Origin of the sequence: Demequina ureilytica, assembly GCF_048553575.1 — a bacterium.
Lineage (GTDB): Bacteria > Actinomycetota > Actinomycetes > Actinomycetales > Demequinaceae > Demequina.
The window spans coordinates 40,915-98,585 of record NZ_JBLZIE010000001.1 but is presented as its reverse complement, the minus strand read 5'-3'; the positions used below and the strand labels follow the sequence as shown (position 1 = coordinate 98,585).

Sequence of the window (57,671 nt, the reverse complement as noted above, 5' to 3'; positions counted from 1 at the left end):
TTGAACAGACGCCCGGCCCTTTCGCGGGATTGACCTGCGAGTATGACCGGAGACAACTTCAGTTGTTCTCCGAACGCATCGCCATCCTCGCGACCGACGCGACGAACCTACGTGCGCCACATCAAGTGTCCAGGAAGTCCCATTCGCTACCTCGTAACCAGCGAACCGCGGAGAGTTTGCGCACCCCTGGAAGAGTTACGCGTTCGCCACTTCGGGGGTGCGACAGTTCCGCGCGCGCACGGCGGCTGCACGGACCGCCCAGGCTTCAGTGCGAGCACCGGCTCAATTGAGGCGGTCGGCCCGATTACTTTCGACGGCATAGAGCGTTTTGAACGGGCAGTCTCAACCATCACGAGCGCCACGGCCACATAGGCACGCCACTTGACGCTAGCCGATGTGGAAGTCTTTCTCTCGGCTCTCGCTGTCTTCGACCCATCGCACGCGGATGATGTCGGGATCGCTGCCGCCCCCGTGATGGATCGCGTTGATCCGGCGGGTCTGGCCTGCGTGAATTACGGTTGGGGACTTGTCGTCGAGCAGCATCATGCCCGGATTCTCGCCCACCACCTCGAAAGTGACATCGGTCGCGTCTTCCGTCCCCGCATTGGTGATGTCGACCCAACGTCGGGTTGTGTATTGGGGCTTGCCGGACTTGCTCGTGCCCTTCAACTCACGCTCTTGACGAGGCTGGGCTGAGAGTTCGACCCGGGCCCGACTCGGCACGGAGGTAAGTACCCCCAACCCGAGGCTTGAAATGTCGAACTCGACTGCTTTCCACACCTCGAACGCCAGTTGTTCAGGTGTGCTGAATTCGCCGAACAGACCTCGACTCTTCATCTCCTCCTGAAAGTCACGCAGACCGTCGAGTTGGGACGTGTCGACGTCGTGGGGAAGGGGCGAGGTCGAGAAGTAGAGGTGGACGGGCTTGCCAGAGTCGACGGCGCGCTGGATTTCCTCCACAGTGCCTGAGACGGCCTCGGGAGTCGGTGATCCAAGTCGACTACCGAAGAGCGCAAATACGATGTCACTGTCGTCGACGCCTTGCGCGTTGATGAGCGACTGTGGGTGCTCGCCGAGCACCGGTACCGAAGAGGTTTCCCATCTCCACGGCAGCAGCACGACCTGCTTGGTCTGGGTGTTCGCGGAATTCCAGTCGTTAAGTGCCTTCTCGACTGCGTCCCGAGCCTCGAGTACGTCCGATGGTGACGCAATCATTACGCGCAACACGTTGGCGGGGAAGCCCATGACAGCCAGTCTAGGGTCAGGCATTGACACCTACACCGATGGATTTCGGGATTGGGGGCTGTTGAGCGTCAAGTTGACGACTTAGCGCGACTCATACGCCCGTGGACTAATAGGGTGCGCCGTGATGGCGGGCCTATTGGCAACGTATCGTTCAGGTGTTCGGTCAACGAGGCATTAAGGCCAACGGTCGAATGACGTGATGCTGTCGCAGCCTGCAATGGACCAGTGGGCGATGCCGCTGATGATGCCGCCGTCGGCGTCTCATCCACACTCCATCCACGGGACGTCCGCAGACAACCGCGAATGCCCAAGTCCTTTCAATAGGTTGGCGCGGGGGATACTAGAATGACCGTGGCCAGTAGGGACGACCCGGCAACAGCACAAAACTTGTGGCCCGCTCTCCTAAAGCGGGTGTCGGCAGTTCGAATCTGCCCAGGCGCACCAGATATGTGAGGCTGCTCACAGCGGCTCGTGCCGAACCGCTTGAGTGCGTAAGGTTCATACTTCACGAAAAGGCAAACCCGTCGCGAGGTGGGGACGCAAAGCCACGGGACCCACGGGGTCAGCCGGGCCACCGAATAAGGGAACGCCCATGATTGCTTGTCGCTTTGCCCACACCAGTACCCCCGGCATGAGGGGGGCGGTGAATCGATGAGCGAGCCGATGCCCGAGGTGGTTCACGAGAAGTTCCGCATATGGCTGCGTCCCGACGGCGTTTTGGAGATCACCTGGGCTGCCAACGTGGCCTCGGGGCTCGAGGATGCGCGAGCGGCGATCGACGCGATGGCCGCACTCACGGGCGGGCGAGCCGCGCCTCTGATGGTGCACGTCGCGGACGCCGGGCCCCAGGATCGTGCTGCCCGGATGGAGTTCATTCGTCAGCAGGGCGTGGTGTCCGCCCTCGCCTTGATCATCGGCAATCCGCTCAGTCGCATGATGGCGACCTTCTTCATCAATGTCAGCAAGCCGGATCTGCCCACCCAGACGTTCGAGGACCCAGACGTTGCCCTCGCGTGGCTCAAGGGGCATCTGAACTGATGAGGGCGTCGATGCCACCGGAGACCGGCGGCCTCGCGGACATTGAACGTCGGCTCGAGGAAGTCGTGGGCGTCATCCAGGACATCGCGGCACTGAAGTTCGACGCGCGCGCCGCCGTCGGGCCCGCAGGCGACATCATCGACGCGGTGGCAGCCGGCGTGAACGCGCTCGGTGAGGAGATCGAGGCGTCCTACGCCGAGCTCGAGCGCCGCGTCGTTGACCGCACGGCCGAGCTCGCGATCGCCACCCAGGAGCTGAGCCGCCGCGCGTTGCAGGATGATCTCACGGGACTGGCAAATCGCGCGGCGTTCTGGGACCGGCTGTCCCAGCGCCTGCACGCCGCGGACAGACGCGTGACGGGCTTCGCGATCCTCTTCCTCGACCTCGACGACTTCAAGACCGTGAATGACATGTTCGGCCACGCGGCCGGTGATCAGCTGCTGATCGACGCGGCTCGACGCATCAGCGGCGAGCTCCGAGCAGGAGACACTGCCGCGCGTGTGGGCGGAGACGAGTTCGTCGTTCTCCTGGATGAGGTCGCCTCTGGCGAGGCCGCTCTGGCGGTGGCCCGCCGGATCGGCGACAGGCTCCGACTTTCCTATGGCTTTGGCGAGCACAGGTACTCCACCACGAGCAGCATCGGCGTGGCTGTGAGCTTTGACGGGCTGGTCACTCCCGATGCGATCGTCGCGGCGGCTGACGCCGCCATGTACGACGCGAAGCGGAGCGGGCGGGGAGCCTGCGTCCTTCACAGCGGCAACGGCTAGGAACGTGCGTCGCGCTACCGGCGCGCCGACCCCACACCGAAGTGGTGTCTCTGTGCGACGGCCACACCTGCGACGGAGGCGTTCCCACGCTCCCCCGGGCGGTCACGAACCAGCCGCTCCACCTGGAGCAGTACGATAGTTCTCGAATCAGGTGTCCACATACGGGTGTCGACAGGTCGAATCTGCACAGACGCACGGATATGTTGGGGACCGATGCTCCAGCCGCAGCATGACGGACACAGGAGCCGTAGCAGCGTGAGTGGGGCTCGTGACCAGCGGTCGTTCACACAGGGTGGACGGCCCGGCGCACGGCGAGTGACCGGATATGCCCTGGGCGAGTGCCCGTGGGGCTCCCGCAGCCGTCGTGGGCGCGAAACCGGGCACGCGGTCGAGGCGCACATGCGTCGAGCCGTGTCGAGGGTGCTCTCGGAGGATATGTGGCAAGAGCAGGCCAGCGTCGGTCCGGTCGGGCGCGCGCGGATTCGGGATCTCAGCGACGGCGCGCGCCGCGCGCCCAGGACCAAGGGCTGATCCCCGTGCTGGCGGGCATCGCCCGCGAGGTGGACGGCGCGGTCAAGCGCCCGCCCGCGCGGTCACCGGCCCGCACCAAATTTCAGGTGGTCGCGCTGCTTGTCCAGGAGGAGCGGGCCCGAGTGATGGCCGATGCCTCGTTGAGTTCTGCAAAGCGGTCGCAAGAGTTGCGGCGGCTCGATGGCGTGGCTACCCAACTCGCCAGAATTGCAGCCCGGGACACCTCGCTCCTTCAGCTGCTGGCCGAGGACGCGCAGCTGTCCCCATCGGCACGCGAGTACAAGGCGACGGTGATGCGCGCCGCGGGCCTCGAGCCGCCGGAGGAGCCTGAGCCCGTCGAGCCTGAGCCCGTCGTCGAGAAGAAAGTCGTCCCGCAATCGGTGATCTCACGCCAGATGGCGAATCCCTTCCTCGCCCCGGAGTTCGAGAGTACGAGCGACCGGCGCACTCCCCGGTCCCATCGACTGGCCGGATGGGAGCTGCTCGAGCCCCTGTTCCGGGCCTTCGAGAAGGGCTCTAACGGGACCCCTGCCTGTATGCCCCTGCCCGAGCCGGGCCCCTTGCCAGTTCTCCATGGTGACGCCCTGATGCCGCACCAGGCCCAAGTGGTCGCGGCCGCGGCGCGCGGGCATCGGACCTTCCTGCTCGCCGACGAGCCTGGTCTGGGCAAGACCGCGCAGGCACTGCTCGCCGCGCAGGCGGCCGATGCCTATCCCTTGCTGGTGGTGGTGCCCAACGTCGTCAAGACGAACTGGGCGCACGAGGTGGACTTGTGGACGCCGCAGCGCCGCGCAACGGTCGTGCATGGCGATGGGGAGCGCGTCGACGGTTTTGCAGACGTTGTGATCGTGAACTACGAGCTGTTGGATCGGCACATGGGCTGGCTCGGAGACCTGGGCTTCCGCGGCATGGTCGTCGACGAGGCGCACTTCATCAAGAACAAGGGCTCCAGGCGCTCGCAGCACGTGCTGGCGATCGCTAAGGACATCCGCGCACGCGCCCCCCGCCCCTTGATGATGGCGCTCACCGGCACGCCGCTCATCAACGACATCGAGGACTTCCGGGCGATCTGGCAGTTCCTCGGCTGGATCGACGACGACAAGCCGCTGCGCAGCCTGATGGCGGCTCTCGAGGAGACCGGGCTCACCCCAGCCGACCGGGGCTTCGATGTCGCCGCGCGGTCCGCGGTCATCAACATGGGAATCGTGCGCCGTCGCAAGGTCGACGTCGTCGCGGATCTTCCCGCGCGCCGCGTGGCGGACCTGCCGGTCGAGCTCGACGGGGCAGCGGGCCGCTCGATCCGCGCTGCGGAGGCCGCGCTTGCGCGCCGACTGGTCGCTCGCTACCAGGCCGCGATGGCTGCGCGCACGGACGACGAACCCACAGAAGGCATCGATCTCGACCTCGCGCGCCGGGTGGCGGCGGGAGAGCTCAAGGACTCGGGCCAGAAGGTCGGGGGCGAGAACGTGTTCACGATGGTCCGGAGGATCGGCCAGGCCAAGGCAGGGCCGGCCGCAGACTACGCCGCGCAACTAGCTCGCAACGTCGGCAAGGTGGTGTTCTTCGCCAAGCACGTCGACGTGCTGGATCAGGCGGAGCAGACCTTCGCGGATCGAGGCATTCGCTATGCCTCAATCCGCGGCGACCAGACGACGGCAGTGCGGGAGAAGCAAGTCGCAGCGTTCACCCACGACCCGGACGTGTCCATCGCGGTGTGCTCCCTGATCACGGCCGGCGTGGGGCTGAACCTCCAGGTCGCCTCCAATCTTGTGCTGTCCGAGTTGTCCTGGACTGACGCCGAGCAGACCCAGGCCATCGACCGGATCCACCGCATCGGCCAGTCCGAGCCGGTGACGGCGTGGCGGATCATCGCTGCGCAGACCATCGACTCGACGATCGCCCGACTGATCGATAGCAAGGCGGGACTGGCTGCTCGTGCGCTGGACGGGGCGGCTGAGGAGGACGCGTCCACGTCGACGGATGTGCAGGTGGACGCCCTGGTCGAGCTGCTGACGAATGCGCTCGTCACCGAAGGTGTGATCGCGGACACCACGGCCGCCGAACTCGGTCGATGACTGGCGCCTTATCCCGCATTGAACTGGGACGACCGCGCCTGGCTTGACGCCGGGTGCCCTTGAGGTCCACAATCCCGGTGACGGTGCGCGCCGGCTGTGCAAGCGGGCGCGCACTGTTCGTGTTTCCGGCCCCGTACGTCATCCCCCAGACCGGCGGCGGCGTGGTGGCGAGGCATCCCCGGGCCCGCCGTATACCGTAGGGGAGTGGTGGATTACATCGGGCGCGCGCTCGTGGCTGACGCCCTCCGAGAGTGGCGCGAACAGCTTCAGGACCGGGCGACCGTGTCCCCTCTCAGGGACCTTGCGGCGACGCAGGCGAGCCTGGTCGACATCCGCGCCGGCCACCCCTCGGGCCTCGCCCAGCTCTTCGCCAACCGGCCCACCGCGATCTCCTCTCTGCTGCGCGATCCGCAGGTGCGCGAAGCGGGTCTGCACCGTGGCCGGCTGATCCTTGACGAGGCGGAGCGCGTGCGGGCGGCCACCGGCGCGTGGACGGCAGCGCTCGTGGTTGGCACGGTGTCCTGGACCGAACGCGGCGAACGCGTGGAGATGCCGCTGCTCATGCGCCCCGTGGGACTAGAGCGGCACCGCACCGATGACGTGCAGATCACCTTGCGCGATGACGTCCTCGTCAACCCCGTCTTCACGACATTGGTCCGCGAGCGTGCGGGCGAGTCCGGCCGCGACTCCGCGCTGCCCGTGATCGCCGGTGGACGCGAGTTCGACCCGCGCCCGCTGTGGGAGCACGTGCGGGGGCTGAAGGACCTGTTCGGCGACGATCTCGAGGTCGTGGACCGGCTGCTGCTGGGCGCCTTCGACGATCCCGAGCAGCGGCTGCTCGACGACCTCGACGACTGCGACCCCGTCATCGCCGGGTCCACGGTGCTGGCGGCGGCTGCCGGCGATCACGACGCGCAGGCGCAGCTCGGTGAGCCGCTGCCCGCCTTCCCCCGCGGAGATCGCGACCCCTTCGCCGAGCGCGGGATCGGCGACCTCGACGATGTCCAGTTCGCGGCCCTCGACTTGATCGCCACCGGTCGCGATGTGTTCCTGCAGGCTCCTCCCGGGTCCGACGTGGTGGGCACTGCGGCCGCGATCGCCGCCGATGGCGCGGCATCGGGGAAGACCGTGGCGGTCGTGGGCGGCCAGGAGCGCGCGCTGCGCGCGATCGGTGTTCGGGTGCGTGCCCTCGGTGCGCAGGACCTGGTCATCGACGGCACCGTCCCCGCTTGGAATGCCGATGCGCGGGCGCGACTTCTCGAGTCGATCACCATGGGCACGCCTCAGGTTGATGACGACGGCCTGCGCGCGGCGGGGGAGACCTTGCTGCGCGCGCGGGGAGACTTGCACCGCCGCTTCGACGCACTGCACCGCTCTCACCGGCCTTGGGGAGTAAGCGTCTTCGAGGCCGTGCAGGCCATCGTGCGTCTCACCACCTCCGACCTCACTCCCGGCACTGCGCTGAGACTCAGCAAGGACGCCGGCGCCGTGGTCGCCGATCACGGCTTCGCCTCCGTCTCCGCCGCGTTGGTGGCCGCGCTGCGACCCGACGATGGTGCGCCTGCTGCCGCTCCCGCCGAAGACCCCGCCCCCGCGTCTCAAGCCGAGTCGTGGTGGGCCGGCCACGCGGATCCCGAGGACGGCGCTGGCCTCGACGAGGCGCTCGCGACGCTGTTGGGCCGGGCGATTCCCAAGATGCGGGCCGAGGCCGCCATCGCCGCTCATGAGACGGGCGTCGACGAGGCCGCCTCGATGGCGACGTGGTTCGACCAGGTGCGCATGTTCGAGGCGCTGCGCGAACTGCTCGAGATCTTCTCTCCGGCGGTGTTCCACCGGTCGCTGCACGACTTGGTCGCGGCGACGGCTCCCCACGACTCGTCGCGGCACGTGGACTTGCCGCGCCGCGAACGCCGCGCGCTGATGCGCCGCGCCGTGGAGCTGCTCCGGCCCGGCCGCGGCAAGGACACGCTCCACGAGGACTTGGTGCGCGCACACGATCTCGCGCTACGTTGGCGTGCGCACTGCTCGGCAGGTGGATGGCCCACCGTGCCCGACGACTACGACGTGTTCGCCGAGCGGGTCGCGGATGCGTCCGCCATGTGGGGCACGCTCGCCCCGACCGTCAGGCTGGTGGTGGGCGAGGAGGACCTCGCCGCAGCGCCGTGGGACGAGATGGTCGGCGAGCTCGACCGCCTCGCGCAGGGGCTGCCCGGCACCATCGACCCGGACGCCGGCGATCCGTTGGAGATCGACCTCGACGCGGTCGGTCTCGGACCGCTGATCGAGGACCTGCGCGAGAGAGACGCGTCCGATGCGCAAGTGCGCCGGGACCTCGAGTTCGCGTGGTGGGCCGCGGCCTTCGACGCGATCGTGCGCACGGACCCGACGCTGACCGACTATGGGGCGCTGGGAGCTGCGGTGGAGCACTTCCGCACCTCCGATCAGGCGTTCTCGAAGGCGCGAGTGGGACCGTTGATGCGCGCCGCTGCGGAGCGCCGCCGCTCTGCCATCGCCCGCCATCCCGAGCTGGCGCGCGACCTCTTTGCCGCGCTGGTCGAGGGGGCAGACGCGTCCATCAAGGAGCTGTGGAGGGACTTCGGCCCGCTGTCGACTGCGTTGCGCCCGGTCGTCGTGGCGAAGGCCGAGCAGGTGTCGCGTCTCGCCCCACCCGCGCGGGCCTTCGACATCGCGGTGGTGGTGGCCTCGGAGTCTCTCGCGCTCGCTGAGCTGGTCCCCACACTGGCACGGGCCAAGCAGGTGGTGGTGGTGGGAGACGCCCACGCCGCAACCAGGTCCGCCGTCGCAGCGCTCGCTGAGTTGCTGCCGCATGTCACCCTGCACGCCCTGCCGCAAGGCCGCGACGTGCGCGTGACCGCGGCGCTCTCGCGCGCCGCCTACGGGCGCAGCATCGAGGCGCTCCCTGCGCCAGGCGACGAGAGCCGCTTCGAGGTGCGCACGGTGGACGGCGTCGGATCTCCAGTTGCCAGGGCCGATGCCGTCGAGTCCACGCGTGCTGAGGTTGCGGCCGTCGTGGAGCACGTGGCGCGCGCCTTCGATTCGTTGCCCCGACGGGACGTGGTCATCGTCGCCGGCAACGCGCTCCACGCGGCTCGCCTCGCCGAGGGTCTCAAGGAGCGCAGCACTCGCCTTGCCGCCGCGGTTCCCGTCGAGGTGATGGGAGACGCGGCCGGCCACTCCGTCGACGAGGTGGTCCTTTCGTTGGGGTATGCCCGCGACTCGCGAGGCACGGTGCCGGACCGGCTGGGCGCCTTGGCTGAGCCCTGGGGCCGCCACGCCCTCGTCCAGGCGCTCGTTGCCTCCCGCGCCTACGTCACCGTCTTCTGCGCGATCGCCGCAGACCGGCTCCCGACCGCAGGGGACGACGGCGACGGCATCGAGGATCTGCGCGAGCTGCTGCAGGCCGGGACGGAGCAGCCGATCGCCCCCGAGCGACCCGAGCCCGCCCCAAGCGACTGGCTGCTCTCTGACGTCGCCAACCGCCTGCGATTCGAAGGGTTCGGCGTGCACGTGCGCTACGGCAACGGTCCTGATGCGGTGCCGATGGCGGTGGGCGGTCGGCATGACCGCGGATACCGCGTCGCCGTCGTCACCGACGAGGCCGCGCCCGCGGGATCCGCGTCGCTGCGCGACCGGGTGCGGTGGCAGCGGACGTCGCTCGAGGCGCTGGGCTGGACCGTGGTGCCACTGTGGACCCTCGACGTGTTCATGGATCCCGACGCGGCTGCGGAGCAGGTGCGGTCGGCGCTCGAGACCGGTGGACCGGAGCACGTCCAAGAGGCGCTCGAGATCGACATGGTGCCCGCCCAGCAGCCCGCGGAGGGCATCTTCGACCAGAGCGAGATCGCCGAGCCCGATGTCACGACGGCCTCCCTGCGCATTGCGCCCGAGAGCGCGCCGGCCGAGCCGACCCAGACGGCCGATGCGGGGGCTGGGCAGTCCGGTCCCGTCGAGGTGGCGGGGACCTTCGATTTTGACGAGGACGGTCAGCGACCGGATGACGTCGACGAGCCGACGGGCGAGGTCGCCGTCGAACCCGAGGAAGGTGACGGTAACGGTGACCCGAAGCCCGACGTGGGCGACAGCGACACGGGCGAGCCCGGCGCCGCCGATTCTCGCGAAACCGAAACCGAAACCGAAGTTGACGAGACCCCCGCTTCGCCCGCCGCGCCGCGCCTAGGCTTCGGCGTACCCAAGCTGGCGAGCGCATCGGCCGTCCACAGTGGCTCCGATGGTGCGGCCGAGCCCAACGGTGCGGGCAAGCGCAAGGACGCGGAGCGGCCGCGGACGTCGAAGGACCGCAGCAGGGGAACCGATCGTCCGCTGATCCCCACCCGCGCGTCCGAGGACACCGATGAGGGATGGGGCGAGGGGTACGGCAACGCCCGCGAGGACGAGATCAAGCGGGAGCGGCCGCCTCACTGGTGAGGCTCGCTGCCGCGAGGCGTCAGGAGCCCGAGGAGGACTCTTTGGCAGTTGGCCGGGAGTCGTTGCGGTAGAAACCCGGACCCTTGAAGGTCACGCCGACCGTGCCGAACACGCGGCGCAGCGCGCCGGAGCACTCGGGGCACGCCTCGAGCGAATCGTCGTGGATCGACTGGACCGCGTCGAACCTGTGGCCGCACGCGCGGCACGCGTAGACGTAAGTGGGCATGCGCGCATTCTACGCGGGAACAGAGGTGGTTCCTTGCGGCGTGATCACTCGGTGGACGGGGACGTCATGCGGCTCGCAGGGAAGCAGCAGCTCGTCGTGCCCCCGGAACTCGGCCGCGAAGGTGAACGCGATGATCGGCACCTCGTCGCGGACCTGGCACAGCGCGCGGTCGTACCAGCCGCCACCCTGACCCAGTCGGGTTCCCTGCGCATCGACGGCGAGCGCCGGCACCACGATCGCCTCGGCCTCGCGGATGGCCTCCGACGGCAAGAACTCGCCGGAGGGCTCCGGCGGGCGCCCGGGAGCGCGTTCGACGAGGTCTTCGGCGCCCTGGTAGAGCGACCAGCCCCGCTGGAGCCCGTCGCCGAGCCGCGGGATCAGCACCTTCACGCCGCGCTCGTGCAGCGCGGAGATCAGCGGCAGCGTGCCGGGCTCGTGCGGACGGGAGGCATAGACCGACACGCACTGCGCCCCGGCAATCGCGGGGTCGTCGAGAGCGAGATCGCGCAGTGCCTGCGCGAGTTCCGCATTCCTGCGTTCGGATCGGTGGAGGCGTGCCTTGCGGATGGAGGTGCGCAGTTGCGCCTTCACATCCTCAGGGGAGGGCGCGCGGGTGGCGTGCGACTGCGGCGTCATGATCACCAGTGTCTCAAACAAACATGAACCCGCTGTGTCGGCGCTCTCACAGGGGGCAGTGACGAGCGTTGGTTGCGGGCCCTGCGTGCGGCACGAGACAATGCGTGCGTGACAGTCCGGAGCCTTGATGGCCATCGCACCGCCGTGGCGGAGGCCCTCGCCCCGGGTCCGGTGCTCGACGTGCTGCTGGGCGACACCGCGGGCGCGACGCTCGCCGAGGACCTCATCGCCTCCCAGGCCATGCCGGCGGTGCCCATCGCCGCACGCGACGGCTACGCCGTGGCGAGCGCAGACGTTGCCGCCGCGCACCCTGGCGCCCCGGTGCGGCTTCCCGTCTCCCACGACGTGAGCTTCGACTCGCGCTCGCCCCGTCGTCACGTGCCGCGTGCCGCCGCACGCATCCCTTCCGGTGCCCCGGTGCCCATGGGGGCCGATGCGGTGGTGGCCCTCGCGGACACGGACCAGGGCGTCGCACGCGTGGGCATCGCGCACTCGGTGCACCCGGGTGACGGGGTGCGCCCCGCGGGCTTCGACGCCACGGCCGGCGACGTGATCGTGCGCGCTGGCACCCGCATCGGCCCCCGGCAGATTGCCGTGGCGGCCGCACTCGGGCGCTCGCGGCTGCACGTGCGGCCCGTCCCCCGAGTGGTGATCATGGCCGTGGGAGACGAGCTCGTCGAGCCCGGCGCCGTGCGTCCAGGCGGCGGCGTTCCCGAGTCCACCACCCATATGCTCGCGTCACTGGTCCTGGAGACCGGTGCCAAGGCCTACCGTGTGGGCGCCGTGTCAGACGATCCGCTGCGGCTGCGTTCGACCCTCGAGGATCAGCTCGTGCGGGCCGACGTCATGATCACCACCGGCGGGCTGTCCGACGGGGTGCACGACACCGTCGCGGACGTGCTGGCACGCATGGGCGGCTTCGAGGCCGTGGACCTGCAGCTGCGTCCCGTGGGCCGCCATGGGCTGGGCACCATCTCCGCCGGCTCTCGCGACATCCCCGTGATCGCACTGCCCGGAGCTCCCGCGGGAGCCGCGCTCGCCTTCGAGGCGTACGTGCGCCAGGCGCTGCGCGCGCTGTGCGGGCATCCCGACGTCGAGCGACCGGTGTTCCGTGCCCGGGTGCGCAAGACGTGGGTCGTCCCGCCCGGCCTCGTGACCGCGATGCCCGTGGTGGTCGACCACCAGGACCACGACCTGCCGGCCGTCACCCCTGTAGGGGCGGATGCGCTCGCGCTCACCGACCTTGCGCGGGCCGATGCGCTGGTGTGGTCGGGGCCGCAGGAGAGCGTGGTGCACCCGGGCGACATCGTCGAGTGCACCGCCTGGGGCGGATAGCCGATGCGCCCGCCGGTCGTCACCTCGGGGGACGTCACGCTGCGCACCCTCACACGGCGCGACGAGCACGCATGGAATCGCCTCCGGAGGGACAACCGGGCCTGGCTGCAGCAGTGGGAGGCGACCGCTCCTCCGGGGAGCACGGAGCCGACCGCGACCTTTCGCACTCTCGTGCGCCGCGAGAGGCGGCAATGGCGCGACGAGTCCGCCTACCCCTTCGTGATCGAGTTCCAGGGCGAGATCGTGGGGCGAGTCTCGGTGTCCAGCATCCGCTGGGGCGCCGAGCGGGGGGCGTCGATCGGCTACTGGATCGCCGAGTCCCATGCCGGGCGGGGCATCACGCCGCGCGCGGTCGCGATGGCCACCGAGTTCTCGTTCGAGCGCGGGCTGCACCGCATCGAGATCGCGGTACGTCCCGAGAACGTCGCGAGCCTGCGGGTGGTCGAGAAACTGGGGCTGCGCGAGGAGGGGCTGCGTCAGTCGTATCTCCACATCGATCGCGACTGGAGAGACCACCGGGTGTACGCGATGACTCAAGAAGAGGCGCGCATCGGCCGATATTGGTTGGAGGCTCGTTGACACGCCGCGCGCCATCCGGGGCTTGGTGCCCCCCGCGCCGTACGGTCGTGCCATGGTTGCAGGACTCCTCGCGATAGTCGCGCTCGGCATCATCGTCGCGTACGTTCTGCCGCAGCGCATCAAAGAGCGCGGCGAGTATGCGCTCGTCCGCGTCGACGACCGCTACTCCTCCGACATGCGGGTCGTGAAGTCGACCGCGGAGCGCATTCAGCGGGCCGTCGCACGGCCGTCCAGCGACTCCGGCGAGGTGCCGCTGCTGCGCACCGGCGGGGAGCGGGCCGCTCGCATTGAGTCGGAGCGCGCCGAGTCCATGTCCCGTCCCGCCACTCCTCTCGACCGCGCCGCCGTTCACGCCCAGCGAGAGCGCGACGCCCTGCGTCGCGACCGTGCCGCCGTGCTGGCCGAGCGCACCGCTCAGGCCCGGCGACGCGCCACCGTCGCGACGGTCGCGATGATCATCGCGGTGGGGACGTGGGGCGCCGTCGGCTTCACCACGCTCTCTCCATACGTGGGCGCATTCGCGACCGCGGCCTTCGCCGGAATCGTCGTCACCGGTGCCCGCGTGGCAGCCGCCCAGCGCCGCGCCGACGAGACCGCCCGCGCCATCGCCCGCGAGGTCGAGGCCGCCGCGACCGCCACGCAGGCGCTCCGCACCGTCACCCGCGAGCGCGCGGCTGGCCACGAGGCCCAGCCGTCGGAGCTCGCCACCCAGGCGATTCGCGTGCTCACTACCGAGGACCTCGCTCCGCTGGCCGCACCCGCCCCGGTGCCGGCACCCGAGCTTCCCGCCGAGCGCGGCGAGGGTGAACGGACTTCGCAGCCCGCGCCGTGGAGCCCGGCGGAGATGCCCGCACCGGCGTACACCCTCAAGTCCTCAGTGCGCCCCCGTGAAGCGCGCCCCATCTCCGACGAGGACTACGACGCCGCGAAGCAGCGCGCGGAGCGCTGGGGCAGCCTGCGTGCGGACGATGCTCCCGGTGAGTCCACGAACGGGCAGCACGTGAGCGAGGAGCAGTCCACGACCACGGCGGCGCTCGACCAGATCCTCGCCCGCCGGCGGCGCGCCAGCGCTTAAAAGCGGCACAGGCGCGCCAGCGCTTAAGAACAGGCGCAACCGCCAGCGCCTGACGCCGTCCCGACGCTCGGGTCGAGTGTGGACGGCCGGCGGGCCCTCAGCGCACCTGTGTCGCGACCTTCTCGAACAACAGGTCGAAGACCACGGTCCTGTCGAACTGCATGGCGTACGCGCGGGCACGGTCCTGGTGCGCCGTCCGCGCCGCCGCGTCCATCCCCAGGACGGCGTTGTCGATCGCGGCGGCGATGGCCGCGGGGTCGTTCACCGGAACGGTGAAGGCGGTGTCGCCCACCGCCTCCGGGATGCCCCCGGTATCGGTGGTGATCACGGGGCCGCCCCCGGCGAGCATCTGCTCCACCAGGGCGATGCCGAAGGTCTCGGTGAACTCGGGGCGCGGCTTGGACGGCAGCGCGTAGACGGCGCACGCGGCCATCAGGTGCGGCTTCTCCTCGTCGCCCACATCGTCCAGGAAGACAATCCGCTCGGCGGCGGGCGAGCTCGCCGCGTGACGGTGCAGTTCCTCGGCGTCAGGGCCGCGGCCTGCGATCACAAGCCGCAGCGAGTGCCCGGCCATCGAGGCGGCAAAGCCGTCGATGAGGTCGTCGACCCCCTTGGCGGCTCCCAAGCGCGACAGGTACAGCACGTAGCCCTCGCGCTCGAGGCCGCGCGAGTCCAGCACGCGGTCGGTCTCGGCGCCGTCGAGGTCGAGGTAGGAGGCCGTGTCGATCGCGGGGTAGGAGATGCCGATGCGCTCGCGGCACTGTGATGCGAACGCCGTTCCGTGACGCACGTCGATCTCGGTGGCGGCCTCGACGATGACATGCTTGGTGTACTCGGAGACCGCCACGCACACGTCCTGGCTGAGGTAGCTCGACAGCACGTGGGCCGCGGCGCCGAACCGGTCCTCCTCGACGCACGCGCGCACCACGTCGGTGACATCGGAGCCCACCGCCTCGGCGATGGTCGTGACCCGCACAGGGAGGCCGGTCGAGCGCGCAGTCCGGATCGCATCGGCCACCGCGATGGTGTGGGGCGAAAGATACAGCGACATGCACACGGTGGGCACGCCGTCGGTGAAGAGCTCGACGAGGCGGCCCGTCAGACCGGCAAGGTAGCGGCCGTCGGGGATCTTGTAGCCGCCCACGGGCTCGGGGCGCTCGACGATGATGCCGGGGCTGTACGGCATGACGGTGTCGAGGGGCTTGAGCGGCAGTCCGGTCTCCTCGAGGCGTTCGAGGGGCCAGGTGACGATCCGCACCTCATCGAAGCCGCGGTGGAGGGCGGCCTCGGCGAGGTTGCGCGCCTCCCCCGAATGTCCGCAGATCACCGGGTCCGCGCGCACCACGATCACGAGTCGGCGGGACGGGATGGCGTTCATGGTGCCTCCTCGAGTGGCGGCTCGCCGCCGGTGATGTGGTCCACGGTCTGGACGCCCTCGTCGTCGGTCGCGGAAGCGGTGGGTGGCACGGGTGCGGCCGCGGGCCTGAAGGACGGGGGCCGCCCCTGCCGTCCCCAATCGCTGGGCTCGGGGCCGAGCGAGATGTGCAGACGGCCGCCCTCGTGAAGCGCGTTGCCGCTGATCCACGACGTGGTGAGGGGTGCGCCGTTGAAGCTCACGGACTGCACGTAGAGCACGGGGCCGCCGGCCGTGGGCTCCTCGAAGCCTGAGGTGTCGATGGTGAGGGTGCCGCGGGCCATGGGCATCGAGGCGTAACGCAGCGACGGCGGATGGACCAGGAAGATGTTCTGCCCGGCCACGGGGAACAGCCCCAGGCTCGCCCATACGTACCAGCTCGACAGCCCGCCCGAATCATCGTTTCCGGGGAGCCCGCCGCGGCCGGTGCCGAACTGCTGGTTGACCACGGCGTGCACCACCTCGGCGGTGCGGTCGGGGCGTCCCGCGTAGTAGTACGCCCATGGTGCGTCCATGTCGGGCTCGTTGTTCAGGCCCTCGAAGCGGCCCAGGGCGTATCCCTCCGCCATCTCCTTCGGACCCGGCGCGAGGCCCGGCTGAACCACCGCATCGGCCCCGTAGCCAAAGAACTGGTCGAGCATCGAGACGAAGGCCTCGTCGCCGCCCGCCAGGGCGATGCGCCCCTCCATGTCATGCTGGATCCGGAACGAGTAGTTGTGCCGCGTGCCCTCATAGAACGTGGAGTCTTTGAGCAGCCCCGTGCCTTCGTCGTACGCATTGACCCAGCGGGTCGCCAGCTCCTCGTACTCGGCGGCGAGGTCGTGATCCTCGACGAGCGAGGCGACGTGCTGGGTGCACCAGTAGCCGAAGGCGAGGTCCAGGGTGTGGCTGATGGGGTGGGCATAGCCCTGTTGTAGAAAGTCCTCGCCGTAGATGCGCCGCAGGTCCGTCTGCATGTGGACCAGCGCCCAGTCCCAGTCCATCCCCGGCAGGCCCAGCTGGCAGATGTCGGACAGCAGGGTGTGGGCCAGCGCGCTGCCCTGACGACCGAACCTGTCGGACCCACGCGCCATGCGATAGCCGATAGGCAGGTTGCCCTCTTGCTCGCACACGGTGAGCAGGGCGTTCGCGAGCTCGACGGCCCGCTCGGGGGCAAGGGCGGTGAGCAGCGGCAGTTGGGTGCGATAGATGTCCCACATAGTCGAGACGTCGAACACCCACGGGCCCCTCGACGGCCAGAACGGGCTCTCGTCGGCGGCAAAGCACGGCTTGATGAGCGAGTGATACAGCGCCGTGGCGAACACCGTGCGGCGATCCTCATTGGACGTCTCGATGCGGATCGCGTCCAGGTGCTCATGCCAGGCTGCGCGGGTGCGCTCGTGACGGGTGTCGAAGGCGGGGGAGCGGTCGTCGCAGTCGCGATGCAGGTTCTTGCGCGCCTGGTCGACCCCTCGTAGCGAGAAGCCGATGCGCACCTCGACGGTCTGGCCCGCGATCGCCGGCCCGGCCCACATGAGTCCGAACGGCCGCAGCGTGGTGGGGCGGATGTGGTCGAGGTCCAGGCGCGTGCCGCCGGGCATGAGCCGCCGGTCGTACCAGAGCATCTGGCGCCACGACTCGGCGTCGCACTCGATGTGGACCGCGAGGGGAGCGCCCTCGACAACGATCTCTCCCTGCGCGACGCCGGGCTGGACCGACTCGAGGTGCGCGCGCAGCGGCACCGTCGCGCCGTAGGGGATGGCCAGGCCGCCCATGGACATGTCGACGACCACGCGGGCGTCGTGGTGGTCGGGGAACGTGTAGCGGTGGACCGCGCTCTTGGGACCGACCGTGATCTCGGCGCGCACGCCAGTGTCCAGCGTGGCGGCGTAGTAGCCCGGCGTGGCGTCCTCGTCGCTGATGCCCCAGTCGCGGCCCAGCACGTCGAGCGGCTCGAGCATGGGGGTGACGCGGAAGTAGTTGTAGTACTTGCGGATCGCGCCCGTGCCCGACTGCTGGAAATGCGTGAAGCCGGACGCGCGCTGAGAGCCTGCGACCGCATCGGCCGCCTGGGGAAGGGTGGGCGGCAGTCCCTCCGTGGAGAGGTCGAAGCTGCCGTAGCCCGTCGGGTAGCCGCCGGAGTACGCGCATGCCGAGACCATGCCGAGCGGGAACGTCGCGCCGGGGTGCGTGTTGCCCACCTGCGGCTTGGGCCACCACCACGTGGCCGCGAGCCCCGACTGTTCGGGGAGGTCCGTCCGGCCGACGCCGATGAACGGGTCCACATTGTCGATCACGGGCACCTCCTTGTGTGCGGCTGCGGGCGTGTGGCGGGGATCCCGGTGCCTCTCCTGTGACGGTAGGCCGTGCGGGTTCCGGGTGCATTGCGGCAATGTGACGATTGCTTTACGCGGTGCGACGGGCAGGCGTCGTCGCGGGCGGGGATGAGCGCCGCCGCGACAGGTGATAATCTGTCTGAGCCTTGGGGCTGTGGCGCAGTTGGTAGCGCGTCTCGTTCGCAATGAGAAGGTCAGGGGTTCGATTCCCCTCAGCTCCACCAAGCGCAGCCCCCGGTTCCCACGCGGAGCCGGGGTTTTGTGTTTCCGGGGTCGGGCCGCGTCAGTTCGCTAGGCGCCGAGCGCGGCGTCGATGAGGGCGCGAGCCTCTTTGTCTGGCAGTCCGAGGTGTCTGACGGTCTCCACGTAGGCGGTGGCCGCCTGCTGCGCGGCCTGCGTGGTCACGTCGCCGTGGGGTGAGACGACCGTGCCGTTGCGGCCTCGGGTCTCGACCACGCCGTCGGCCTCGAGCTCCTTGTATGCCCGAGCGACGGTGTTGGCGGCGACGCCGAGTTCCTGGGCGAGGCGCCGCACGGGTGGCAGCTTGGCCCCTGGCGCGAGGGTTCCTGCTTGAACGGCTTCGCGCACCTGCGTGCGGATCTGCTCGTACGGGGGCGTGGCCGATTCCGTGTCAAGGGTGACAAGCATGGAACGAGGCTACTGTGCCTCGACCAGCGTTACCCGGGCAGGTGCCTGTGGATGGAGCGGGTTAGTTGGCCGTTTCGTGTCCCGAGGGTGCGATGTCCTTGGCCTATCCACAGATATCTGCCAGGGGTTTTGTCGTGTCAGGGGGTCCTGCTTGACTGGTGTCATGAGCTCGAACGGGCAGTCTTCCTCGCAGTCGGCCGATGCGCCGGCGGGTTTGGTTGACGCCCTCGCCCAGGTGCGGGCAGCGTTGGGAGAGGCTCGGACTCTGATGGCGGGTGACGCCGCGCGGGGGCTGTCGGAGCGGGCGGTGTTGGATGTCCAGTCGGGTGCCGCGGACGTGAAGAAGGACGCCGATCTGTTGCTGGCGGCGGCGTGTGCAGAGATCGCGCGACGGTCCGCTGTCGAGCTGGGGTCGACGGGGTTGGCCCGCAAACAGGGGTTCTCCGAGCCGACCAAGCAGATTGCGTCGGTCACGGGCGGGTCCAGGCGTGAGGCCGAGCGGTTGGTGCGTGCCGGGCGGGCGATCGCCGACGCGGAAGAGCAGTCGCGGCGCGAGCAAGAAGCACACGATGCCGGCGTGGCAGCGCCCGAGCCTGAAGAACCCACCTACCCGGTCGTGGCCGTCGCGCTTGGCGAGGGGCGGATCAGTGTCGAGCATGCGGCTCAGATCACGCGCATGCTGGACTCCGTGTCGAATGCCGCCACCAAAGAACAGGTCTCGTTGACGGAGCGCACCCTCGTTGAGAGGGCGCCAGGCCTCAGTGCGGAACAGTTTGCGCCGGTCGTGATGCGGTGGCGCGACGGGTTGATCGAAAAGGACGCCAAGGAGCGGCAGCGCAGGCTCGCGAAGGAACGGTATCTGGTCTTCAAGGATCAAACCGACGGGTCGGTCAAGATCATGGGGATGCTGGATCCCGTGACGGCTGCGCCGATCCGCACCGCCATCGAGGCAATCGTGAAGGATGCTTTCCGGCGTCGCCGTGATGGGGACCCGTTGGCGGACGACACCCGGATGCCCGGGCAGATCCGTGCCGACGCGTTAGCGACGTTTGCCCGACACATGCTCGGCTGCGACCAGGCACCCATCGCGCACGCGACCACCAAAGTGGTTGTGCGGATGACCTTGGACCAGTTGCTGGGGTTGGACCCCGACGGCGCAGCTACGGTGGACGGTGCGGGCAGCGCGATCCCCGTCGGCGAACTCCGACGGGCCGCCGTTGACGCCGGGTATCTACCCATTGTGCTCGGCGGCAAGGACGAGAAGCTCAACGTCGGCCGCGACCAACGGCTCTTCAACCTCGCCCAATGCATCGCCCTGCTCGAAAGGGACGGCGGGTGCGCGATGTGTGGTGCGCCACCGAGCCATTGCGAGGCCCACCACATCGAGTGGTGGGACCGCGACCACGGCAGAACCGACCTATCAAACGGCGTCATGCTCTGCGTCGCCTGTCACCACGCGATCCACCGTGACAAGTGGGGAATTGAAGCCACCAACGAACACGTGTGGTTCACGCCCCCGGCTTCGATCGATCCGGCGCGCAAGCCGCGGCTTGGCGGCAGGGCGCGATTCGGCATCACCGATAAAGAGAAACGCCGACTCGACATCGCTGGCACGACGGGGCCACCACTGAAGGCCCCTCCGCACGAGACCCCACCACCGCACGTCGACCCACCCGAGCCAGAGCCAGAACTGCTGCTGTTGTAGCGAAACCGCCACCGGGACCACGAGGACGAAGGTTTCGTGCGCTGGAAGAAGGTGGCAACGGAACCGTGTGTGCGGCGACACCTTCAGGTGAGACGATGCGGGTATGAGACGTGACGTGACTTCCGCCCTGAGCCTGGCCGCCTCGGGGCCCGCACGACTGGTGCTGTCCGTGGCGGTGGCCGACAAGGAACGCGCAGAGGAAGCCTTGGTGGTGACCCAGGACGGGCGCGAGCTCGAGGTCAACGAACTACGCGATGCCCGCGGGACGCGCCTCCACACCTGTGACGTCAAGAAGGGCTCCGTCGACGTGAGCTACCGCGCGACCGTTCGAGGCCAGTCGGAGCCCGCGCCAGTCACCGACATGGACCTCATCGAGTACCTGCGACCCAGCCGCTACTGCGAGTCCGACACCCTGACCCCCACGGCCGTCGCCGAGGCGGGCGGGCGCTCCGGCCTCGACCTGGTCTCACACATAGGGAGCTGGGTGGGGACCGAGCTCGCATACATCTCTGGCTCGTCCCGGCCCACAGACGGCGCCGCCGAGACCTACATGACCCGCCGCGGCGTGTGCCGCGACTTCGCCCACCTGGTGGTCGCAATGCTGCGCGCCATGGACGTGCCCGCCCGGCTGGTATCCGTCTACGCTCCAGGGTTGTCGCCCATGGACTTCCACGCGGTCGCCGAGGCACTCGTGGACGGCGAATGGTGGGCCGTGGACGCCACGACACTCGCCCCGCGGCAGAGCATGGTGCGCATCGCCACCGGCCGGGACGCCGCCGACACCGCCTTCCTCACGACGATCGGCGAGCCGCTCAATCTCGAGTCCATGGAGGTCACCGCGACCGTCGATTCGCTCCCAAGCGACGACGTCCGCGAGTTCGTGCGCCTGAGCTAGGGGCCCGGCGCACGAACCCGCAGACGCAGGCTCGTGGTGGTTGCTAGCGCGTGAGGATGGGCGCCATCGCGAGCGAGAACAGGTCCTTCGGGTCCTGCGGCTCCGCCACGATGTCGATCTCCTCGACCCAGTGGGTGCCCGAGACGCTGTCGCGCAGGAACCGCAAGGCGGAGAAGTCCTCCATCGCGAAGCCCACGGAGTCGAACACCGTGATGTCCGCATCGGCTGTACGGCCCGCGGCCGCCCCCGCAAGCACGTCCCAGAGAGCCGTGACGGGGTGATTGGCCTCGAGTTGCTGGATCTCTCCCTCGATGCGGGTCTGCGGCTCGAACTCGACCGCGATCACGCCGGCCGCGTGCAGGATGTCCACGTCGAGTTCGGTCTTGCCGGGGCAGTCGCCACCGATGGCGTTGATGTGAGTCCCCGGCGCGATCATGGATGCCTCGAGCACGTGGGCGTTCGACTTGTCCGCCGTGCAGGTGGTGACGATGTCCGCCCCCTCCACCGCATCGGCCGCCGAGCTCGCGCGATAGACGTCAAAGCCCAGCGAGCGCGCGTTGCGCTCGAACTTGGCGATGGCCTCGGGGTCCGTGTCGAAGACGCGCACCGTATTGATGCCCAGCGCCACGCGGATCGCGATCGCCTGGAACTCCGACTGACTGCCCGCCCCGATCAAGGCGTGGACGCGGGAGTCCTTGCGGGCCAAGGCGCGCGCCGCGACCGCGGACGTGGCGGCGGTGCGGAGCGCAGTGAGCACCGTCATCTCGGACACGAGCAGCGGATAGCCGGTCGCGACGTCGGCGAGCATGCCGAACGCGGTGACGGTCTGAAGGCCGCGCGACGGGTTCGAGGGGTGGCCGTTCACGTACTTGAAGGCGTACAGCGAGCCGTCCGAAGTGGGCATCAGCTCGATCACGCCCACCGGGGAGTGAGACGCAACCCGGGGGATCTTGTCGAACCGCCGCCAGTGGAGCAGATCTTGCTCCACGGCCTCCGTCAGCCCGGCGATGATCCGCTCGGGACCTACCTCCGAAACCCATGCTCGCATCTGCGGAACCCCTACGAACTGCACCATGTCGCGCCCTCCCGTTGCGTCTGTGGCTTCGACCCCTTCGTTCGACTGCCTGGTGCATCCAGTCTGTCAATGAGATCGTGTGAAAGTGTTGACGTAGGCGCTGTTGACAAGCGTATTCTGAGGGTTACGCGCACGAATCCGGCGAAACAGGGAGTACACGTGGCCGTCGACGAACTCGACAAGAAGATCCTCGCGCTGTTGAGAGAGGATGCCAGGGCCAGTTACGCGGAGATGGGCGACCGGGTGGGCCTGTCGCCCTCGGCCGTCAAGCGGCGCATGGACCGGTTGGTGGCGGACGGCGTCATCCAGGGCTTCACTGTACTGGTCGATCCCGAGATCGACGGCCGCTCCACCGAGGCCTACGTGGAGCTGTTCTGCCGGGGCACGGTCGCGCCTCACGAACTGCGGCGCGTGCTCAGCGGTATCGCGGACGTCGACGAGGCCTTCACGGTGACCGGCAGTGCCGATGCCATCGTGCGGATCCGGGCACAAAGCCCGCCTCTGCTGGAGGTCGCCCTCGAGAAGGTGCGTCTCGCGCCCCAGGTCGACTCGACCCGGTCGGCGATCGTGCTCTCGCGGCTGTTCGGGCCGCGCGGGATGGAGTGACGTGCCCGCTCCCGGACGGACGCCCGACGGCTGGGAACGATTCTCGCGCCCCAGGGGTTGACCCTGTGCGCCCAGGCCGCAGGATACGGTGGCAGGCGCATCCCTTACCCCCATTCGAGGAGAACCTCCGCGTGAAGAAGCATCTGCCCATCGCCGCCCTCGCAGCGTCCGCGCTCGTCCTAGCGGGGTGCGCCTCCGGGACGGAGGAGGAGCCAAGCGAGTCCCCCAGCCCCACCGGCGCTCCCGCGGCCACCGAGTTCGGCGCAGCCGCAGACGTTGAGGCGCTCGAGGCGATCACGTGGGAAGAGGACGGCGACGGCGTCCCCACCCTCTCGGGTGATCTCCCCGCCACCGTCTCCGGCCCCGCCACCCGGATCGTCGAGGACGGCGAGGGCGAGGCCGTCGAGGCCGGCCAGCTCGTCAGCGTCGACTACAACATCACCTCCGGCACGGACGGCTCAGAGCTGTATTCGACCTACACGGCGGACGCCCCCGAGTCGATTCTGGTCTCCGAGACGTCCCTCGACCCCGCGCTCTTCACGGCGCTGTCGAACGCCTCCGTGGGCTCCGACATCATCTTCGCGACGCTTGACCAGAGCAACCCCGAGAACCCGACCGCCGCGATCTTCATGGCGATGACGATCACCGAGATCGTCGAGCCGCGCGAGCGCGCGGAGGGCACGGAGGTAGACCCCGCCGAGGGCCTTCCGACCGTCACGCTGGACGACTCGGGCGTCCCGTCCGTCGAGATCGGCGACGCCGAGATGCCCGACGAGCTCGTCGCACAGACCCTCATCGAGGGTGACGGCGAGCCCGTTGAGCTGGGCGACTCCCTGATCGCGCACTACACCGGCTGGGTGTGGGACGGCGAGCAGTTCGACTCGTCCTGGGACCGCGGCGAGCCCGCAGTGTTCAACCTGACCGAGGGTCAGCTCATCGACGGCTGGACGCAGGGCCTCGCGGGTCAGACCATCGGCAGCCAGGTGCTGCTGGTGATTCCGCCGGAGTTCGGCTATGGCGACCAGGAGCAGGAGGCCATCCCGGCCGGCTCGACCCTGGTGTTCGTGGTCGACATCCTCGGCGTCTCCTAGCGACAGCCGCGCACACGCACAGACGCCGGCGAACCGTCCCCTCGGGGACGGATCGCCGGCGTTTTGCGTACCCGGTGGAGCAGGGCCTGCGGGGAACTTGCCCGGCGGGACTCACGCGGGTAGCTCATCGCCCGGCGAGTCGTCCTAGACCCAGCTGCCCAGCCACATGTGCACTTGCCAGTACTCGAACGGGATGGGCGTGCCCATCCACAGCGGCGCGAAGTAGGCAGCCATCAGCAGCACAGCCACGATGAAGGCGGCGACCACGATGGAGCCGCGCCGGGACCACTCGCCGACGAGTTGATGTTCGGCGACCGGCTGCTCGGTGACGGGCTGTGCAGAGCCCAATTGTTCGGAGGCCGGCTGCCCGGAACCGTGCATCTCGGAGCCACGGTCCGATGAGCGGGGCGCGAAGGGCCACCCCACAGCTGCGGGCCGCGCGATTCGCGATAGTCCCCACACGAGCAGCAGCACCATGAAGGGCGCGATCGCCACCGTGTAGAACGTGAAGATGGTTCGGTGCGAGTACGGCAGCCAGGGCAGCCATCCGGCGAGCACCCCCACTGCAAGGGAGGCGGCCAGCAGGTCCCGGTGGCGCACCACGCGCCACAGGGCGTACAGCAGCACCAGCACACCAGCCCACCAGATGAGCGGATGGCCCAGCGAGTGGATGGCGCTCACGCACCGTTCGGCGCCGCACGCCGCCTCCGGGGCGTCGTCGAAGTGGAAGGCCGTCGGGCGCCACTGGATGAGCCACAACAGCGGGTTCGACTCGTAGTTGTGCGGCTCGTCCAGCGTGCGGTGGAAGTCCCACATCTGCTGGTGGTACTGCACGAGCGAGCGCAAGGAGTCCGGCAGCCATGTCACGCCTTCGCCCGGGTTCTCTTCAGCCCAGCGCCGGCCGTACGACTGCTCGGAGCGGAACCACGGCAGCCACGACGCGAGGTAGACCGCGGGCAGCACGACCACGGTGACGAGGAACGCCGGGATCGCGCGCGCGAAGGCCCCGGTGAACCAGCGCTCGACACCAGCCGCCCGGCGGTCAGCCAGGTCCCACACCACGGACAGCAACAGGAACGCCGCCATGAACCACAGGCCCGACCACTTGACGCTCACCGACAGCGACAGGGCGATGATCGCAGCGAGTCGCCACCAGCGCACGCCGGTCCGTGGACCCATGCCGGGCAGCACGTCCCCGGGCGACAGGCCCGATCGAGCCCGGATCGCATCGGCCGCTGCCAAGAGCGCAGACCGCGTGCGGGAACGGTCGACGACCAGGAGCGCGAACCCCGCGACGACGAAGAAGGTCAGGTAGATGTCCAACAGCGCGGAGCGCGACAGCACCACGTGCACACCGTCGACCGCCAAGAGCACGCCCGCCACCGCGCCGAACACGGTCGAACGGAGCAGGTGCCGCGCGAGCAGTGCCACGATGACCACGGTCACCGTGCCTAGCAGCGCGCCCATGAACCGCCACCCGAACGGGGTGGGGCCGAACAGCTGTATCCCGAGCCCGATCAGCATCTTGCCCACGAGCGGGTGCACCACGTAGTCGCCGTCGGTGGACAGCTCCGAGTAGTCGCCGGCGGCGAAGTCCTGGTTGTCGCCACCCCAGTCGCCCTCGAAGCCAAGGGTCACCAAGGAGTATGCGCCGCGCGCGTAGAACACCTCGTCGAACACGAGCGCGGTGGGGTAGCCCAGACCGGCGAACCGCATCATCGCGGCGAGCAGGCCGACCCCGACGGCCATGAGCGCGACGCGCCAGCGCCACAGGGTCTCGACAATCACAGGCGTCAGCCTAGTTGTGCATGGGAGCACAGAGGTGAAGCGGCTGTGCGTGGGAGAGCGAGTGTGGGCACGACAGCGAGGCGGTCACATGGGGCGAGCGCAGAGCTGACGCGCGCGCTGTGGGATTCTGGAGCCATGACCGGACGCATCGTGCTCGCGGCGACCCCCATCGGCAATTCCGATGACGCGTCGTCCCGCCTTCGCGACGCGATCGCGACCGCAGACCTCATCGCGGCCGAGGACACGCGGCGGCTGCGGGACCTTGCCCGTCGCCTGGGCGTGGACCTCACCGCCGAGGTCATGGCTGTCCACGACCACAACGAGGCCGAACGTGCGGTGGCCCTCATCGATCGCGCTCGTGATGGCGCGCAGGTGTTGGTGGTGTCCGATGCGGGCATGCCGACGGTCTCCGACCCGGGCTTCCGGGTGGTGGAGGCGGCGGCCGCGGCCGGCGTGGACGTCACCGTGCTGCCCGGGCCGAGCGCCGTGCTGACGGCGCTCGCGCTGTCCGGTCTGCCTACCGACCGGTTCTGCTTCGAGGGTTTCCTTCCGCGCAAGGCCGGGGAGCGCTCGCGGGCGCTCGCGGGCCTCGCAACCGAGCCACGCACCATGGTGTTCTTCGAGGCACCGCACCGGCTCGAGGAGTCGCTCGCCGCGATGGCTGAGCAGTGGGGCCCCGAGCGGCCCGCCGCGGTGTCGCGCGAGCTCACCAAGACATACGAGGAGACGCGCCGCGGTCCGCTCGCGGAGCTGGTCGCGTGGGCGCACGCCGAGTCGCCCCGCGGCGAGATCGTCATCACGGTGGCCGGACGGCCCGCGCTTGCGGCTTCGCTCGACGAGCTTGTGGCCGAGGCCCTGGCGAGGGTCGAGGCGGGAGAGCGCGCCAAGGACGCGGTGTCGGATCTGGCCACCACAGGGGGCGTGCCGCGTCGCGAGCTGTACGCCGCCGTCCTCGAGGCACGCGCGGGAGCCGCCCGTGGTTCGTGACCGTACGCGGCGCATGCGCCGCCGTCCCCTGCGGGCCACGCCGCCATCCTCCCGGCGGGCGCGCACGGCCGCGCTCGCGACCCTGGCCGTCATCGCGGGGGCGGTCGCCGGCCTCGGGGCCGCGCAAGGAGACATGGCCGATGCGGTCGCGAGCACGCTCGGCATCCGCCAGTCCGCGGCGGAGGGCTTGGCGAGCAGCGGCGAGGACCGCGTCGCAGGCGACGCCGTGAGCCCGCCCGTGGCGATCGGCCCCATCACGGCGCCCGGAGAGCTGCAGGCCGAGGCGCTGGACGTGCCTGACCCGAAGGTGTCCGTGGCCGCGGGGATCGACATGGACCTGCACTCTCTTGACGATCCGGCATCCCCCTGGGTCGTGGTGAACAAGGCGCGGCCGCTCGACCCCGAGGCGTGGGAGCCGCCCGATCTCGACTCGACGGGCGGTGCCGCCATGGTCCCGGAGGCGTCCGCGGCGCTCGCGCGCATGCGTGCCGCGGCGGCCGATGCAGGGGTCCGGATCTCCGTGGGCTCGGGGTATCGCGCTTACGGCTTCCAGCAGTCGATCTACTCCGATTACGTCTCGCGGTGGGGACGGGAGCGGGCCGACCGGTTCTCGGCGCGCCCCGGCCACTCGGAGCACCAGACCGGCTGGGCGGTCGACGTGTTTGGAAGCCTCGGCTGCCGCCTCAAGGAGTGCTTCGCGGACGAGCCCTCCGGGCGGTGGGTCGCCGAGCGCGGCCACGAGTTCGGCTTCGTGGTGAGGTACCCGCCGGGCACCGAGGACATCACCGGCTACAAGCACGAGCCGTGGCACCTCAGGTATGTGGGAGTCGAACTCGCGACCGAGATGCGCGAGCGCGGCGTCGTGACCATGGAGGAGTTCTTCTCGCTCGACCCCGCGCCCGACTACCGCTAGCGGACTGGCCCCGAGCCCCCGCATCGGGCGTTCTGAGCGGTCACTAGGATGGTCGCCATGTCTCACATCCTCTCCGCAGTCGCATGGCCGTACGCCAACGGTCCGCGCCACATCGGCCACGTGGCCGGCTTTGGCGTTCCCTCCGACGTGTTCAGCCGGTACATGCGCATGGCGGGCGAGGACGTGCTGATGGTGTCTGGCACCGACGAGCACGGCACGCCCATCCTGGTTCAGGCGGAGGGTGAAGGCGTGAGCGCGTTGGAGCTCGCGGACCGGTACAACCGCGTGATCGTCGAGGACCTGGTGTCGCTGGGGCTGAGCTACGACCTGTTCACCCGCACCACCACGGGCAACCACTACAAGGTCGCGCAGGCGATGTTCAAGGCCGTGCACTCGAACGGCTACATGATCGAGCAGACCACGCGCGGCGCGATCTCGCCGTCGACGGGCCGCACCCTGCCCGACCGCTACATCGAGGGCACGTGTCCCATCTGCGGCTACGACGGCGCCCGCGGCGACCAGTGCGACAGCTGCGGGAACCAGCTCGACCCGGTCGACCTCAAGAACCCCGTGAGCCGCATCAACGGCGAGACCCCCAAGTTCGTCGAGACCGAGCACTTCTTCCTCGACCTGCCGGCTGTCTCCGAGCAGCTGTCAGAGTGGCTGGGCGGCCGCGCCGGCTGGCGTCCCAACGTGCTCAACTTCTCGAAGAACCTCCTCGCCGACGTGCGACCGCGAGCGATGACGCGCGACATCGACTGGGGAATCCCGGTGCCGCTCGAGGGCTGGGAGGGCAACCCGAACAAGCGCCTCTACGTGTGGTTCGACGCCGTGATCGGCTACCTCAGCGCCTCCGTCGAATGGGCGAGGCGCGAGGGTGACCCCGACGCCTGGCGCCAGTGGTGGAACGACCCCGAGGCGCTGTCCTATTACTTCATGGGCAAGGACAACATCACCTTCCACTCGCAGATCTGGCCCGGCGAGCTGCTCGCCGCCAACGGCCGCGGGTCGAAGGGCGGGTCGCTCTCCGAGTTCGGCGACCTGCAGCTGCCCACCGAGGTGGTGTCGAGTGAGTTCCTCACCATGGAGTCCAACAAGTTCTCCTCGTCGCGCGGCCACGTCATCTATGTGCGCGACATGCTGTCCCGCTACCAGCCCGATGCGCTGCGCTACTTCATCGCGATCGCCGGCCCCGAGACCTCCGATGCTGACTTCACGTGGGCCGAGTTCAAGCGCCGCACCAACGACGAGCTGGTGGCCGGGTGGGGCAACCTCGTCAATCGCACGGCCTCGCTGCTCAACAAGAACGTCGGCTCGATCCCCGCGCTCGACGACCTGCAGGAGATCGACCGCGCCGCGCTCGCGGCCTCCGAGGCGGCCTTCGCGCCCATCGGCGAACTCGTGCGCGGCCACCGCCAGCGCCAGGCAGTCTCCGAGGCCATGCGCGTGGTCGGCGACGCCAACAAGTACATCGCGGACACCGCGCCGTGGAAGCTCAAGACGGAGGACCCCGAGCGCATGAAGACTGTGCTCGGCGTCGCCGCGCAGCTGGTGTCGGACGCCAACACCATGCTCGCGCCGTTCCTGCCGCACTCCGCGCAGAAGGTCCACGAGGCGCTGGGCGGCGACGGTGTGTTCGCGCCCATGCCGCAGATCAACGAGGTCCAGGACCTCGACCTTCCGGACCGCCACTACCCGGTGATCCAGGGCGACTACTCGTCGCAGCACGGCACCTGGGGCCGGCGACCTCTCCAGGCGGGAACGCCAATCCCCGCCCCCTCGCCGATCTTCACCAAGCTGGATGACGACATCGTCGAGACAGAGCTGGAGCGCATGCGCTCCGGCGACGCGTGACCCGCGCGGGAGCGTGGCCCGCGCCGCCCGAGCCGCTGCCCGCGCCGATCGTCGACAACCACTGCCACCTGGACTTCCCGGCCGGCGACGAGCCTCGCTCCGTCGAGGACCGCCTTGCGGAGGCGGAGGCCGCCGGCGTGACGCGTGTGGTCCAGATCGGGTGCGACCTCGAGTCGGCCAGGTGGACGGCCGATGCGGTCGAGAGGTTTCCTCAGATGCTCGGCGGGGTGGCGCTGCACCCGAACGATGCGGCGGTGCTCGCCGCCGAGGGCATGTACGACGAGGCGTTCGCCGAGATCGCCTCGCTCGCGCGCGGCGAGCGGATCAGGGTCGTCGGCGAGACCGGGCTGGACTACTTCCGCACCGGCCCCGACGGCCGCGACGCCCAGCTGCGCGCCTTCCGCGACCACATCGCGCTCGCGAAGGAGCTGAACAAGCCGCTGCAGATTCACGACCGCGACGCCCACGGCGACGTCATTGACGTGCTGCTGAGCGACGGTGCTCCCGCCGTCACCGTCTTCCACTGCTTCTCCGGCGACGCGGGGATGGCGCGTCTATGCGCGGAGCGCGGTTGGTACCTGAGCTTCGCGGGGACCGTGACGTTCAAGAACGCCGGGGCGCTTCAGGCGGCCGCGGCCGTGACGCCGCTGGAGCTGACGCTCGTCGAGACCGATGCGCCTTTCCTCACCCCCCACCCTCATCGGGGCGCGCCCAACTCGCCGGCGCTTGCCGCGCACACCGTCCGCGCGATCGCGCGGCTCCACGACCGGCCGGTGGAGGACGTCTGCGCTGCGGTGTGGGACACGTCGCACACGCTCTATGGTCCCTGGTAAGTTCCATTATTGGGGTTCTTGTCCGTGCCAGTCTGAGAGGACTGGGTTGGCGTCTGAGCCCCACCATGTGAGATAACAGTCTGGTAACGCACGCCATGCGCGCGCCCGAAAGGACCTTTTTCTGTGAGCTATCGACGCACGACGCCCGCCACGGGCGGACGCCGCGACCGCCGCGAGCGCACCTCCGTTCGCATGCGCCGCATCAGCACCGCCGCCGCCACCATCGCGATCGGCGCGTTCGCCGCCGGGTCGTTCGCCTCCGTCGGCGTCAACGCCTGGGCCGCTGACGAGACCCGCGAGATCGCCCTGAACCTCCCCACCGAGTCCGTCGCCCCGGTCTCCGCAGCAGCCGCCGACCTCGAGGTCGTGGTCCGCACCGAAGAGGAGACCCTCAAGCACGGCAAGGTCGAGGAAGAGGACCCCAACGAACTCGAGGGCACCTCTAATGTCGTCACCGAGGGCCAGGACGGCAAGCAGCTCGTCAGCTACACGGTGACCCTCAAGGATGGCGTCGAGGTCGAGCGCGACGAGGACATGCGAGTGCTTGTCGACGAGCCCGTCGACGAGGTCATCGCGGTGGGCTCGATGGAAGAGCCGCCGGAGCCGTCAGTGGCCTCCGTGCCGTCCACCTCGAACGCCGGATCCAACCGGGCGCTCGGGCGCGAGCTCGCCGCACAGCGCGGCTGGACGGGCGAGCAGTGGAACTGCCTCAACGCGCTGTTCACCAAGGAATCCAACTGGAACCACACTGCCGCGAACCCCTCGTCGGGCGCGTACGGCATCCCGCAGTCGCTGCCGGGCTCCAAGATGGGTTCCGTCGGCTCCGACTGGCGCACCAATCCCGCGACCCAGATCACCTGGGGCCTGAACTACATCAGCGGCCGTTACGGCACCCCCTGTGGCGCCTGGGGTCATTCCCAGGCCCGCAACTGGTACTAGGCCGTGGCGGACCTGCTCGGCCCGTCTGACATCCGCACCCTCGCCGAGTCTCTCGGCACTGCCCCCGCGAAGAAGTGGGGCCAGAACTTCGTCGTCGACTCAGGCACGGTGCGCCGCATCGCGCGCATCGCCGCCGTCGGCCCCGGCGATCACGTGATCGAGGTCGGCCCCGGACTCGGGTCGCTGACCCTTGCCCTGCTCGAGACCGGCGCGGAAGTCACAGCGGTGGAGATCGACCCGATTCTCGCCCAGGCGCTGCCGCGCACTGTCTCAGCCCGCGCATCGGCCGAGGCCTCGCGACTGACGGTGCTCCCCATCGACGCGCTCACTCTCACCGAGCTGCCCGCACCCCCCACGGCCCTGGTGGCGAACCTTCCCTACAACGTGTCCGTGCCGGTGATCCTGCACCTGCTCGAGCACTTCCCGTCCATCGAGCGGGTGCTCGTGATGGTGCAGTCCGAGGTCGCCGACAGGCTTGCCGCACCGCCCGGGTCCCGGACATACGGGATCCCGTCGGCGAAGGCCGCGTGGTACGGCGCCAGCCGCCGTGCCGGCGGCGTGGGCCGCGCCGTGTTCTGGCCCGTTCCCCGGGTGGACAGTGCGCTCGTGCTCATCGAGCGCCGCGAGCCACCGGAGACGACGGCCACGCGCCGCGAGGTGTTCGCCGTGATCGACGCGGCGTTCGCCCAGCGTCGCAAGGGATTGCGGGGCGCGCTCGCCGGCATCGCCGGTTCCGCCGCCGCATCGGAAAACGCCCTGCGGTCCGTGGGCATCGAGCCCCTCACGCGCGGGGAGCAGCTGGATGTGGTGGCGTTCGCGCGCATCGCCGAGGCCTTGGCCGCCGCCACGCCCCCCACCTCTGACAGGGTGGACGCATGACCCGTTCCGTCACCGTGCGCGCGCCAGGCAAGGTCAACCTGCAGCTGTCGGTGGGCCCACCGCGCGAGGACGGGTACCACCCCCTCGCCACCGTCTTCCAGGCGGTCGAGCTGTACGAGACGGTCACGGCGACACCGCGCGAGGACGAGTCGATCTCCGTCACGGTGGCCGCCGCGCCCGGCTCGCATGTGGACGTCTCCTCAGTGCCGCTCGACGCCACTAACATCGCGGTGCGCGCGGCCGCCGCCTTGCGACGAGAGTTCGGGCTGAGCGAAGGCGTGGACATCGAGATCGTCAAGGGCGTGCCGGTCGCTGGAGGCATGGCGGGCGGCTCCGCCGACGCCGCGGCCGCGCTGCTCGCCTGTGCCGAGGCCTGGGACACGGGGGCCTCGCGCACGCAGCTCGACGAGATCGCCGCTGAGCTCGGGTCGGACGTGCCGTTCATCCTCCATGGGCACACCGCCGTGGGGCTCGGCCGGGGCGACCGGATCACGCCCGCGATGTCCCGCGGCCGATTTCACTGGGTGCTTGCGACCCAGCGACACGGCCTGTCCACCTCGGATGTCTACGGGGAGTTCGACCGGATGGTCGCGGACGGGGAGCGCGAGGCAGTGGAGCCTGAGATCAGCGACCCGATCATGGTGGCGCTCGTCGCGGGGGACGCGCAGGCGCTCGGCGATGCGCTGGTCAACGACCTGCAGCCTGCGGCGCTGTCGCTCGCCCCGCACCTGCAGTCCGTGATGGACGCGGCGCTGGAGGCCGACGCGCTGGGTGTGATGGTGTCGGGCTCGGGTCCCACGGTGGCGGCGCTCGCGCGCTCGCGTCAGCACGCCCTCGCGATCGCGGCACACCTCACCGTCTCGGACACGGCCGATGCGGTGGTCACCGCGTCCGGCCCCGCACCCGGCGCGGTTCTCGTCACTTAGCCCTGCCTACGCCCCCGCGCCCCAGCGGGACATGAGCGCAGGATCCGGGCCGAATCTTGGCGCTCATGTCCCTCCAGGGCGCAGTCGCGGCCTAGTCGCGTGGCCGCGCGGCGAGCGCGTCGCGGATCTCGGTGAGCAACTGGATCTCGGTGGGGCTCACAGCCTCGTCGGGTGCGGCCTCGTCCTTGGGGCGCCGCGCGGCGAGCTTGTTGAGCGGCATCACGATCGCGAAGTAGATCGCGGCCGCGACGGCAAGGAAGTTGAACAGGGCGTCCAGCACGAGCCCGATGCTGAAGACTGCGCCGTTGATCTCGAAGGTCGCGACGCTCGCGAGGTCGGGCTCGCCGAAGATCGCTGCCACCAGCGGCGTGACAAGCCCCTCGACGACGGCGCTGATGACGAGCGCGAACGCGCCGCCGATGACCACGGCGACAGCGAGGTCGACCACGTTGCCGCGCGCGATGAAGGCCTTGAATCCGTTGATCATTGCTGGTGCTCCTGCCGGAAGGTGACGTGACCAGCCAAGGCTAGGCCCGCATCGGCCGCGCGGCCAGAACTCACCGCGCTACTCGGCCGAAGGCTCGCTTCCGGAGTCCTGCATGTGCACGCTCTCGAAGTTGTTGAGCCCGTTCCAGGCGAGGTTCACGAGGTGAGCGGCAACCTCGTCCTTGGACGGCTCGCGGACCTCGGCCCAGTGCTGACCGGTGAGGGCGACCATGCCCACGAGCATCTGCGAATAGATGGGCGCGCTCGACGGGTTGAGCCCGCGCTTGGCGAACTGGTGAGCCAGCAGGTGCTCGACCTGGGCTGCGACGTCGCCGATGAGCGAGGAGAACGTGCCGGTGCCCTGGGCGACGGGGGAGTCGCGCACCAGCATCCGGAACCCGTCCGGTGAGGACTCGATGTAGTCCAGCAGCGCCATCGCGGCCCGCTCGACGAGCTGACGGGGGTGGCCGCGCTCGTCCAGCGCACCCGTCAAGGAGCCGAGCAGCGACTGGACCTCGCGGTCGACGATGACGGCGTAGACGCCCTCCTTGCCGCCAAAATGCTCGTAGACCACCGGCTTGGAGACATCCGCGCGGGCGGCGATCTCCTCCACCGAGGTGCCCTCGAAGCCGCGCTCCGCGAACAATGTGCGCGCGACGACGAGCAGCTGCTCACGGCGCTCGTGCGCCGTCATGCGGGCGCGGGGGACCTTGCGAAGCTCGTCTGTCACGTCCCCAGTGTGCCGCGAATCCTGGCAGACTGGGCCACTCGGGGGCGCGAGCCCCCTGTTCCGCCCTGGTGTAATGGCAGCACTCAGGCCTTTGGAGCCTTGGAGTACAGGTTCGAATCCTGTGGGCGGAGCCCTCGTCGGAGCGTTCCTCACACACCTGTGCTGCACGTGACAGGTGCGCCGCTCGGGATTGCCACACCTGTGCCACGGGCCCCATGTTTCCCAACTGTGTGAGGAACGCTGCGGCGCGTGGGGAGCCGAGACGCGTGGGTCGCATCCCCCGCCCGCCGGTAGAGTGGTGCCCGCAGCAGTTGAACGCCCCGAGAGGGGCAGCAGAAGGGAGCCCGGTGAGCCGCACGCGACCCGCCGCCGTGATCATCCTCGCCGCCGGCGCAGGCACCCGCATGAAGTCGGCCACCCCCAAGGTGCTCCACTCGATCGCCGGGCGCTCGCTGGTGGGCCACGCACTCACCGCCGCCGCAGCCCTCGAGCCCCGCCGCGTCGCCGTCGTGGTCCGCCACGACCGCGAGCGCGTCGCGGCCCACATCCATGACATCGCCCCGCACGCGCTGCTTGCGGATCAGGACGAGATTCCCGGCACCGGCCGCGCCGTCTACTGCGGCCTGTCGACGCTCGACGCCACCGCCGTCGCGGCGCGCGTCGCCAGCGGTGAGGTCGGTGACTCCGCGGTGCTCGACACTCAGCTCGACGGCGCTGTCGTCGTCACGAGTGGTGACGTGCCGCTGGTCGACGGCGAGCTGCTCGGAGCGCTGGTGGACGCCCACCAGGCTTCCGGTGCGGCCGTCACCCTGCTCACCGCGCAGGTCGGCGACCCCACCGGCTACGGCCGGATCGTGCGCGACGCCGGGACCGACGAGGTCGTCGAGATCGTCGAGCACAAGGACGCGACCGACGAGCAGCGCGCGATCACCGAGATCAATGCCGGCATCTACGTCTTCGAGGCCGCCGTGCTCCGTGAGGCGCTCGCTCGCCTGGGTCAGGACAACTCGCAGGGCGAGATGTACCTGACGGACGTGGTCGCGATCGCCCGCAGCGCCGGTGGACACGTCGTTCCGTTCGTCGCGCCCGATGCCGCAGCGACCGAGGGCGTCAACGACCGCGTCCAGCTCGCGGCTGCCGGCCGGGCGCTCAACGACCGGATCCTGCACCGCTGGATGCGCGAGGGCGTCAGCATCGTCGACCCCACGACCACGTGGATCGACGCCGAGGTCACGCTCGCGGCGGACGCGACCATCCTGCCCGGCACTCAGCTTCACGGCCGGACGGAGGTCGCCTCCGGCGCGACCGTCGGCCCCGACTGCACGCTGACCGACGTGCTCGTGGGGCCCGGCGCGACGGTGCTGCGCACGCACGCGCAGCTTGCCGAGATCGGGCCCGGCGCCACCGTGGGCCCGTTCGCGCACCTGCGCCCTGGCACCGTCATCGGCGAGGGCGGCAAGGTCGGCGAGTTCGTGGGCGTGAAGAACTCGGTGATCGGCCCGCACGCAAAGGTGCCCCACCTCAGTTACGTGGGTGATGCCGAGATCGGTGAGGGCTCGAACGTGGGAGCCGGCACGATCTTCGTGAACTACGACGGCGTCAACAAGCACCGCACGACGGTGGGCGCGCATGTGCGGATCGGCTCCGACAACACCTTGATCGCACCGCTGACGATCGGCGACGGCGCCTACACCGGCGCCGGCACCACGGTTCGGCACGATGTGCCGCCGGGCGCGCTGGCCATCAACTCCTCGCCTCAGCAGACCGTCGAAGGCTGGGTCGAGCGGCGCCGCGCCGGCAGCACCTCGGCCGAGGCGGCCCATCGGGCCACCCACGCAGATGACGCGCCCGACGGGCTATCGTCGACTTCACCGGCCGCCACGGCCGACGACTCCAAGGGAGACGCATGAGCGCAGAGATCTCGCACGCGAGCGGCCGACGGATGGTGCTGGCGGGGGGCCGCGCGCACCCGGCGCTCGCTGAGGCGGTCGCGGCGGACCTCGACATCGAGCTCCTCCCCACCACCGCCTACACGTTCGCCAACGGCGAGCTCTACGTCCGGTTCGGCGAGAGCGTGCGAGGGGCCGATGCGTTCGTCGTCCAGTCTCACGCCGCACCGATCAACGAGGCGATCATGGAGCAGCTGATCATGGTCGACGCGCTCAAGCGGGCATCCGCCAAGCAGATCACCGTCGTGATCCCCTGCTACGGGTACGCGCGCCAGGACAAGAAGCACAAGGGGCGCGAGCCGATCTCGGCGCGGCTGATGGCGGATCTGTTCAAGACCGCCGGCGCGGACCGCATCATGTCCATCGACCTGCACACCGCGCAGATCCAGGGGTTCTTCGACGGCCCCGTCGACCACCTGTGGGCCATGCCGCTCCTCGCGCAGTACGTGCGCACCCGGGTGTCGCCCGACAACCTCACCATCGTGTCCCCCGATGCGGGGCGTGTGCGCCTGGCCGACCAATGGTCGGACTACCTGGGAGCGCCCCTCGCGATCATCCACAAGCGCCGCGATCCGTCGGTGCCCAATCAGGTCAAGGTTCACGAGCTCGTGGGCCAGGTCGAGGGGCGCACGTGTGTGCTCGTCGACGACATGATCGACACCGGCGGCACGATCGTCCAGGCCGCGGAGGCGCTGTTCGAGAACGGCGCCAAGGACGTGATCGTGGCATCGACCCACGGGCTGCTGTCGGGTCCGGCGATGGAGCGGCTGCGCGACTCCAAGATCTGCGAGGTGGTCGTGACGGACACCCTGCCGATCTCGGAGGACAAGAAGTTCGACAAGCTCACGGTGCTGTCGATCGCCCCGCTGATCGCTCGCGCGGTGCGCGAGGTGTTCGACGACGGCTCGGTGACGAGCCTGTTCCAGGGCAACGTCTGAGAGCATCCCGCTTCGACCAGCATCCCGTTCCACCAACGAGGCCGCGCAGCCGACAGGCCGCGCGGCCTCTTTGCGTCTGACCTGGGCCCAAGGTCACCGGTGGCAGGGAATCGACGCTCGTAGTCTGCGAGAGGTCCCCCTCGGGCACGCAACAGGAGCATGAATGTCACCCACGTCAGGCTCAACGAAGAATCGACGCACCCAGGCGGGAAGGTCTCGAGGCGCGTCGCTGGCTCGGAAGCTCCGTGCACCGCTCCTCGCGGCTGCCGCGATTCCGGTCCTCGCTGCCTGCAGCGGCACCCAGATCGACGGTGGCGAGGCGAGCCTTGCGCTTCCGGAGCTGTCGGCCTCGACGACCGTCGGCGGTCCGTCCGGGACGGCGCTGCTGCTGGGTGGGCTCGTGGTCGCAGTCCTCGGCCTCGCCTTCGGGGTGACGGTGCTACGACAGATTCGTCGTCTACCGGTGCACGAGTCGATGCGCGAGGTGTCGGAACTGATCTACGTGACCTCCAAGGCGTATCTGATTCAGCAGGGCAAGTTCCTCGCGATCCTGTGGACCGCGATCGGCGGCGTGATCGTCCTGTACTACGGCGTGCTCGTGGGCTTCTCGTGGGGCAGGGTGGCGACGGTGATCGCGTTCAGCGTGATCGGGATTGCCGGATCGTATTCGGTGGCGTGGTTCGGCATCCGCGTCAACACGTACGCCAATTCGCGGACGTCGCATGCGGCTCTGGAAGGCAGGCCACTTCCTCTTCATCGGATCCCGCTCAAGGCCGGCATGAGCATCGGCATGGTGCTGATCAGCCTCGAGCTGCTCATCATGATCGTGATCCTGGTGTTCCTGCCGCGCGACATCGCCGGTGCTTGCTTCATCGGCTTCGCCATCGGCGAATCGCTGGGCGCAGCGGCGCTGCGCATCGCGGGCGGCATCTTCACCAAGATCGCGGACATCGGCTCCGACCTCATGAAGATCGCGTTCAAGATCAAGGAGGACGATGCCCGCAATCCCGGAGTCATCGCCGATTGCGTGGGCGACAACGCGGGCGACTCGGTAGGGCCGTCCGCGGATGGGTTCGAGACGTACGGCGTCACGGGCGTGGCGCTCGTGACGTTCATCCTCCTCGCCGTGCATGATCCGGCGACCCAGGCTTCGCTGCTGGTGTGGATCTTCGTCGTGCGAGCGGTGATGCTTGTCGCATCGGCCCTGTCCTATGTGGTCAACGACCGGTGGACGAGCTGGCGCTACGCACGCGCCGCACGCCTCAACTTCGAGCACCCGCTCACCACCCTGGTGTGGCTCACCTCTGCCGTATCGATCGCCGCGACATACCTGACGACGTACCTCGTCATCGGGGACATGTCCGATGGGCTGTGGTGGAAGCTATCCACCATCGTCTCGTGCGGAACGTTGGCCGGAGCGTTGATTCCCGAGCTGGTGAAGGTCTTCACCTCCACCTCCAGCAGGCACGTGCAGGAGGTGGTCAAGAGCTCCCGCGAGGGCGGGGCATCGCTCAACATCCTGTCGGGACTGGTCGCAGGCAACTTCGCCGCGTATTGGATCGGCATGGCGACGGTGGCGCTGATGGGTGCCGCGTACCTGATCTCCGGCATGGGCCTCGCCGACGTCATGCTCGCGCCGGCGGTGTTCGCCTTCGGGCTTGTCGCCTTCGGCTTCTTGGGCATGGGACCGGTCACGATCGCCGTCGACTCGTACGGACCCGTCACGGACAATGCGCAGAGCGTGTACGAGCTGTCGGTCATCGAGGACATCGAGGGGATCGACGCCGAGCTCGAGCGCGACTTCGGCTTCAGCCCGCAGTGGGATGGCGCCAAGCGCATGCTGGAAGAGAATGACGGCGCGGGCAATACCTTCAAGGCCACCGCCAAGCCGGTGCTGATCGGCACGGCCGTCGTGGGTGCCACCACCATGATCTTCTCGATCATCATCTCGCTGACCGAGGGTCTCACCACAGGAATCGAGAACCTTTCCCTGATTCACCCTCCGTTCCTGCTGGGGCTGATTGCGGGCGGCGCGACCATCTACTGGTTCACGGGTGCGTCGATCCAGGCTGTCACCACCGGCTCATACCGTGCCGTCGAGTACATCCGCCGCACCATCCGCCTGGACGGAGTCACCAAGGCATCCATCGAGGACTCCAAGCGCGTGGTGGAGATCTGCACCCAGTACGCGCAGCAGGGGATGGTCAACATCTTCCTGGCCATCTTCTTCGTGACCCTGGCCTTCGCGTTCGTCGAGCCGTTCTTCTTCATCGGCTACCTCATCTCGATCGCGCTGTTCGGTCTCTACCAGGCGAACTTCATGGCCAACGCGGGCGGCGCATGGGACAACGCGAAGAAGATCGTGGAGGTCGATCTGCACGCCAAGAACACTCCGCTGCACGAGGCGACCGTGGTCGGCGACACCGTCGGCGACCCCTACAAGGACACGTCGTCGGTGGCGCTCAACCCCGTGATCAAGTTCACCACGCTGTTCGGTCTGCTGGCCGTCGAGCTCGCGGTGGGGCTCACCGAGCAGGGCAACGGCACGCTGGTGCTGTGGCTCTCGGCGCTGTTCCTCGCCGTCTCGGTGTTCTTCGTCCACCGCTCCTTCTACGGGATGCGGATCCACGCGTCGCTCTCGGGCGACGATGATCTCGACACCTCCACGGATCCTGCGCCGGATGCTGGCCCCGCCAGCGTCGATCGCGAGGCCGCGGAGAAGGGTGCCGAAGGGCGCATCGGCGCGCCGAACTGATGACCGCCGTCGCGATCCGCTGCTCGGGCATCACGGTCGAGGACGGGCGGGTCGCGGGCCACGATGCGGGATCGACCTTGGTGCGCCGGCTCCAGCGTCTCTACCCCGGCGCGGCGCTGATCGGATCGCGAGCGCAACGCGCAGACGGCTTTGTGGTGGTGCCGCTCGAGCTTGTCGAGCCCGAGCGGACCGTGGTCATCAACATGGACGTGGTGGACTCTCCGTCGGTGTGGCGCACACTCGCCTCGGGTGGCGCCGAGCCGCGGCTCATGAACTTCGTATGGTGGAATACCTCGCAGTTCACTCATCCGGTGGACCGCGCCTCCTTGGCGCTCTCGTGTGCGCTGATGCCCACATTCGCCAACTCGCAACGCACCGCGACGGAGATTCGCGAGATCGTGGGGGCCCTCACGGTGCCGCAGGTGGGTGCTGGACTGCGGCTCGACTGGTCCAACCTGGGGATCCGTCTCGCTCACGTGCAGGGGCGCGAGGATCCGGCGGTGCCCGTGGTGCTCTATCCGGCGATTCGGTTGTCTGACCGCAAGAAGCCGCAGTTGTTCCTGGATGTGGTCGAGAAGGTGCGACGACGCACGCCGATCACCGTCGAGATGCGCCTGGAGGAGTCCCACTTGATCTCCGCGCAGGCGATTCGCATGTCGCGCCGCGACTGGGTATGGGTAGGGCCGCTCACGGCGACCCGCGAGGACTACTACTACCGGCTCGCCCGCACGACCGCCTTCCTAGCGACCGCGCACGAGGAGTCGTACGGGCTGGAGTACGTCGAGGCGATGGTGGCCGGGGTGGTCGGGGTGTTTCCCGACCGCGAGTGGTCGCGCGCGCTGCTTCCCGATCGCTACCCGCTGCTCTACCGGGATGCTTCGCAGGCGGAGGAGATGTTGATGAGCGCGGTGACCGACACCGCGCGCTGCCGTAGCGAGCTCAATGCTGTCGCGGGAGGGGACTTCGTGGGCTGGCTGCGCGACCATCACGACGACACGCTGTTCGAGGCGCGCTTTGCAGGCGCGGTCAGCCGCTGGTTCCCTGACGACGCCCCTGGAGCAAAGACACGTCACATGCGGGCGTAGCGCGCCCTCGCGAACGAGTACAGCCCGTACGCCGCGAAGCCGATGCCCACGAGCGCCACGATCCACTGGCCGCCCGGCACTCCGAGCAGGCTGTCGATCGCACCGTCGAGGCCCTGGGCCTCCTCGGCGTCGGAGTTGATCGCGGCGAGGAGGAACAGCACGCCGACCACTGCGAGGGCCACACCCTTGGCGACGTAGCCCACAGTGCCGGTGGCGGTCACGGCTGTCGACACCTCCGACCCGGACTGCGGTCGCAGGTCTTCACGGAACTTCTGAGTCCAACCCTTGTACACGTGGTAGCCCGCGCCAGCCAGGATCGCGAGGCCGAGGGCACCCACCAGGAAGCGTCCACCCGGAGCCTCCAGGAGGGCCTGCACGACGCCCTGCGCCTGCGAGTCGCCGCTCGAGCCGGCAGAGCCCATCGCGATCGACCCGGCCGTGAATGCCAATGCTGCGTAGAGCACTGCCTTGCCGGCGGACTTGAGCCGGTCGGACTTGTCGGATCCTCGGAAGGCGTCCGCCGCCTGCCAAGCGGCCAGAGCCACGAAAGCGACCGTGACTCCCCACAGCGCGATCCCTCCGAAGGTGGACTCGGAGATCGACGACAGGGCGGACGACTGATCCGCCTCTTGGTCTTCGCCCGACAACGGAATCTGAACGATGATCACGCCCAGTACCAGATGTACCAGCCCCGAGACCGCGTATCCGGCCCGGGCCGCCTTCTCCCAGGCGTCGCCGGTGTCCCCGCTGCGCGCGGTCGATGCGTGTGAGGTAGTCATGCTCTTCGAACGTCCGAGGTGCCGTGCGCCATTCCCCGCGTGCCGTGCTCGCCCCCGCCCCCGCATCGGCCACGCGGGGGCGACGCACACGTGACACACACGTGAGGCACACGTGCCGCGCCCGTGCCGCACGGGCGCAGACGGCGAGGCGAGCGCTCAGGTATGATGGTCCAGTTCCTCGGCGAGGGAGGCCTCCGGGCTCTCCGTGATCGACGCGGCAGATGCTTCTCAAGAGCCTGCCTTGCCCAGGCCCGCACAACCTAAGCATCTGACCGATCCCGAGGAGAACCCCCATGGCTGACAAGCTCACGCTCGCAGCAGAGCACCGCACCGAGTTCGGCAAGGGCTACGCGCGTCGTATCCGCGCCAACGACAAGATCCCTGCCGTGCTCTACGGCCACGGCACCGCGCCCGACCACATCGTGCTGCCGGGCCACGAGACGATGATGGCGCTGAAGAACCCCAACGCGCTGCTCACCATCGACATCGAAGGCAAGAAGACCCTCGCGGTCGCCAAGGATGTCCAGCGCCACCCGATCAAGCCCTACATCGTTCACGTCGACCTGCTCATCGTGAAGAAGGGCGAGAAGATCACGGTCGACGTGCCCGTTCACCTCGAGGGCGAGTCCGCACCCGGCACCATCCACGTGCTCGAGATCAACTCGCTCGAGGTCCTCGCCGAGGCGACGCACCTTCCCGAGTACGTCACCGTGTCGATCGAGGGCATGGAGGAGGGCGACAAGCTGCTGGCCGGCGACATCAAGCTCCCGCAGGGCTCGGAGCTCGAGGGCGACCCCGAGCAGCTGATCGTGCACATCTCCGTGCCGCGCACCGCCGCCGAGGAGGAGGCCGCGGCCCCCGAGGGCGACGTGGTTCCTGGCACCGAGGAGGGCGACGGCCCGTCGGAGTCCCCCGCGGACGACGAGAACTGAGCCCTGTGAACAACTAGGCTTCACTCATGCGCAGCGCCCGTCACCCGTGGTGGCGGGCGCTTCGCGTTGGCGGACGGCAACCAGGGGAGACTATGACCGCGCTCGTGATCGGGCTGGGCAACCCCGGCGAAGAGTACGCGGGCACGCGACACAACGTCGGCCAGATGGTCGTCGACGAACTCGCGCGCCGCGCCTCGACCACGCTGTCGGTCCACAAGAAGACCCGCACCCACTCGGCGACGGCTCGGCTGGCGGGGGACATGGTGGTGCTCGGCGTCCCCATGTCGTACATGAACGTGAGCGGCGGCCCCGTGTCCTCGCTCGCGAAGTACCACTCGGTCGAACCCACGTCCGTCATCGTTATCCATGACGATCTCGACATCCCCTACGGCTCGGTCCGCCTCAAGCGCGGGGGCGGCGCCGGCGGCCACAACGGCCTCAAGGACGTCGCCAAGGCGCTCGGCACCCCGGACTATCTGCGGGTGCGGGTGGGCGTGGATCGCCCGCCGGGACGCATGGACCCCGCCGCCTATGTGCTGAAGCCCTTCTCGGCCAGCGAGCGCAAAGAGCTCCCGCTGGTCATCAGCGATGCGGCCGATGCGGTCGAGGCGGTCCTGTCCGATGGCTTGGAGGCCGCGCAGCAGCGCTTTCACACCAAGCGCTGACCCTCCGGTCGCGCGAACTGGGCGCGTCGGTCAGCGAGCAGCTGGGTGGACCTCCCAGTCGCTGACGGTGAGCCGACGGCCCGTCGGTGCTCCGTCGGCAGCCGCGGCGGCCCGCGCGCGCAGCTCGTCGACAGTGTCGGACCCGGCCCGCAGATAGCAGCCCGAGAGACTGTCCAGCTGCCCGTCGGCGATCGCGGTGACCAGCTCGACCACGGCCTCGGGCGGAGTCCAGTCAGTACGGTCCGCGTGGGCGGCCATGTCCTCCGTCATGTCGGTCGCCACCACACCGGGCGCGACCTCGAAGGCACGCAGCCCACGCGAGTAGCCGGCCTCGTGCAGCCCGCCGCCGACGCGGAACAGGGCTGTCTTGGCGGCGTTGTAGCCGAACGTGACGCCCATGTCCCGGGTGCCTGAACCGGAGCTGAGGTCCACCACCCGGCCCCCGCCGCGCGAGAGCATGCCCGGGACAGCGGCCCGGGCGAGCAGGAACGCGCCGTAGACGTTGACCTCCAGCACCCGCCGGACCTCGTCCCTATCGGCCTCCCACAGCGGCACCTCGGCGTCGTTCAGGCCCGCGTTGTTGACGAGCAAGTCGATCGCGCCGAGTGCGTTCTCGGCGGCGGACACCGCCCTGTCGACAGCGTGCCTGTCGGTGACGTCCGCGGTCAGGGCGACGGCCTTGCCTCCACGCGAGGAGATCTCGCGGGCGACGTCGCCCAGGCGGTCGGCGTCCCTGGCGAGGAGGGCGACCTCCAGCCCGGCATCGGCCAGGCCGACGGCGAGATGTCGCCCGATTCCCCGTGAGGCGCCCGTGACGAGGGCGGTGCGGGCTGGACCGAGGTGTGCTTTGACGGTACCCATCCCACGATGGTAGGCCCGGCAGCGACGCACTCGCCGGCCGGTGCTAGTTTCGAAGTATGGCGCTCCGCTTTGGCGAGTGCGTGCTCGACAGGGGCCTCATGGAATTGCGCCGCGCCGGTCGAGCCGTGCCGATCGAGCCGCGGGCGATGCAGGTGCTCCTGCACCTCGTCGACGCCCGCGATCGGGTGGTGCCCAAGGAGGAGCTGCTGGACGCAGTCTGGGGTAGTCGCTTTGTCACCGAATCGGCTCTCAGCAGTCAGATCCGCGCGATACGTCGGGCGACCGGTGACTCCGGTGATGCCCAGCGGGTGATTCGCACCGTCCATGGACGCGGCTATCGGTTCGTCGCAGCGGTACGCGAGCAGCAGTCCGAGGACACGCCACGCGCGAGGCCGGCCGAGACCGTCGTCGACACGGACCGCGACCGCCCCGTGATCGCCGTCCTGCCCTTCGCCGACGTGTCGTCCACCGCGGAGCACGCCCATGTGGCCCGCGGCTTCACTCAGGACGTCATCGCCACGTTGTCCAAGCATCGGTGGCTGCGAGTGCTGACCGGGGCGGCGACGGCGGGCATGTCCGGCGCCCCGGACGCCATGGCCCGCATGAGGGACGAGCTCGGTGCCCGCTACGCCGTCGAAGGGAGCGTTCGCCTGGACGGTGATCGCCTGCGCGTGTCGGCGAGCCTCACCGACACCACCGCGCGGATCTGTCTGTGGGCGGACACGTTCGACCGCACCTTCGGAGATCTCTTCAGCGTGCTCGACGAGGTGACCGACATCGTAGTGGCCACGGTCGAACCCCAGGTGGGATTGGCCGAGCGTCACCGCAGCAGCAGCCGACCGCGCACCGACCTTCGCACGTGGGATCTGTTCCACCAGGGGACGTACCAGTTCTTCCAGTTCACACGGGAAGGCAACCGCGAGGCTCAGACACTCTTGAACCGTTGCCGCGACATCGAGCCCGAGTTCGCCGACGCGCACGCGTGGTGGGCCTACTCCGTGGTGCTGGGGATGGTCTATTGGGACACCGATCCCACCGTGGATCTCCTGGATGCCGCCCGTGACGCAACCATGACCGCGCTGCGCGCCGACGATCAGAACGCGGTCTTCCACGCCCTGCACGGCCGAGTCCAGCTCGCGCGCCGCGACTACGCATCCGCCCTAGCGGCCAACCAACGGGCGGTCAGTCTGAACCCGGCCTACGCGACGGCGTACTGCGGTGTGGGCGACTCTCTGTGCTACGAGGGCAACTATGCCGATGCGGTCACGCAGTTCGAGCATGCGGTCGCGCTCGGCTCGCACGATCCGCAACTATGGGCCTTCCTCACGTATGGCGCGCTGCCCCTGCTCTTCGCCGGCCGCTACGACAAGGCCATCGACTGGACGGTGCGCGCCGCCGCGATTCCCAACTGCCAGTACTGGACTACCGCGCATCGGGTGGTCGCTCTCGCCCAGTCCGGCCAGGCTCACCGGGCGAGTGCGGAGGTGCCGGCGCTGCTGGAGCAGTGCCCGGAGTTCTCGATCGACTACGCGGAGCACAAGCTGTTCTATCTCAAGCGCCAGGACCAGCGCGCGCTCTATCTCCAGGGCCTCCGCTCGGCGGGAGTGCCGCAGGGGCGGTAGGTCAGGCCGGGTCGGTTCACTGCTGCGGCTTCACAGCAAGCACGGACACGGACTTGACTCCATAGGTCCGGGAGGCGCCCCTGGCCTGATCGGAGAGGAAACCGTAGTCGTTGACCCGTGTGTGCTGCACTTCCAGCCCGGATCGTTCGATCATCCTCAGGTAGTCGTCCTGCTGAGCTGCTCCACCGACGCACGAGGCCCACAGGTCGGCGTTGCGCACGATGGTGTCGGTCAAAGGCTGTTCCGTGACGATGTCCGCGATCGCGAGCCTGCCGCCCGGCCGCAGCAGCCGGGCGGCCTCGGCAATGACCGCCTGCTTGTCCACGATCAGGTTGATGACGCCATTGGAGATCACGCAGTCAGCCGTGTTGTCACCGAAAGGGGCGCGTTCGATCCGTCCCGCGGTGAAGTCCAGTTGTGTGGCGCCGACCTCCGTTGCCAGCCGGCTCGCCTTGGCGAGCTGGGCATCGGTGTACTCCAGCCCACGCACTCGACCGGTCGGGCCGACGAGGTGGGCCGCCGCGAAACTGTCGGTGCCCGATCCGCTGCCGAAGTCCACGACCCGTTCGCCGCCGCGCAGGTCCGCGAGGTCGAGGAACCAGCCGACGCCGGCGAACGACGCCAACGCCTCCTGCGGGATCGCGTCGAGCAGGTCCTCCGGGTAGCCGAGCCGTTCAGCCACCGCGCGACCGGTCTCGAAGTGAAAGGTGCCGTCCGGATGCTCCGCGACGTCGGTGTACATCCGCTGCACCTTGCCGTCGAGCTCGCGGACATCGATGGGTGTGTCGTTCAAAGTGCTCATGATCGCCTCTCTTTGTGTCTTCTCCGACGCCCAGGCGGCGGTGGCGAAGCCTCCCCCGCCTGGACGTCGGCATGGCCTCAGGTGCGGGTGACGCTGACCTCGACCGGGTGACGCAGCATGTCCAGGACCGGGGAGGTGCGCTGCACGTGTGCGCAGAGCTCGTCGAGGACGTCGTCCGGCGCGTCGCTGTCGATGCGATACGTCACCTCGATGTGCTGATACCCGGGCCGGATGTCCGGCGACAGCCCGAGGAATCCATGCAGGTCGAGCCGTCCCTCGAGGTCGAACTCCAGCGAACGGACGTCGATGCCCTGGGCGGCCGCGTTGTACGTCACGCCTACGGCGAGACACGAGGCCAGCGCGTGCAGGACTGCCTCGACAGCGTTCGGAGCCTGGTTGCTGCCCAGCAGCACTGGTGGTTCATCGCCGTGGAGGACGAAGGGCTCCGCACGCGAGGTGTCCTCGGCGCCCGCGCCCCAGAAGCCGTGCATCTCTGTGCGGGAACGGCCGCCACCGAGCCACACATTGTGGGCGCGGAAGCGGAAGTTCGCCAAGTCGGGGTCGGTCCCAATCGCGTCGACGGTGTGGGTCAGCTGGCTGACGTCCACCCCGTTGCGCGTCTCGACGTTCTCGGTCGTGGTCATGATGCTCCTCCTTGTCTCGTTCTTGGCTCGGCACTTGCCGTGCACTTTCGAGCATGCGTGCTGTGCGGGCGGTAGCTCTTGGAGGAAGGGTGGAGAAAGTCTCGGGGAAACGTGGAGACAGGCTGTGCCGCTGGGTCGCTAGGCGGCGTCGAGGCAGACGTCCCTGAGCTGTGAATGGACAGACCCCCGGGCACCGTCACTACTATCGATAGTGCCGGTGGCAGGCCCGCCATCATGCCCGCGCCCGACCACGACTGTGGACCGCATGAGGGAGAACTCGTGACCACGATGAATAACGCCTGGGCCATCCCGCACAGGGACGACCGCCGCTTCTCGGCGGCGCTGTTCGACCTGGACGGGGTGTTGACCCCCACTGCCGAGGTCCACATGAAGGCGTGGAACCGAATGTTCACCGACTACTTCGCTAAGCACGGGATCACCCCGCAGTACACGGACGAGGACTACTTCGCGTACGTCGACGGCAAGCCCCGCTACGACGGGGTGCGTGCGTGCCTCGCATCCCGCGGGGTGGTGCTGCCCGAGGGCAGTCCCGACGACCCGGCCGGCACCGAGACCGTTTGCGGAGTCGGCAACACCAAGAACGACGCGTTCGAGGCGATTCTGCACGAGGAAGGCGTGGAGGCGTATCCCGGCTCAATCGCGCTGATCGACCACCTCGAGAAGCTCGGCGTCGCCATGGCCGTGGTGTCCAGTTCACGCAACGCTCCCGCGGTGTTGGAGGCCGCGGGTCTCGCGCACCGCTTCGAGGTCGTGGTGGACGGCAACGTCGTCGCCGCCGAGGGCATCGACGGCAAGCCGGCGCCCGACATGTTCTCCCTCGCCGCGCAGCGGCTCGGCGTGGCCGACCAGGACTCCGTGGTGGTCGAGGACGCGCTCTCGGGCGTTCAGGCCGGTGCCGCGGGCGACTTCGGGCTCGTGGTGGGAGTGGATCGAGGGGCGGGCGTCGATGCGCTCGTCGACAACGGTGCCGAGATGGTCGTGACGGGCCTTGAGGAGTTGATCGGACAGTGAAGGCCGCCCAGCGCAAGGTCGGAGACACCGGCGCGCCCGACTACATGGACCGCCTGCGATTCCCCGTGGACCCGTGGCGCCTGGTGGAGACGGAGTTCTCCCGCAAGGACATTGGGGTGACCGAGACGCTGTTCGCCGTGGGCAACGGCTACCTGGGGCTGCGCGGGAACGTCGAGGACGGCCACGATGCTCACGCGCACGGGACGTTCATCAACGGCTTCCACGAGACCTGGAAGATCCTGCATGCCGAGGAGGCCTACGGCTTCGCGCGCACCGGGCAGACCATCGTCAACGTGCCCGACCCCAAGATCATCCGCCTCTACGTGAACGACGAGCCGCTGCTGCTGTCCGTCGCGGACCTGGTCAGCTACTCCCGGGTGCTCGACATGCGGGACGGGGTGCTCTCCCGCGATCTGCTGTGGCGCACGCCATCCGGCAATCGCGTGCGGGTGCGGTCCAAGCGCATGGTGTCGTTCGCGCAGCGCCACCTCGCGCTGATGACCTTCGAGGTCACCTTGCTCGACGAGGAGGCGCCCATCGCCATCTCCTCGCAGCTGCTCAACCGGCAGGCGGGTCTGGACGAGTACCGCGCCAACCCGTCACCCGACGTCATCGCCGATCCGCGCAAGGCCGAGAAGCTCGAGGCGCGGGTGCTCGAGCCGCGCCTGCAGCATGCCGAGGGCGACCGAGTGGTGCTCGGCTACCAGGCGGCGAGCTCCGGCATGACGCTGGCAGCCGCGATGGAGCATTGGGTCGACTTCGAGGACGACTATGACCGCGTCACCGAGGTCGAGCAGGACTACGCGAAGCACGTGTTTCGGGCGCGGGCCAAGCCGGGCCAGACCTTCTCCCTGACCAAGGTGGTGAGCTATCACACGTCGCGCGTGGTGCCGGCGCGCGAGCTCGCCGACCGCTGCAACCGCACGTTGGACCGTGTCCGGTCAGAAGGCATCGGGACCCAGTTCGAGGATCAGCGCGAGTGGCTCACGGACTTCTGGAAGCGCTCCGATGTCGAGATCGAGGGCAACGACGGCATTCAGCAGGCGGTGCGTTGGAACCTGTTCCAGTTGGCCCAGGCCGCGGCGCGTGGAGACGGGCACGGCATCGCCGCCAAGGGGGTCACGGGCTCCGGCTATGGCGGGCACTACTTCTGGGACTCCGAGATCTATGTGCTGCCGTTCTTCACGTACACGTCCCCTGTGATCGCGCGCAACGCGCTGAGGTATCGATACCGGATGCTCGGAGCCGCCGAGCGCCGCGCGGGTGAGCTTGCGCAGAACGGCGCGCTGTTCCCATGGCGCACGATCAACGGCGAGGAGGCCTCGGCGTACTACGCGGCCGGCACGGCGCAGTATCACATCGACGCCGACATCGCCTATGCGATCGACAAGTACGTGCGCGCGACCGGGGACGACGACTTCCTGGCGCGGGAGGGCATCGACATCCTGGTGCAGACGGCTCGCATGTGGGCTGATCTGGGCTTCTGGCGGCGCGTGGCTGGCGACGGCGAGTCGTTCCGGATTCACGGCGTGACGGGGCCCGACGAGTACACCACCGTGGTGAACGACAACCTCTACACGAACGTCATGGCGCGGTTCAATCTCCGCTGCGCAGCCGGGAGCGTGCGCAAGCTGCAGGACCGGTGGCCCGAGCAATACTCGCGCCTGGTCTCGCGCCTCGGGGTGACCGAGCACGAGGTCCAGGAATGGGAGCGTGCCGCGGACGGCATGGCGATCCTGTGGGACGAGCAGTTGGGGATCCATCCTCAGGACGCGCTGTTCAACGAACGCGAGGTGTGGGACCTGGCGAACACTCCGGCGGACAAGCGGCCGCTGCTGCTGCACTTCCACCCGTTGGTGATCTATCGCTTCCAGGTGCTCAAGCAGGCCGACGTGGTGCTCGCCCTGTTCCTGCAGGGAGACGACTTCACGGCCGAGCAGAAGAAGGCCGACTTCGACTACTACGACCCGATCACCACCGGCGACTCGACCTTGTCGGGGGTGGTCCAGTCCATCATCGCCGCCGAGGTCGGGTACGAGGATCTGGCGCTACGCTACTTCTGGGACAGCCTCTATGTCGACCTCGGTGATCTGCACTCGAACGCCTCCGAAGGCGCGCACGTGGCATCGGCTGGCGGCGTGTGGTCGGCGCTCGTCTACGGGTTCGGCGGGTTCCGCGACCAGAGCGACGTCCTCAAGTTCGACCCGCGGCTTCCCGACGGCTGGGACTGCCTGACGTTCCGCCTGACCCAGCACGGCACGCGCGTACGCGTCAGCATCGCGCCCGAGGACGTGACCTTCACCATCGAGGAGGGCCCCGGGCTGTCGGTGGAGGTGCGCGGCGAGCGGTTCTCCCTGACCCAGCTGCAGCCGCTCACGGTGCCGCTCGACGGGCAGGGTCCGCGCCTCCCGGGTGCACCCGACGCGACGGCATTCCACGGCACCGTGCGCGCAGACGGCACCGTGATCCGCCCCTCGCTGCCCGCGAACGTGAACGACGACGTGCCGCCCACGCACGAGATCAACCTCGACGAGATCGCGGAGCGCATCCAGGACTAGGGCGGCCGATGCGGTCGCTGGCACCGCCATGCGCTCGGCTGTGTGCGTAGTGCGCGGCGCTAGGCTGGGGCGTGACCGCAGCGCACGGTGCGGGCCAACGACAGCGAAGGGCGGCCTCGCAGGTGAGCACTCTCGAGCAGCAGTTCCGGCACATGGCCACCGGAGCCATGTACGACGACGTCACGCCCGAGCTGGTCGAGGCCCGCACGCGAGCGGTGCTCGCCACCAACGAGTACAACGCCTCCTACGGGCGGCCCCAGGCGGAGCGCGAGGCGCTGCTGAGGCCGCTGCTCGGCTCCGTGGGGGAAGGCGCGAACTTCGAGCCGACCTTCCGGTGCGAGTTCGGCGTCAACATCCGTCTGGGGGAACGGTTCTTCGGCAACTTCGACTGCGTGATGCTGGACTGCGCGCCCATCACCATCGGTGACGACGTGCTGTTCGGACCGAAGGTGGGGCTGTACACCGCCAATCACGCCTTCGACGCGGGCGAGCGGGCGGCGGGGGCGTGCTGGGCCGAGCCCATCACCATCGGCAACTCGGTGTGGATCGGCGGCGGAGTGACCGTCGTAGGCGGAGTGACCATCGGCGACGGGGCGATCGTGGCGGCGGGTGCAGTGGTCACCAAGGACGTCCCCCCGTACACCGTGGTGGCAGGGGTGCCGGCGCGCGTGATCCGTGAGATCACCGAGGACGACCGTACGGGCTACGTGAAGGCGCACTGACCGCGTCATCCCACCGCCTGTCGGAAGGTTCTGTAGACGGTTCGCATCTGTGAGGCGTCCCGTAGGAACGTAGGATGGCCCAGCCGGAGATTCCGGTCGCTTCGCATGCCCTGGAGGCTCCCGTGACTCGCCCACTGACCCGTCTGCTGAGCGACCTCGACCTGCCCGTGATCGAGGCCGGTCACCTGGTCGCGCCCACAGCGGCGGCGCCGGCACTGGTGGCGCGCGCGGTGGCCGATGCGGATGCTCCGGTCGTGGTCGTCACCGCCACCTCGGGAGATGCGGACACGTTCGCGGCCGCTCTCGGCTCCTTCCTCGACCCCGCCACCGTGACCACTCTCCCTGCGTGGGAGACGCTCCCGCACGAACGCCTGAGCCCGCGCTCCGACACCGTGGCGCGCCGGCTCGCGACGCTGCGGCGCCTGGTCCACCCCGAGATCGTTCAGCGCGAGGCCGGGCTGCCTCCTGCCGCCGTCGTGGTTGCCCCGCTGCGCGCGCTGCTCCAACCCGTGATTCCTGACCTCGCTGACCTGACGCCGGTGTCCCTGCGCGTGGGAGACGATATCGACCTCACCGCGCTGACCGACGCGCTCGCGGGCGCCGCCTACACACGCGTCGACATGGTCGAGCGCCGCGGCGAGTTCGCCGTGCGCGGCGGCATCGTCGACGTGTTCGCCCCGACCGACCCGCACCCGGTGCGCATCGAGTTCTTCGGCGACGAGGTGGACTCCATGCGGTCGTTCTCCGTCGCGGACCAGCGTTCCCTTGCCGACGTCGGAGGGCTGTGGGCGCCCCCGTGCCGTGAGCTGCTGCTCACCGACGACGTGCGCCGCCGTGCCGCGTCCCTGGTCGACGAGATCCCCGCCGCCGCCGAGATGCTGGGGCGCATCGCATCGGGCGTGGCCGTCGAGGGCATGGAGAGCCTGATCCCCGTGCTGGTCGACAGGCTGGTCCCCATCACCGAGTCCTTCCCGCGTGCAACCCGCGTGGTCGCCGTAGAGCCCGAGCGGCTCGCCCGCCGCGCCGAGGACCTGACCCGCACCGCCGACGAGTTCCGTGCCGCCGCATGGGTGAGCGCGACCGCCGGCGCCGAGGCGCCGATCGAGCCCGCGGCCGCCACGTTCCTGTCGCTCGACGAGATTCGCGACGCCTCCGAGGCCAGGGGCTTGAACTGGGCGACCATCGGACCCTTCGGCGCGGCCGATGCGGTCGTCGCCTCGGTGACGGACGTCGAGGACTACCGGGGTCGGCTCGAGAGGGCGCTGGTCTCCGTGCGTTCGCGTGTGGCTGAGGGCTGGCAGGTAGTGATCACGGCCGCGGGCACCGGTTCCGCGCATCGGCTCTCCGAGCAGTGCGCCGAGCTGGACATCGCCGCGCGCGTGATGGACGAGTACGAGCCCGCCCCGGACGTCGTGGCGATCGTGCCCCACATCACGGGCACGGGCTTCCAGTCCGCCGGGTCGAAGATGCTCGTGCTGAACGAGTCGGACCTCACGGGCCGCTCGGCGGCTGCGGCCGGCCCCAAGGTCAAGGTCCCGAGCCGGCGGCGCAACGTTGTCGACCCCCTCCAGTTGCGCACGGGCGACTTCGTGGTGCACGAGAGCCACGGCGTGGGCCGGTTCGTCGAGCTCACCAAGCGCACGGTGCGTGGCGTCGAGCGCGAGTACCTGGTGATCGAGTACGCGCCGTCCAAGCGCGGCGGCGCGGCCGACCGGCTGTCGGTGCCCACGGACCAGTTGGACCTCGTCACCAAGTACGTCGGGGGAGAGGCGCCCTCGGTCAACAAGATGGGCGGCTCCGACTGGGCGAAGACCAAGGGCCGTGCGCGCAAGGCCGTCAAGGAGATCGCCGGCGAGCTGATCCGGCTGTACTCGGCGCGCATGGCGTCGCAGGGCCGCCAGTTCGGCCCCGACACCCCGTGGCAGCGCGAGCTCGAGGAGGCCTTCGCGTACGTCGAGACCCCCGATCAGCTCAGCAGCATCGACGAGGTCAAGGCGGACATGGAGAAGTCCGTGCCCATGGACCGGCTGGTGTGCGGCGACGTCGGCTTCGGCAAGACCGAGATTGCGCTGCGCGCGGCCTTCAAGGCGATCCAGGACGGCGCCCAGGTGGCGGTGCTGTGCCCCACGACGCTGCTGGTCAAGCAGCACGTCGACACGTTCACCGAGAGGTTCGCGCAGTTCCCGGTGAAGGTCGCGTCGCTGTCACGATTCCAGACCGACAAGGAGGCCAAGGAGGTCATCCAGGGCCTCTCGGACGGCACCGTCGATCTGGTGATCGGGACCCACCGCCTCATCACCGGCCAGGTTCGCTTCAAGGACCTCGGGCTCATCATCATCGACGAGGAGCAGCGGTTCGGGGTCGAGCACAAGGAGACGCTCAAGGCGATGCGCACCGACGTGGACGTGCTGTCGATGTCGGCGACCCCCATCCCGCGGACGCTCGAGATGGCGGTGACCGGGATCAGGGAGATGTCGACGCTCGCGACCCCTCCCGAGGAGCGCCACCCGATCCTCACCTACGTCGGGCCGTACGAGAACCCGCAGGTCGCGGCCGCGATCCGGCGCGAGCTCATGCGGGACGGTCAGGCATTCTTCATCCACAACTCGGTCAAGACCATCACCTCCGCGGCGCGCAGGCTCTCCGAGCTGGTGCCGGAGGCCCGCATCGCGGTCGCGCACGGCCAGATGAGCGAGAAGCAGCTCGAGCAGGTGATCGTCGACTACTACGACCGCAAGTACGACGTCCTGGTGTGCACGACGATCGTGGAGACCGGCCTCGACATCCCGAACGCCAACACCCTGATCGTCGAGCGGGCGGACACGTTCGGGCTGTCACAGCTGCACCAGCTGCGCGGCCGCGTGGGCCGAGCCCGCGAGCGCGCCTACGCGTACTTCCTGTACCCGATGGATCGCACGCTGACCGAGACCGCCCACGACCGCCTGCAGACCATCGCGGCCAACACGGACCTGGGCTCGGGCATGGCCGTCGCGATGAAGGACCTCGAGATCCGTGGCGCCGGCAACCTGCTGGGCGGCGAGCAGTCCGGCCACATCGAGGGCGTGGGCTTCGATCTGTACATCCGCCTGGTGGGGGAGGCGGTCGCGGACTTCCGCGGCGAGGGCGAGCCCGAGCGCGCGCCGATGACGCTGGACCTGCCCATCGACGCGCACCTGCCCACCGAGTACATCGAGCACGAGCGGCTGCGCCTGGAGGCGTACCGCAAGATCGCCGATGCGGCCGACGAGTCCGCGCTCGCGGCCATCGAGGAGGAGCTGCGCGACCGCTACGGCAACCTGCCGGAGCCCGTCGAGAACCTGTTCGCCGTCGCGCGGCTGCGCATCGAGGTGCGTGAGGCCGGCATCACGGACGTGGTCGCGCAGGGCAAGTACATCCGGTTCAGCCCGGTGGAGCTGCCGGACTCTGCGGCCATGCGCATCGCCCGCATCTACCCGGGAACGCTCATCAAGCCGACGGTCCGCCAGGTGCTGGTGCCCGCGCCGCTCACGTCCCGCCTGGGCGGGACGCCCATCGAAGGGCCCGCGGTGCTCGACTGGGTCCGCGAGGTGATTCGGGTGACCAGCCCTGCGCCCGTAGGATGAGCCCCATGAAGATGAGCGTTCGTCATCGTGCCCTCAGCGGCCTCCTCGCAGGGGCCGCGCTGCTGCTCGCTGGGTGCGCGGTACCCGGCCAGCCTGCTGCGCCTGGAGCCGCCGCCGTGGTGGAGGGCGAGACCCTCTCGAACGAGCGGGTGTCGACCCTGCAGGCCGCCTGGGAGGACGAGGCTGCCGCGCCGGCCGGACGTCGCAACGTCATCACGCTGGAGATGATGCGTGAGCCGCTGCTCGCCGCGACCGACGAGATCGGCTTTGACTACCACCGGACTCAGGCGGAACAGCAGGCGCAGCTCGTGCTCACCACGCAGGGCATTCAGTCCGAACCCAGCGATGCGCTGGTCGATGCGATCGAGAGCGCGTTCCTCATGGCGGCCTTCACCCTGCTGCCGGAGGACATGAGTGCGCTGCAGGCGGTCGCGGAGCAGGTCGAGGCGGACGCCGTCACGAACTCCCGCTCCGGAGACTTCAGCGCCGAGGCGTTCATGCAGTCGGCGCAGCAGGCCGTGGAGATCGCGACGGCGGAGGCGAACGGCGGCTCTCCCGTGTGGATCACGAGCTACAACGTCGTCAACGGCCTCACCGCAACCGACTCGCCCTGGCTCGCCACCGAGTGATGGACAACACTGAGTGACGGCTAGCACCGAAGGCGAGGGGCTCGCCCGGCTCGTCGCGGTGATGGACCGCCTGCGCTCACCCGGCGGGTGCCCGTGGGACGCCGAGCAGACCCACGTATCGCTCGCGCCGTACGCGCTCGAGGAGGTGCACGAGCTGCTCGAGGCGATCGAGACCGGCAGCCGCGCGGACCTTCGCGAGGAGCTCGGCGACGTGCTGCTGCAGGTCGTGTTCCACGCGCGGGTTGCGAGCGAGCACCCCGAGGATCCCTTCGGCATCGATGACGTGGCCGCAGCCGTCGCGGAAAAGCTCACCGAGCGTCACCCCCACGTCTTCGCTGACGCCGATGCGACCACGGCCGAGCAGGTCAGCGCCAGCTGGGAGCGCATCAAGAAGGAGACCAAGGGCCGCGAGTCAGTCATGGACGGCATCCCCGCCGCGCAGCCGGCCCTCGCGCGCGCCCAGAAGGTCATCTCCCGCGCGTCCCGCGCAAAGCTGGACGTCCGGGACCCGGCCGGCGTTGGCATCGGCCCCCAGCTGCTTGCGCTCGTGGCGCGCGCGCAGGCCGAGGGCGTCGACGCCGAGGCTGCGCTGCGCCAGGCGACCCGGGATTACGAAGCGGCCGCGCGTGAGGCCGAGACCGCATCGGCCGTCGCCACCGAACATTCATCCGACTAGGACCAACGTCGGTGCGCAAGCCAAATCGCGCGCCGATAGACTCCAAAGAGAAACCCCCAGCAAACTGAAGGAGCATCATGGCCAGCATTGAGGCTATTGGCGCCCGCGAGATTCTTGACTCGCGCGGCAACCCCACCGTGGAGGTCGAGGTCGCGCTCGAGGACGGCACGTTCTCGCGCGCCGCGGTTCCCTCCGGCGCCTCCACCGGCGCATTCGAGGCAGTCGAGCGCCGCGACGGCGACAAGAACCGCTACCTGGGCAAGGGCGTCGAGCAGGCCGTGGACGCGGTCATCGACGAGATCGCCCCCGAGATCGTCGGCCTGGACGCCACCGAGCAGCGCATCGTGGACCAGACCATGCTCGAGCTGGACGGCACCGACAACAAGGGCAAGCTCGGCGCGAACGCGATCCTGGGCGTCTCGCTCGCCGTCGCCAAGGCTGCGGCAGACAGCGCCGACCTCGCACTGTTCCGCTACATCGGCGGCCCCAACGCGCACCTGCTGCCCGTCCCCATGATGAACATCCTGAACGGCGGCTCGCACGCCGATTCGAACGTCGACATCCAGGAGTTCATGATCGCTCCCGTCGGTGCCTCGACCTTCCGTGAGGCCTACCGCTACGGCGCCGAGGTCTACCACGCCCTCAAGTCGGTCCTCAAGGAGCGCGGCCTGGCCACGGGCCTGGGAGACGAGGGCGGCTTCGCGCCGAACCTCGCGTCGAACCGCGAGGCGCTCGACCTGATCCTGGTCGCGATCGAGAAGGCCGGCCTCAAGCCGGGCGACGACGTCGCGCTTGCGCTCGACGTTGCGGCCACCGAGTTCTACGAGGACGGTCACTACAACTGGGAGGGCGGCGAGAAGTCGCCCGAGGAGATGGCTGACTTCTACGAGCAGCTCGTCGCCGACTACCCACTGGTGTCGATCGAGGACCCGCTGGACGAGGACGACTGGTCGGGCTGGGCCGGCCTCACCGCCCGCATCGGCGACAAGGTCCAGATCGTGGGAGACGACCTGTTCGTCACCAACCCCACGCGCCTCAAGCGCGGCATCGACGAGAACTCCGCGAACGCGCTGCTCGTCAAGCTGAACCAGATCGGCACCCTGACCGAGACCATCGACGCCGTGTCCATGGCCACGCGTGCGGGCTTCACCTCGATGGTGTCGCACCGTTCGGGCGAGACCGAGGACGTGTCGATCGCGGACCTCTCCGTCGCGCTCAACACCGGCCAGATCAAGACCGGCGCGCCCGCCCGCGGCGAGCGCATCGCGAAGTACAACCAGCTGCTGCGCATCGAAGAGGAGCTGGACGACGCCGCCGCGTACGCCGGCACGTCGGCGTTCCCGCGCCGCTACTCGGCGTAACGCTTCACGGCTGACGAGGCCG

The 57,671-nt window shown here is 69.2% G+C and carries 46 protein-coding genes, 2 tRNA genes and 1 riboswitch; of the genes, 34 read left to right on the top strand and 14 right to left on the bottom strand.

Annotation, left to right across the window (positions count from 1 at the left end):
- Positions 1-387: 387 nt before the first annotated feature.
- Positions 388-1,245 (bottom strand): DUF4062 domain-containing protein, encoded by an 858-nt coding sequence (locus tag ACNI3K_RS00410; protein ID WP_419389889.1) that lies wholly within the window; start codon positions 1,243-1,245, stop codon positions 388-390.
- 504 nt (positions 1,246-1,749) lie between these two features.
- A riboswitch (cyclic di-GMP riboswitch) is annotated at positions 1,750-1,824 on the top strand.
- Positions 1,825-1,896: 72 nt separating this feature from the next.
- On the opposite strand from ACNI3K_RS00410, the gene ACNI3K_RS00405 reads away from it, so the two are divergent.
- The 4 genes from ACNI3K_RS00405 to ACNI3K_RS00390 all read left to right on the top strand — a co-directional run bounded on the left by ACNI3K_RS00405 (position 1,897) and on the right by ACNI3K_RS00390 (position 10,102).
- Positions 1,897-2,283 (top strand): DUF7793 family protein, encoded by a 387-nt coding sequence (locus ACNI3K_RS00405; protein ID WP_419389888.1) that lies wholly within the window; start codon positions 1,897-1,899, stop codon positions 2,281-2,283.
- An 11-nt stretch (positions 2,284-2,294) separates the two neighbouring features.
- The gene (locus ACNI3K_RS00400; protein WP_419389887.1) at positions 2,295-3,050 is read left to right on the top strand and encodes a diguanylate cyclase domain-containing protein; all 756 of its coding nucleotides are present in this window, start codon (positions 2,295-2,297) and stop codon (positions 3,048-3,050) included.
- 437 nt (positions 3,051-3,487) lie between these two features.
- Entirely contained in the window at positions 3,488-5,656 is a 2,169-nt protein-coding gene (locus ACNI3K_RS00395) for a DEAD/DEAH box helicase (RefSeq protein WP_419389886.1), read from the top strand.
- Between the two features lie 204 nt (positions 5,657-5,860).
- Entirely contained in the window at positions 5,861-10,102 is a 4,242-nt protein-coding gene (locus tag ACNI3K_RS00390) for a PDDEXK-like endonuclease domain-containing protein (RefSeq protein ID WP_419389885.1), read from the top strand.
- A 19-nt stretch (positions 10,103-10,121) separates the two neighbouring features.
- On the opposite strand, the gene ACNI3K_RS00385 is transcribed toward ACNI3K_RS00390, so the two are convergent.
- Positions 10,122-10,328, bottom strand: a complete 207-nt coding sequence (locus ACNI3K_RS00385; RefSeq protein WP_419389884.1) for an FmdB family zinc ribbon protein — start codon at positions 10,326-10,328, stop codon at positions 10,122-10,124.
- 9 nt (positions 10,329-10,337) lie between these two features.
- Positions 10,338-10,964: a 5-formyltetrahydrofolate cyclo-ligase gene (locus ACNI3K_RS00380; RefSeq protein WP_419389883.1), complete on the bottom strand. Its 627-nt coding sequence runs from the start codon at positions 10,962-10,964 to the stop codon at positions 10,338-10,340.
- Positions 10,965-11,072: 108 nt separating this feature from the next.
- On the opposite strand from ACNI3K_RS00380, the gene ACNI3K_RS00375 reads away from it, so the two are divergent.
- Genes ACNI3K_RS00375 through ACNI3K_RS00365 form a run of 3 tightly spaced genes read left to right on the top strand, consistent with a single transcriptional unit; the run spans position 11,073 to position 13,953 of the window.
- A complete protein-coding gene (locus ACNI3K_RS00375) occupies positions 11,073-12,299 on the top strand; it encodes a molybdopterin molybdotransferase MoeA (RefSeq protein ID WP_419389882.1) in 1,227 nt (408 codons plus the stop codon).
- 3 nt (positions 12,300-12,302) lie between these two features.
- A complete protein-coding gene (locus ACNI3K_RS00370; RefSeq protein ID WP_419389881.1) occupies positions 12,303-12,878 on the top strand; it encodes a GNAT family N-acetyltransferase in 576 nt (191 codons plus the stop codon).
- A 52-nt stretch (positions 12,879-12,930) separates the two neighbouring features.
- Positions 12,931-13,953 (top strand): hypothetical protein, encoded by a 1,023-nt coding sequence (locus ACNI3K_RS00365; protein WP_419389880.1) that lies wholly within the window; start codon positions 12,931-12,933, stop codon positions 13,951-13,953.
- A gap of 97 nt (positions 13,954-14,050) precedes the next feature.
- On the opposite strand, the gene ACNI3K_RS00360 is transcribed toward ACNI3K_RS00365, so the two are convergent.
- Together ACNI3K_RS00360 and ACNI3K_RS00355 are read right to left on the bottom strand one after the other, a co-directional pair.
- The gene (locus ACNI3K_RS00360; RefSeq protein WP_419389879.1) at positions 14,051-15,331 is read right to left on the bottom strand and encodes a glycosyltransferase; all 1,281 of its coding nucleotides are present in this window, start codon (positions 15,329-15,331) and stop codon (positions 14,051-14,053) included.
- On the bottom strand, positions 15,328-17,643 hold the full coding sequence (locus ACNI3K_RS00355; protein WP_419389878.1) for a glycoside hydrolase domain-containing protein: 2,316 nt from the start codon (positions 17,641-17,643) through the stop codon (positions 15,328-15,330). The genes ACNI3K_RS00360 and ACNI3K_RS00355 overlap by 4 nt, the downstream gene beginning before the upstream one ends.
- A gap of 187 nt (positions 17,644-17,830) precedes the next feature.
- On the opposite strand from ACNI3K_RS00355, the gene ACNI3K_RS00350 reads away from it, so the two are divergent.
- A tRNA-Ala gene (locus ACNI3K_RS00350) sits at positions 17,831-17,906 on the top strand.
- A gap of 67 nt (positions 17,907-17,973) precedes the next feature.
- Here ACNI3K_RS00350 and ACNI3K_RS00345 read toward each other — a convergent pair.
- The gene (locus ACNI3K_RS00345; RefSeq protein WP_419389877.1) at positions 17,974-18,330 is read right to left on the bottom strand and encodes a GntR family transcriptional regulator; all 357 of its coding nucleotides are present in this window, start codon (positions 18,328-18,330) and stop codon (positions 17,974-17,976) included.
- 163 nt (positions 18,331-18,493) lie between these two features.
- Between ACNI3K_RS00345 and ACNI3K_RS00340 the strand changes: the two genes are divergently transcribed.
- A complete protein-coding gene (locus tag ACNI3K_RS00340; protein ID WP_419389876.1) occupies positions 18,494-20,035 on the top strand; it encodes an HNH endonuclease signature motif containing protein in 1,542 nt (513 codons plus the stop codon).
- Between the two features lie 103 nt (positions 20,036-20,138).
- A complete protein-coding gene (locus ACNI3K_RS00335) occupies positions 20,139-20,930 on the top strand; it encodes a transglutaminase-like domain-containing protein (protein WP_419389875.1) in 792 nt (263 codons plus the stop codon).
- A gap of 43 nt (positions 20,931-20,973) precedes the next feature.
- Here the strand turns inward: ACNI3K_RS00335 and ocd are convergent, their stop codons facing one another.
- Positions 20,974-22,005 carry an ornithine cyclodeaminase gene (ocd, locus tag ACNI3K_RS00330; protein ID WP_419389874.1) on the bottom strand — a complete coding sequence of 344 codons (1,032 nt, stop codon included), beginning with the start codon at positions 22,003-22,005 and terminating at the stop codon, positions 20,974-20,976.
- 159 nt (positions 22,006-22,164) lie between these two features.
- Here ocd and ACNI3K_RS00325 point away from each other — a divergent pair, with 159 nt between their 5' ends.
- A complete protein-coding gene (locus tag ACNI3K_RS00325) occupies positions 22,165-22,611 on the top strand; it encodes an Lrp/AsnC family transcriptional regulator (RefSeq protein WP_419389873.1) in 447 nt (148 codons plus the stop codon).
- 131 nt (positions 22,612-22,742) lie between these two features.
- The gene (locus ACNI3K_RS00320) at positions 22,743-23,702 is read left to right on the top strand and encodes an FKBP-type peptidyl-prolyl cis-trans isomerase (RefSeq protein ID WP_419389872.1); all 960 of its coding nucleotides are present in this window, start codon (positions 22,743-22,745) and stop codon (positions 23,700-23,702) included.
- Positions 23,703-23,846: 144 nt separating this feature from the next.
- Here the strand turns inward: ACNI3K_RS00320 and ACNI3K_RS00315 are convergent, their stop codons facing one another.
- Complete coding sequence (locus ACNI3K_RS00315; RefSeq protein ID WP_419389871.1) at positions 23,847-25,490, bottom strand: dolichyl-phosphate-mannose--protein mannosyltransferase; 1,644 nt, start codon at positions 25,488-25,490, stop codon at positions 23,847-23,849.
- Positions 25,491-25,625: 135 nt separating this feature from the next.
- Here ACNI3K_RS00315 and rsmI point away from each other — a divergent pair, with 135 nt between their 5' ends.
- The 7 genes from rsmI (at position 25,626) to ACNI3K_RS00280 (ending at position 32,821) form a co-directional block, all read left to right on the top strand.
- Positions 25,626-26,477 carry a 16S rRNA (cytidine(1402)-2'-O)-methyltransferase gene (rsmI, locus tag ACNI3K_RS00310; RefSeq protein ID WP_419389870.1) on the top strand — a complete coding sequence of 284 codons (852 nt, stop codon included), beginning with the start codon at positions 25,626-25,628 and terminating at the stop codon, positions 26,475-26,477.
- Positions 26,467-27,390 carry a M15 family metallopeptidase gene (locus ACNI3K_RS00305; protein ID WP_419389869.1) on the top strand — a complete coding sequence of 308 codons (924 nt, stop codon included), beginning with the start codon at positions 26,467-26,469 and terminating at the stop codon, positions 27,388-27,390. Before rsmI ends, ACNI3K_RS00305 begins: the two co-directional genes overlap by 11 nt.
- Positions 27,391-27,447: 57 nt before the next feature.
- Entirely contained in the window at positions 27,448-29,244 is a 1,797-nt protein-coding gene (gene metG / locus ACNI3K_RS00300; protein ID WP_419389868.1) for a methionine--tRNA ligase, read from the top strand.
- Positions 29,241-30,077 (top strand): TatD family hydrolase, encoded by an 837-nt coding sequence (locus tag ACNI3K_RS00295; protein WP_419389867.1) that lies wholly within the window; start codon positions 29,241-29,243, stop codon positions 30,075-30,077. Before metG ends, ACNI3K_RS00295 begins: the two co-directional genes overlap by 4 nt.
- A gap of 123 nt (positions 30,078-30,200) precedes the next feature.
- Positions 30,201-31,016 (top strand): aggregation-promoting factor C-terminal-like domain-containing protein, encoded by an 816-nt coding sequence (locus ACNI3K_RS00290; protein ID WP_419389866.1) that lies wholly within the window; start codon positions 30,201-30,203, stop codon positions 31,014-31,016.
- A 3-nt stretch (positions 31,017-31,019) separates the two neighbouring features.
- Positions 31,020-31,895, top strand: coding sequence for a 16S rRNA (adenine(1518)-N(6)/adenine(1519)-N(6))-dimethyltransferase RsmA (gene rsmA, locus ACNI3K_RS00285; RefSeq protein ID WP_419389865.1), 876 nt, complete (start codon positions 31,020-31,022; stop codon positions 31,893-31,895).
- Positions 31,892-32,821 (top strand): 4-(cytidine 5'-diphospho)-2-C-methyl-D-erythritol kinase, encoded by a 930-nt coding sequence (locus ACNI3K_RS00280; RefSeq protein WP_419389864.1) that lies wholly within the window; start codon positions 31,892-31,894, stop codon positions 32,819-32,821. The genes rsmA and ACNI3K_RS00280 overlap by 4 nt, the downstream gene beginning before the upstream one ends.
- A gap of 91 nt (positions 32,822-32,912) precedes the next feature.
- Here ACNI3K_RS00280 and mscL read toward each other — a convergent pair whose 3' ends face one another.
- Both mscL and ACNI3K_RS00270 read right to left on the bottom strand, forming a co-directional pair.
- Positions 32,913-33,308, bottom strand: a complete 396-nt coding sequence (gene mscL / locus ACNI3K_RS00275; protein WP_419389863.1) for a large conductance mechanosensitive channel protein MscL — start codon at positions 33,306-33,308, stop codon at positions 32,913-32,915.
- A gap of 78 nt (positions 33,309-33,386) precedes the next feature.
- Positions 33,387-34,001, bottom strand: coding sequence for a TetR/AcrR family transcriptional regulator (locus ACNI3K_RS00270; protein ID WP_419391078.1), 615 nt, complete (start codon positions 33,999-34,001; stop codon positions 33,387-33,389).
- Between the two features lie 95 nt (positions 34,002-34,096).
- On the opposite strand from ACNI3K_RS00270, the gene ACNI3K_RS00265 reads away from it, so the two are divergent.
- The 5 genes from ACNI3K_RS00265 (at position 34,097) to ACNI3K_RS00245 (ending at position 40,764) form a co-directional block, all read left to right on the top strand.
- Positions 34,097-34,168: transfer RNA gene (locus ACNI3K_RS00265), tRNA-Gln, on the top strand.
- Between the two features lie 216 nt (positions 34,169-34,384).
- The gene (gene glmU, locus ACNI3K_RS00260) at positions 34,385-35,947 is read left to right on the top strand and encodes a bifunctional UDP-N-acetylglucosamine diphosphorylase/glucosamine-1-phosphate N-acetyltransferase GlmU (protein WP_419389862.1); all 1,563 of its coding nucleotides are present in this window, start codon (positions 34,385-34,387) and stop codon (positions 35,945-35,947) included.
- On the top strand, positions 35,944-36,924 hold the full coding sequence (locus tag ACNI3K_RS00255) for a ribose-phosphate diphosphokinase (RefSeq protein WP_419389861.1): 981 nt from the start codon (positions 35,944-35,946) through the stop codon (positions 36,922-36,924). Before glmU ends, ACNI3K_RS00255 begins: the two co-directional genes overlap by 4 nt.
- Before the next feature lie 163 nt (positions 36,925-37,087).
- Positions 37,088-39,679: a sodium-translocating pyrophosphatase gene (locus tag ACNI3K_RS00250; protein WP_419389860.1), complete on the top strand. Its 2,592-nt coding sequence runs from the start codon at positions 37,088-37,090 to the stop codon at positions 39,677-39,679.
- Positions 39,679-40,764, top strand: coding sequence for a glycosyltransferase family protein (locus ACNI3K_RS00245; protein ID WP_419389859.1), 1,086 nt, complete (start codon positions 39,679-39,681; stop codon positions 40,762-40,764). Before ACNI3K_RS00250 ends, ACNI3K_RS00245 begins: the two co-directional genes overlap by 1 nt.
- Here ACNI3K_RS00245 and ACNI3K_RS00240 read toward each other — a convergent pair.
- Positions 40,749-41,543, bottom strand: a complete 795-nt coding sequence (locus tag ACNI3K_RS00240) for a DUF1206 domain-containing protein (protein WP_419389858.1) — start codon at positions 41,541-41,543, stop codon at positions 40,749-40,751. The genes ACNI3K_RS00245 and ACNI3K_RS00240 overlap by 16 nt on opposite strands.
- Positions 41,544-41,836: 293 nt before the next feature.
- Between ACNI3K_RS00240 and ACNI3K_RS00235 the strand changes: the two genes are divergently transcribed.
- Positions 41,837-42,475, top strand: coding sequence for a 50S ribosomal protein L25/general stress protein Ctc (locus ACNI3K_RS00235; RefSeq protein WP_419389857.1), 639 nt, complete (start codon positions 41,837-41,839; stop codon positions 42,473-42,475).
- A gap of 92 nt (positions 42,476-42,567) precedes the next feature.
- The gene (gene pth / locus ACNI3K_RS00230) at positions 42,568-43,140 is read left to right on the top strand and encodes an aminoacyl-tRNA hydrolase (RefSeq protein ID WP_419389856.1); all 573 of its coding nucleotides are present in this window, start codon (positions 42,568-42,570) and stop codon (positions 43,138-43,140) included.
- Positions 43,141-43,170: 30 nt separating this feature from the next.
- Here the strand turns inward: pth and ACNI3K_RS00225 are convergent, their stop codons facing one another.
- Complete coding sequence (locus ACNI3K_RS00225; RefSeq protein WP_419389855.1) at positions 43,171-44,001, bottom strand: SDR family oxidoreductase; 831 nt, start codon at positions 43,999-44,001, stop codon at positions 43,171-43,173.
- A 56-nt stretch (positions 44,002-44,057) separates the two neighbouring features.
- Between ACNI3K_RS00225 and ACNI3K_RS00220 the strand changes: the two genes are divergently transcribed.
- Positions 44,058-45,623 carry a winged helix-turn-helix domain-containing tetratricopeptide repeat protein gene (locus ACNI3K_RS00220; RefSeq protein WP_419389854.1) on the top strand — a complete coding sequence of 522 codons (1,566 nt, stop codon included), beginning with the start codon at positions 44,058-44,060 and terminating at the stop codon, positions 45,621-45,623.
- Positions 45,624-45,639: 16 nt separating this feature from the next.
- On the opposite strand, the gene ACNI3K_RS00215 is transcribed toward ACNI3K_RS00220, so the two are convergent.
- Complete coding sequence (locus tag ACNI3K_RS00215) at positions 45,640-46,425, bottom strand: methyltransferase domain-containing protein (protein ID WP_419389853.1); 786 nt, start codon at positions 46,423-46,425, stop codon at positions 45,640-45,642.
- 77 nt (positions 46,426-46,502) lie between these two features.
- Complete coding sequence (locus ACNI3K_RS00210) at positions 46,503-47,069, bottom strand: OsmC family protein (protein ID WP_419389852.1); 567 nt, start codon at positions 47,067-47,069, stop codon at positions 46,503-46,505.
- A 288-nt stretch (positions 47,070-47,357) separates the two neighbouring features.
- Here ACNI3K_RS00210 and ACNI3K_RS00205 point away from each other — a divergent pair, with 288 nt between their 5' ends.
- The 7 genes from ACNI3K_RS00205 to eno all read left to right on the top strand — a co-directional run bounded on the left by ACNI3K_RS00205 (position 47,358) and on the right by eno (position 57,649).
- Positions 47,358-48,101 carry an HAD family hydrolase gene (locus ACNI3K_RS00205; protein WP_419391077.1) on the top strand — a complete coding sequence of 248 codons (744 nt, stop codon included), beginning with the start codon at positions 47,358-47,360 and terminating at the stop codon, positions 48,099-48,101.
- A 44-nt stretch (positions 48,102-48,145) separates the two neighbouring features.
- Complete coding sequence (locus tag ACNI3K_RS00200) at positions 48,146-50,659, top strand: glycoside hydrolase family 65 protein (protein WP_419391076.1); 2,514 nt, start codon at positions 48,146-48,148, stop codon at positions 50,657-50,659.
- 71 nt (positions 50,660-50,730) lie between these two features.
- Positions 50,731-51,381: a sugar O-acetyltransferase gene (locus ACNI3K_RS00195; protein WP_419389851.1), complete on the top strand. Its 651-nt coding sequence runs from the start codon at positions 50,731-50,733 to the stop codon at positions 51,379-51,381.
- Between the two features lie 74 nt (positions 51,382-51,455).
- Complete coding sequence (gene mfd, locus ACNI3K_RS00190) at positions 51,456-54,983, top strand: transcription-repair coupling factor (protein WP_419389850.1); 3,528 nt, start codon at positions 51,456-51,458, stop codon at positions 54,981-54,983.
- Between the two features lie 5 nt (positions 54,984-54,988).
- Positions 54,989-55,612: a hypothetical protein gene (locus ACNI3K_RS00185; protein WP_419389849.1), complete on the top strand. Its 624-nt coding sequence runs from the start codon at positions 54,989-54,991 to the stop codon at positions 55,610-55,612.
- Between the two features lie 13 nt (positions 55,613-55,625).
- The gene (locus ACNI3K_RS00180; RefSeq protein ID WP_419389848.1) at positions 55,626-56,288 is read left to right on the top strand and encodes a nucleoside triphosphate pyrophosphohydrolase; all 663 of its coding nucleotides are present in this window, start codon (positions 55,626-55,628) and stop codon (positions 56,286-56,288) included.
- 77 nt (positions 56,289-56,365) lie between these two features.
- Positions 56,366-57,649: a phosphopyruvate hydratase gene (gene eno / locus ACNI3K_RS00175; RefSeq protein ID WP_419389847.1), complete on the top strand. Its 1,284-nt coding sequence runs from the start codon at positions 56,366-56,368 to the stop codon at positions 57,647-57,649.
- Positions 57,650-57,671: the final 22 nt, after the last annotated feature.

Excerpts from the sequence above, each read along its gene's own strand:
- eno (WP_419389847.1), top strand. The coding sequence starts at position 56,366 with ATGGCCAGCATTGAGGCTATTGGCGCCCGCGAGATTCTTGACTCGCGC.
- pth (WP_419389856.1), top strand. The coding sequence starts at position 42,568 with ATGACCGCGCTCGTGATCGGGCTGGGCAACCCCGGCGAAGAGTACGCG.
- ACNI3K_RS00245 (WP_419389859.1), top strand. The coding sequence starts at position 39,679 with ATGACCGCCGTCGCGATCCGCTGCTCGGGCATCACGGTCGAGGACGGG.
- ACNI3K_RS00400 (WP_419389887.1), top strand. The coding sequence starts at position 2,295 with ATGCCACCGGAGACCGGCGGCCTCGCGGACATTGAACGTCGGCTCGAG.
- ACNI3K_RS00240 (WP_419389858.1), bottom strand. The coding sequence starts at position 41,543 with ATGACTACCTCACACGCATCGACCGCGCGCAGCGGGGACACCGGCGAC.
- ACNI3K_RS00335 (WP_419389875.1), top strand. The coding sequence starts at position 20,139 with ATGAGACGTGACGTGACTTCCGCCCTGAGCCTGGCCGCCTCGGGGCCC.
- ACNI3K_RS00250 (WP_419389860.1), top strand. The coding sequence starts at position 37,088 with ATGTCACCCACGTCAGGCTCAACGAAGAATCGACGCACCCAGGCGGGA.
- mfd (WP_419389850.1), top strand. The coding sequence starts at position 51,456 with ATGGCCCAGCCGGAGATTCCGGTCGCTTCGCATGCCCTGGAGGCTCCC.
- rsmI (WP_419389870.1), top strand. The coding sequence starts at position 25,626 with ATGACCGGACGCATCGTGCTCGCGGCGACCCCCATCGGCAATTCCGAT.
- ACNI3K_RS00340 (WP_419389876.1), top strand. The coding sequence starts at position 18,494 with ATGAGCTCGAACGGGCAGTCTTCCTCGCAGTCGGCCGATGCGCCGGCG.
- ACNI3K_RS00205 (WP_419391077.1), top strand. The coding sequence starts at position 47,358 with ATGAATAACGCCTGGGCCATCCCGCACAGGGACGACCGCCGCTTCTCG.
- mscL (WP_419389863.1), bottom strand. The coding sequence starts at position 33,308 with ATGATCAACGGATTCAAGGCCTTCATCGCGCGCGGCAACGTGGTCGAC.
- ocd (WP_419389874.1), bottom strand. The coding sequence starts at position 22,005 with ATGGTGCAGTTCGTAGGGGTTCCGCAGATGCGAGCATGGGTTTCGGAG.
- ACNI3K_RS00215 (WP_419389853.1), bottom strand. The coding sequence starts at position 46,425 with ATGAGCACTTTGAACGACACACCCATCGATGTCCGCGAGCTCGACGGC.
- ACNI3K_RS00235 (WP_419389857.1), top strand. The coding sequence starts at position 41,837 with ATGGCTGACAAGCTCACGCTCGCAGCAGAGCACCGCACCGAGTTCGGC.
- ACNI3K_RS00365 (WP_419389880.1), top strand. The coding sequence starts at position 12,931 with ATGGTTGCAGGACTCCTCGCGATAGTCGCGCTCGGCATCATCGTCGCG.
- ACNI3K_RS00210 (WP_419389852.1), bottom strand. The coding sequence starts at position 47,069 with ATGACCACGACCGAGAACGTCGAGACGCGCAACGGGGTGGACGTCAGC.
- ACNI3K_RS00385 (WP_419389884.1), bottom strand. The coding sequence starts at position 10,328 with ATGCCCACTTACGTCTACGCGTGCCGCGCGTGCGGCCACAGGTTCGAC.
- ACNI3K_RS00405 (WP_419389888.1), top strand. The coding sequence starts at position 1,897 with ATGAGCGAGCCGATGCCCGAGGTGGTTCACGAGAAGTTCCGCATATGG.
- ACNI3K_RS00370 (WP_419389881.1), top strand. The coding sequence starts at position 12,303 with ATGCGCCCGCCGGTCGTCACCTCGGGGGACGTCACGCTGCGCACCCTC.
- ACNI3K_RS00410 (WP_419389889.1), bottom strand. The coding sequence starts at position 1,245 with ATGGGCTTCCCCGCCAACGTGTTGCGCGTAATGATTGCGTCACCATCG.
- ACNI3K_RS00380 (WP_419389883.1), bottom strand. The coding sequence starts at position 10,964 with ATGACGCCGCAGTCGCACGCCACCCGCGCGCCCTCCCCTGAGGATGTG.
- ACNI3K_RS00200 (WP_419391076.1), top strand. The coding sequence starts at position 48,146 with ATGGACCGCCTGCGATTCCCCGTGGACCCGTGGCGCCTGGTGGAGACG.
- ACNI3K_RS00225 (WP_419389855.1), bottom strand. The coding sequence starts at position 44,001 with ATGGGTACCGTCAAAGCACACCTCGGTCCAGCCCGCACCGCCCTCGTC.
- ACNI3K_RS00220 (WP_419389854.1), top strand. The coding sequence starts at position 44,058 with ATGGCGCTCCGCTTTGGCGAGTGCGTGCTCGACAGGGGCCTCATGGAA.
- ACNI3K_RS00270 (WP_419391078.1), bottom strand. The coding sequence starts at position 34,001 with ATGACGGCGCACGAGCGCCGTGAGCAGCTGCTCGTCGTCGCGCGCACA.
- ACNI3K_RS00185 (WP_419389849.1), top strand. The coding sequence starts at position 54,989 with ATGAAGATGAGCGTTCGTCATCGTGCCCTCAGCGGCCTCCTCGCAGGG.
- metG (WP_419389868.1), top strand. The coding sequence starts at position 27,448 with ATGTCTCACATCCTCTCCGCAGTCGCATGGCCGTACGCCAACGGTCCG.
- ACNI3K_RS00345 (WP_419389877.1), bottom strand. The coding sequence starts at position 18,330 with ATGCTTGTCACCCTTGACACGGAATCGGCCACGCCCCCGTACGAGCAG.
- ACNI3K_RS00280 (WP_419389864.1), top strand. The coding sequence starts at position 31,892 with ATGACCCGTTCCGTCACCGTGCGCGCGCCAGGCAAGGTCAACCTGCAG.
- ACNI3K_RS00360 (WP_419389879.1), bottom strand. The coding sequence starts at position 15,331 with ATGAACGCCATCCCGTCCCGCCGACTCGTGATCGTGGTGCGCGCGGAC.
- ACNI3K_RS00255 (WP_419389861.1), top strand. The coding sequence starts at position 35,944 with ATGAGCGCAGAGATCTCGCACGCGAGCGGCCGACGGATGGTGCTGGCG.